We start from the raw sequence: 57,671 nt of genomic DNA, 5'->3' as shown, positions 1-57,671 counted from the left end.
ACATGAATGGTAGCCATAGTCAGCATGCTTCCGTGTGTCCCGCAATTAGCAGGCGTTAATCAAAATGCGTCTCGGTATACCCTTCATCTTTGCCGTTACAAGCATGTTGGCTGCTCTCGTTCACCCAAATAACATACTGATGTAAGCTCATCGGGATTCACTCGTTTGCCGCCTTCGTGCAACGCAAGATCTTTTGGGTATGACATCCGGCGCGTCACGTTCGCACGCGATCCGGATGCAGGGTTACCAACGCGCTTTCAGCAAATTTGGCTGAATACCGGCAATGGCGCGGGTATTACCGATATGCTGCGTTGCAATTCCCGCTTCAAATTCAGCCCGGAAATATTTAATGGCACTCTGCAAGGGCTCCACAGCACCTGGCGCATGGGCACAAAACGTCTTACCCGGGCCGAGAAACCGACACAGCTGTTCGAGTGTCTCAATGTCACCCGGTTGCCCTTCACCGTTTTCAATGGCACGCAGTAGTTTCACGCTCCAGGGCAGGCCATCGCGGCAGGGGGTACACCAGCCGCAGGATTCACGCGAGAAAAACTCTTCCAGATTGCGGGTCAACGACACCATATTGATTTCGTTATCCACCGCCATGGCCAGCGCGGTGCCCAAACGACTGCCGGCCTTGCCGATGTGTTCGAAATCCATCGGCAAATCCAAATGATCGGCGGTGAGAAAATCGGTGCCGGCACCACCCGGTTGCCATGCCTTTAGCGTCAGTCCGTCACGCATACCGCCGGCATAATCCTCAAGGATTTCCCGAGCCGAGATGCCGAACGGCAATTCCCATAAACCTGGGTGTTTGACCCGCCCGGAGAACCCCATCATCTTGGTGCCGGTATCGTTGCTTTTGCCTGCACTGATACCCTTGTACCACTCCACGCCATATTCAAGAATGGCCGGGACGTTGCACAGGGTTTCCACGTTATTAACGCAAGTGGGCTTGCCCCATGCGCCTGAGGTGGCGGGGAAAGGGGGTTTTGAGCGCGGATTGGCACGCCGTCCTTCGAGGGAGTTGATCAGGGCGGTTTCTTCACCACAAATGTAACGACCAGCACCGGTATGGACAATCAGTTCGAAATCAAACCCGGTACCGAGAATATTTTTACCCAGATAACCGGCCTGCTGCGCTTCGCTTATGGCGCGCCGCAGATGTACCGCCGCCTCAACATATTCGCCACGTAAAAAAATATAACCACGATAGGCTTTCAGCGCAAAGGCAGCGATCAGCATGCCCTCCACCAACATATGTGGTAGTTGTTCCATCAACAAACGGTCTTTATAGGTGCCAGGCTCCATTTCATCCGCGTTACACAGCAAATAACGGATGTCCATGCTGGGATCCTTCGGCATCAGGCTCCATTTCAGGCCGGTGGAAAATCCCGCCCCGCCCCGCCCTTTCAGACCGGAGTCCTTAACCTGGGCCACGATCTCATCCGGTGACATGCCCTTGAGGGCTTTATCCGCACCAGCATAGCCGTTTTTGGCACGATATTCGTCAAACCACACCGGCTGGTGGTCATCGCGCAGACGCCAGGTCAACGGATGCATTTCGGCGGTGCGCACAATATCTTTTATCATCGATACTGCTCCAGTAGCGAGCCGATACCTTCCGGCGTCAGATGAACGTGGGTGTCATCATCAATCATCATGGTCGGCCCTTTGTCGCAGTTGCCCAGACAACAAGTGGGCAGCAGGGTAAAGCGCCCATCATCGGTGGTCTGGCCGGGCTTAATATTCAGTGACTGCTCAAGCGCTGCCTGGATCCCCTGATAACCGGTAATATGGCAAACCACGCTGTCGCAATAGCGAATAATATGGCGCCCCACCGGCTGGCGGAAAATCTGGCTATAAAAGGTTGCCACGCCTTCCACATCACTGCCTGGGATCCCCAGGACGTCAGCGATGGCGTCTATAGCACCATCAGGCACCCAACCCCGTTGTTTTTGCACAATTTTCAGTGCTTCAATAGAGACGGCGCGCGCATCCTCGTAGTGATGTTTTTCATGTTCGATAGCATCGCGTTCCTGGCTGCTCAGGACAAAGACCTCAGTCTCATTGTGCCCGTCGGCGTGGCAATGGCATTGCTCACTGGCTTGCTCATGCGGTGGTTTATGTTCATGCATAATTAGCGGTCCACATCTGACATAACAAAATCGATACTGCCCAGATAGACGATAAGGTCGGACACCAGGCTGCCGCGGATCACCGAGGGGATTTGCTGCAGATGGGGGAAACTTGGTGTGCGAATCCGGGTCCGGTAGCTCATGGTGCTGCCATCGCTGGTCAGATAATAACTGTTGATTCCTTTGGTGGCCTCGACCATCTGAAAAGATTCATTGGCCGGCATGACCGGGCCCCAGGATACCTGCAGGAAATGGGTAATCAGGGTTTCGATATGCTGCAGCGTGCGCTCTTTAGGCGGCGGCGTGGTCAGCGGATGATCGGCTTTAAACGGCCCTGACGGCATATTATTCAGGCATTGTTCGAGGATACGTAGACTTTGGCGCATCTCTTCGACTTTTAGCATCACGCGGCTGTAACAATCGCTGATACCGTCACCCACCGGGACTTCAAAATCGAATTTGTCATAACCGGAATAAGGTCGCCATTTCCGCACGTCAAATGAGATACCGGTGGCGCGCAGCGCTGCGCCGGTGACGCCCCAGTCCAACGCCTCTTTGGCATTATACGCGGCAACGCCTTCGGCACGTCCGCGCAATACGCTGTTTTTCAGCGCCGCCTTGACATAGGAATCCAGGCGTTTTGGCAACCAGTTCAGGAAATCACGTAGCAGGCCTTCCCAGCCGCGCGGCAGGTCGTGGGCTACGCCGCCAATACGGAACCAGGCCGGGTGCATGCGAAAACCGGTAATCGCCTCCACCACGTCATAAATTTTCTGACGGTCGGTAAACGCCAGGAAGACCGGAGTCATACCGCCCACATCCTGAATATAGGTACTGATGTACAGCAGGTGGCTATTGATGCGGAACAGTTCGGAAAGCATTACCCGAATCACTTCCACCCGCTCGGGTACGACAATACCGGCCAGTTTTTCCACTGCCAGCACATAGGGCATTTCATTGACGCAGCCACCCAGATATTCCACCCGATCGGTATAAGGAATATAGCTGTGCCAGGATTGACGCTCGCCCATTTTTTCGGCACCGCGATGGTGATAACCGATATCGGGCACACAGTCGACGATCTCTTCACCATCAAGCTGCAAAATGATGCGAAACGCACCATGGGCCGAAGGATGGTTGGGCCCAAGGTTGAGGAACATAAAATCTTCATTGTCCCGGCTGCGTTTCATGCCCCAATCCTCAGGCTTGAAGGTTAGCCCTTCCATTTCCAAATCCTCTTTCTGCTTGGTCAGCATATAAGGATCGAATTCGGTGGCGCGTGCCGGATAGTCTTTGCGCAGTGGATGGCCCTGCCAGCTTTGCGGCATCATGATACGGGTCAGATGAGGATGGCCGTCGAACACGGTACCAAACATTTCCCAGGTTTCACGCTCATACCAGTTGGCGTTGGGGAAAATGTTGGTAATGGTCGGCAGGTGAAGATCGTTTTCCGCCAGCGCCACCTTGAGCATAATATCCCGGTTCCTATCAATGGAAATAAGATGATAGAACACGGTGAAATCTGCGGCGGGCAGCCCGTCACGATGGGTTCGCAAACGTTCGTCCACCCCGTGCAGGTCGTAAAGCATTACATACGGCTTCGGCAACTTTTTCAAAAATACCAGTACGTCGAGGATTTGCTCGCGTCTCACCCATACCACCGGAATTCCGGTACGGGTCGGCTGCACACTAAAGGCGTCTGGACCGAAACGGTTACGCAATTCACCGATCACAGGATCATCAAGGTGGTCCTGTGTTTGCCAAGCCGGCTGGGCGAGATTTTGCGTCGTCAACTCTGTCATATTATTATCACCAAATTAAAGCTGTGCCGGCGTGAAGCCACTCGAAATTTATGCGGTATTAACCGCGAATCCCCAGGTGCACTAAATCTCGTCGGGGGAACGCAGGTTAGTCACGGCGATACGTTCGCCTTGTTTACGCTCGCGTTCCGACTGCATATTGGCACGGTAGACACCCTGATCGCCCACCACCCAGGAAAGTGGCCGCCGCTCCTTGCCAATGGATTCCTTAAGCAGCAGCAACGCTTGGATATAGGCTTCCGGACGCGGTGGACAGCCGGGAATATACACATCAACCGGCAAAAATTTGTCCACGCCTTGCACGACGGAATAGATATCATACATGCCGCCGGAATTAGCGCACGCACCCATAGAAATGACCCACTTGGGCTCAAGCATTTGATCATAAAGCCGCTGAATAACCGGAGCCATTTTGGTAAAGGGCGTGCCCGCCACCACCATAAAATCAGCCTGGCGCGGTGAAGCACGAATCACTTCTGACCCAAAACGCGCCACATCGTGCACAGCGGTGAACGCGGTGGTCATTTCCACATAACAACAGGAGAGACCGAAATTATAGGGCCATAACGAATTGCCCCGCCCCCAGTTCACCGCATTGTGCAAGGCGTTCTCAAGCTTGCCCATGTAAACGCTGCGGCTAACCTGGCCATCCAGCGGATCGGCAACGATTTCCTGTTTTTGCAGGGGGTAACGGTCATTCTCACCGTCTGGCTCAACGCGGGTGAGGGTGTAATCCATTTTGATGCCTCGCTATTACTGCTGATGACGTTGGTTTTCAGTGATCTTTCCCGCGCGGTGCAGACGCTGGGAACGCTCAGGCGTCCAATCCAGAGCGCCAATCCGCACCAGATAAACCAGGCCCGCCAACAACACGAAAATAAATATGGCGGCTTCGAAGAAACCCACCCAGCCGACTTCACGAATGGAAACCGACCAGGCATATAAATAAAGTGCTTCGACATCAAAAATGACGAAAAACATGGCAACCAGATAAAATTTGGATGAAAGCCGTAATCTTGCCGTTCCCACCGGATCAATACCGGATTCGAACGGAACATTTTTCGATCGGGAATGGGCGCGTCCACCAAGCAGATATCCGCCGAGTAGCATAAAGCAGCATAAACCGACAGCACCCGCGATGAATACTGCGAACGCCCAGTAATGGGCGGTAATTTCAGTGGTTATTGACATTCTTTTTGCTCATCAAAAGTGGCATTTTGCAGCCTGCTCTTAGTCAACGGCAGTTCAACTCACCACATCGATTTATGGGAAGAAGTAAAAATCAACCGCACCGAGCTGATGCCACCGGCAATCACAGCCATTGTGTGGGGTTTTTACTCCTTTACATAACCTTTTGTCAACTTTGACAAAGGAAACTTCATAGTAATTTACAGATTTAATATCTAAGTAACATATTGTGCCCCCGCGGTTGGCTTAATCGAGTCAGTGACCGAACCAACGGCTTGAGCCAGCGCGTACCACGCTAACGCTGCTCGCGGTTAATATACCATTTTCGGCGAAAAGCAGGCTATTCCGCGTACTCGGCAAGGGTAAAATTTGATCCAGAGCACAATTTTGCGGTTTATAGAGATAAAAGTTGCACACTTTGTGCGCCATTACATAAATTTATTATCAGAAACAGTGTTTTGATTTAATTGATATGTGAAAAAACTGTCACTGCCTGGCGGACGTCGAAAAGACCACTATCCGGTGAGACTAAGTCTAAAAATACAAAATTTGGGTTATTACCCATTTGGTGTATTTTTTATATACAGTGGGGTATAAATGAGAATTTATACATTATAAGCCCCTTATTACAGGGGCTTATTAATATCACTTGGATAAATTATTCATCGCCAATGGTAAAACGCTCATTTCTCCCCTCACCTTTGCCTGATGGCGTAAATTCTGGACTGTAAAAGTTGTTCCCGGTTTGCACCGCGCTGAAAATGGCCATCGCCAGTTCATTTTCACATTGTGGATGTTTACAAAGAGCATATTGGGTTTCGGGCAGCGCGGGTAGCCCCTCGTTTTTGCCCAACACCCGCAGCTCAGGGCTCATCATTTCAACCGGCCGCACCGTGAGACCCAACCCAGACTTCACCGCAGCGCGAATTGCCGACAACGTGGACGCGCTGTAGGCAATTCGCCACGGTAGACCCGCAGCCTGGAGATGTTCTATGGCCAACGTGCGAAACACGCTGGGCTCGTCAGAGACCACCAGAGGGATGACCTCCCCAGGGACAAAACGGTAGTCTGCCGAGCAATACCATAGGGTTGGCGAGGTGCGCAACGTGACGTAAGGATGGTTTTGGTTGTTTGATGAGGTGAAGGTCGTAATCGCAAGATCCACTTCACCACTGGTCAACATTTCCTGCATAAGCAGGCTGCGTTTGACACACACATCAATCGCCAGTTTAGGGTAAATACGGGTTACCCGGCTTAATAGGAATGGCAGAATAGAATCGGCCGTGTCATCGGACGCACCGATGGTCAGTACGCCCTGAATATTACTGTACATCAATGAGGTACATGCTTCATCGTTATAAAGCAATATTTTTCTGGCATAACCGAGCAATTGAATGCCATGCTCAGTCAACAGCTTGTTACGACCATGACGGGCAAATAATTCCTTTCCTACAAGTTGTTCTAATCGTTGCATTTGCTGGCTGACAGCCGATTGAGTTCGGCATACTGCTGCTGCTGCGGCCGCAAAAGTATTAAGATCAGCGACGGCAACAAACGTTCTCAATAAATCAAGATCAAGATTGAGCACGGGACGGTTTGCATTGGTCATAATATTGTCTTCACTTTTGTAATCTAATTACACACTACTACCCTGGTATTTCAAAAAACTGCAATTTTTGTCTGTGATGAGCGTAACCGCTCAACCTCGTCAATCGAATCGCCGTGATTCGCCGTGAGGTTTGCGAGCACTTGCTTTAATCGTCGTAAAACAGAGTGCCCGTCTGTACATCTGGTTCCCACTTATATAAATGATAACCCTGCCAGCGAGAGCTAAACGCTGCATATAGCCCTTGGGAATACGCTAGATTTCATCAGGATATCATTTATAAATAACTGTGTATAAACACAGTACTTTATGAAGAACTAAAAACGTAAAAGTAATTAACAAAAGACTTTCTTCATTATTAAGACAAATGTTGGATATTTGCATTTAATGGCTTTTTTTATCTGAACACTCATATTTAACATTAACTTTTCTTAACTATTTCTTATACTGCCGGAATAAAATCTCGTTAAATTTTACTTACCCCTAAATGTATACCATAAATAGCCACAATAAACGAAACAACAATATTTTGTAAGCACCAAAATGTGAGCTTTATTCCTCTGGTGAAACCCCAGTAAAATTAAGGCGGAGCACGACCTTGACAGCATAAAATGGGTGATCTAGTACATAAATCCGACGCCTGGATTGCACTATGCCTAATAATCCCGCCTTTCAGTGATTTAATCCGGTTCAGCGCTAATTATGTCACTGTTGTCAATACGATGCTCACCGGGTGTTCATCTCATCGCGCAAGAGTAATCCTTATTGATGTTCAATAGTATAAAAAACGCACATTTATTTTTCATTTAAAGATTAATTCGGTGAATCAAACAGTGACAATCATCACTTGTAGACATCAAAGCAGCCATTTATCCCATAAAAAAGGCCAAAAAATACATTTTTCACTGTTCGCGCAGTTGAGTATAAGCATTAGTCCCTAAGCCTGTCGTGAACCTTCAAAAGCCAGGCACAGAGGAGTACATTATGCATAATGCGTGATTCCATGGTCGGAATACGTTTTCTGGTATAAGGCGTAATATCGTGATCGCACCCGTAGAAAAATCCAGTAAATTGGAAAATGTTTGTTATGACATTCGAGGCCCTGTGCTCAAAGAAGCCAAGCGCCTCGAAGAGGAAGGCAATAAGGTTCTCAAGCTGAATATCGGTAACCCCGCGCCATTTGGTTTTGACGCGCCAGATGAAATTCTGGTGGATGTCATACGAAATCTACCCACCTCGCAGGGCTATTGCGATTCAAAGGGGTTGTATACGGCGCGCAAGGCCATCATGCAGCACTACCAGGCGCGCGATATGCATGATATTACCGTTGAAGATGTCTATATTGGCAACGGTGTTTCAGAACTGATTCAGCAATCGATGCAGGCGCTATTAAATACCGGTGATGAAATGCTGATTCCGGCGCCGGATTATCCTCTGTGGACGGCATCGGTATCGCTGTCCGGCGGAAATGCCGTACATTATCTTTGTGATGAGGAAGCCGGTTGGTTTCCCGATCTTGATGATATCCGTAGCAAAATCACCCCCCGCACCCGCGGCCTGGTGATCATCAATCCCAACAACCCCACCGGCGCGGTCTATAGCAAGGAAATACTGCTTGAACTGGTGGACATTGCCCGCCAGCACAACCTGATCATTTTCTCCGATGAGATCTACGACAAGATTCTCTACGATGACGCACAACATCATTCTATCGCCGCACTGGCCCCGGATTTATTAACCGTGACGTTTAACGGACTGTCTAAAACCTATCGGGTTGCGGGCTTCCGCCAGGGCTGGATGGTGCTTAACGGCCCGAAAAAACACGCCAAAGGCTATATAGAAGGCCTCGAGATGCTGGCGTCTATGCGCCTGTGCGCCAACGTGCCGATGCAGCACGCTATCCAGACAGCGCTGGGCGGTTACCAGAGCATCAGCGAGTTTATCAAACCAGGTGGGCGCCTATATGAACAGCGCAACCGCGCCTGGGAACTGATCAATGAGATTCCCGGCGTGTCCTGCGTCAAACCCAGCGGTGCGCTTTATATGTTCCCACGCATTGATGCCCGGCGATTTAGCATTCTTGACGATCAGAAGCTGGTACTGGATTTACTGTTGCAGGAAAAAGTATTACTGGTGCAAGGCAGTGCATTTAACTGGCCGTGGCCTGATCATTTACGTATCGTCACGTTGCCAAGCATCGGCATCCTTGAAAGTGCCATCAGTAAGTTTGGCCGTTTTTTGCAGCATTATCATCAATAGTTCCTCCATCCGGGCTACTCGGCCCGGATCGCCCGTATTTGCATATTGCCCACACCCTGTCCACAATAGGTTTCTTCGCCATCCATCAGCCGTAAGAGTCCACCATGACCCAAAGCCATTTTTTCGCCCATCTTTCACGTTTAAAACTGATTAGTCGCTGGCCGCTGATGCGTAACGTGCGCACGGAGAATGTGTCCGAGCACAGTTTGCAGGTGGCCTTTGTCGCCCATGCGCTGGCGGTGATTAAAAACCGTAAATTCGGTGGCCAACTCAATGCGGAACGTATCGCCTTAATGGCGATGTACCATGACACCAGTGAAGTGCTTACCGGCGATATGCCAACGCCCATTAAATATTTCAACGCCCAGATTGCGCATGAATATAAAAACATTGAACGTATTGCCCAGCAGAAACTGATTGCCATGTTGCCACAAGAGTTACAGCAGGACTACCGGGGACTGATTGACGAAGAACATTATCTGCCAGAAGAAAAATCAGTGGTGAAACAGGCCGATACGCTGTGCGCCTATCTAAAATGTCTGGAAGAAATCTCTGCAGGCAATAATGAGTTCACCATGGCCTTGGCACGGCTGGAAAAAACCTTAGCGCTACGCCATAGCGACGAGATGGAGTATTTCATGACGGTGTTTGTACCAAGCTTTAGCCTGTCATTGGACGAAATCAGTCAGGATTCTCCCCTCTAGGCAAGGTTTCTGCGCATCTTGCTCTCAGAAGGGATAAAGCATCGGCACCAATACCACGCTAACCACCATCACCATTATGGTAAAGGGCACGCCGATGCGGAGAAAATCGCTGAATTTATAGCCACCAGGCACCAGCACTAACGTATTAACCGGTGATGATACCGGCGTCATGAAGGCTGACGACGCGGCAATGGCGATAATCATGGCGAACGGATAAGGCGATACCGCCATTTCTCTGGCGGCAGCCACCGCAATCGGCGCCATCAGAACCGCAGTGGCAGTATTGGAAATAAATAATCCGATTGTCGCGCAAAGGATAAACAGACTGAGCAACATCACATGCGCACCTGCCCCGCCCGAAATCTCCATCAGCAATCGCACCATCAAGTCAACACCGCCGGTTTTTTGCAATGCCAGCGCAAAAGGCATCATGCCGACAATCAGGATCAGGCTCGGCCAATGGATGGCGTGGTAGGCGCTTTCCATATCGATACAGCGGAATTTGCCCATCAACACACAGGTGATCAACGCGGCAACCGGATTAGGGATCGCCTCGCTAAGCATCATCGCCACCATGAGTGCGAGACAAAACAGTGCATGGGGCGCCTGACTGATTGCAGGCGCTACGTCATCCACTTCGGCGGGCAGATTGAGCAAAATAAAATCGTTCTTCTTAATTTGCAACTGACGGATCAACTTCCAGTCACCGATAACCAGCAGGATATCCCCCAGCGACAGTTCCTCATCGATTAACTTGCCGCTCATCGCCTGGGCGTTGCGGCGAATACCAACCACATTGACACCATAACGGCTGCGAAAACCGACCTGACTTAGAGACTTGCCAATCAACTCCGAGTCCGGGATCAGGCTCACCTCGGCCATACCCACATCCCTTGCCTGTTCGGAAAAATACTCGCCACGCAAAACCATCGGCTCCAGCTGCTGCTCACCACAGAACTGGCGTAAGCCGTTTTCCGAGGTGGTCATATCGATGAGCAATACGTCACGCTGGTGCAACTCAGTATTGCCGCCGGCGCTGATCATGACTCGCCGGAATTTACGCCAACGCTCAATGCCCACCACATTGGCACCGTAGCGATCGCGCAGACGTAAATCATCTAACCGTTGGCCAATCAGCGGAGATCCTGCACGTACCGCCAACCGTCGTGCCCTTCCGGTAAGTTTGTAATCGCGGATCAAATCGCGAAAGGTCCGTCGGGTCCACTGATCCCGTTCCCGGTCGCCCTCACCGCCGCCCAGCCAATAACGCGCCAGCAGCATATACCCAACCCCCATGATCAGCACCACGACACCCACCGGCGTCACGGCAAAAAAACCAAAACCCTCGACGCCATCACGCACCAACTCGCTGTTAACCACCATATTTGGCGGTGTTGCCACCAGCGTCATCATGCCGCTTATCAGCGCAGCAAAGCTTAACGGCATCATCATGCGACTTGGCGAGGTTTTCATGCGCGAGGAGACTCGCAGTACCACCGGAATAAAAATCGCCACTACGCCTGATGAACTCATCACCGCGCCCAACAATGCCACCGTCAGCATCAACAAGATCAACATGCGGGTTTCATTTTGACCCGCCACCCGCATCAACCACTCGCCAACCTGATAAGCGACACCCGTGCGTACCAATCCTTCGCCAATCACAAATAACGCGGCGATCAGGATGACGTTCGGATCGCTAAAACCCGCCGTCGCCTCGGGCAGCGTCAGGGTGCCGCTAAGCACAAACGCGATAATCACCAATAGCGCCACCACATCCATGCGTACTCTATTGGTGGTAAATAAAAAAATGGCGACCAGCAGTAGCGTCAGCACCCAGATGAGTTGATAACTCATGATAGTCCTAAACCGGTTGTAGGCTGGGCCGCAATAGACCGCCAGCGGCGCTGACGTGGTGTTGCGAAGCATAGCCCGGGATGTCTTGGCGAAATCATGCCACAAAAAAGCCCCGCCTATACGGGGCTACATCATTTTTATCTGCGCCAGCATGTTGCTTAGCGACACTCAGGCCGGGTGCAAGCTCACCCGCACGCCGTGCACATCTTGCTCAACGCAAAGATGCTCGAGTGACGTGATTAACAAACTAATGGCCTCTTTTTGCGGCGTTTCATCTGGTGGGTTAACCGCTATCACCGGACAACCGGCCGCCAAGCCCGCCTGAATGCCGGCAATCGCATCCTCCACCACGATGCATTCAGCAGGCAGCAACCCAAGCTTTTGCGCCCCCAGCAGATAAGCATCCGGCTGAGGTTTGCCCCGCGCCACCTGCTCAGCGGTGACCAACACCGCCGGCGGCGGTAAATTCCCCGCCAACAGCCGGGCTGAGGCCACCGGGATCGAGCCCGAGGTGACAATGGCCCAAGGAATACCCAATGCATTTAACCTCGTGAGCAGCGCGACGGCACCGGGTAGCGCAGTAACCCCCTCAACACACTGTGCCTCAAAGGTTTCCAACGCGATAAATTCCGCCTGGATCACCTCCTCACTGGCGCCTGGCATAAAGTGTCGCAAAGAGGTAATAGCCTGTTTACCATGAATAAAACCATACACTTCCTGCAGCGGAATATTCATGCGCCTAGCCCAGTTTCCCCATGCTAATTCCACTACCGGCAATGAATCAATTAACGTTCCATCAAGGTCAAACAAAAAACCTTTACACAGCACAGGCATCTCTCCGGGTTACGCCATTAGGCATTGATAATTTGGGTAATTTCTACTGCGCTGAGATGATACTGGCGCGGGCAGGATTGCCAGACGGCCAACATGCGCAGGTATTTTTCCCACATCTTGGTCTGGGCATTAAAACCATGGGTGCCGGAGTCAAAGTGGGGATAACGCCCCTCGATGGAGACCATAAAACGCACATAGCCGAGGTAGCGGGCCTCGGTGGCAGCATCAAAGCCGAGAAACGCCAGGCGCCGTTCATCAATATCCTGCCGGTCTTTAAGATTCGACCAAGAGACCTGCAACGCATGGTGTAATTCCATGATATCGATAATTGTGCGACACACATCTTCGCTAAGCTGGCCGAATTCTCTATCCAGCTCGCGCATTTGCAGGCCATAACCGCGTTCCACGATGGTCTGTAGACGGCGGTAACGCTCGGCACTGTCCGGATCCAGCATGGACATCATTTTATACTGGTTCGACAGAATTAACCGTTGGGCGTTTGTCATCTCCATCATCAACTCCTAATTGTATGTCTGTTTGCACCGACAGCAGCCTGTCCTTAGCATCAGCATCGCATAATGCCCAAGCTGGCGGAACCGCAAGCCGACGCTTCTTTGATATAAAACAGCAGGTGGCGAAATTTCGCCCAACGGGCGGCCAGACCAACCGGGGAAGCAACAACCGTGAGGCTTATGGGCGCAGACGACTTCAGCGACGCCCTGATACCAGAGCAGAATATCTGCCCTGGCTCACAAACGCACTGGCCGCTCACGGCACATGGCCTAAAGATCGTCCAAAAAAGCCTTATCCAGCAATTTGAATGCGCGTTTGAGTACGTCGGCCAGCATCTGATAAGTGGGTATGCCTTCCAACGGTGCCATGGCTTGTCCCGCCTCGCTCAATTGATGGCGCACTTCATGGAACCAGTGCAACAACGTTGGCGGCAGAGGAGAAATCGAGCGTTTGCCTAGCCACCACAACCCCTGCATCGGCAGGCTGCAGGCAAAAATCGCCGTTGCCACAGCCGGACCGAGTTGGCCACCCATGGCAATTTGCCAGGAGAGCGTGAATACCGCCACCGCCGGCATATAACGCACCGCAAAGCGGGTGGCAACAATCATGCGGTTCTCAGGAAAAAATGGCGTCAGACGTTTATCGGCCGGCCAGGTTTTCATGTAGTCTTGTCCGCGTTGGAAAATTTTATACCAATTTACCGAACCGGAAGGGAGTGTCGCCATAGCAGACCTCAACTTTACGAATAAAATTTAAAATTTTTGTGCAAATTAACAAGCTATTTTGATAACTTTTAAATATATTTTGTCTTTAATGCCGGCAATCGTTATCCTTATTGCCGCCTATAGGCCGGTATAAAACCGCCTAAGCAACGAGACTGTGTTTACCCCCATCGGCATCTGCCAACGGGAAGGAAACCAGCATTTCGAATATCATGTTTAACTTCAATAGTTTTCGATTTCATGTCAAAAAAACCCACTTTGGCATGATGTTAATCATAAATCTCAACGGCATAATGCGCTACGCTTTAAGACTGATTGATGATTTATTAACCATGCATTACACACATGCATAACAGATAGGTACTTTCATGTCGAGTAAGCTTGTACTGGTTCTCAACTGCGGCAGTTCATCCCTAAAGTTTGCCATCATCGACGCCGCCAACGGTGAAGAACATCTCTCCGGCCTCGCCGAATGCTTTGGTCTGCCCGAAGCCCGCATCAAATGGAAAATCGACGGCGGTAAACATGAAGCAGAGTTAGGCAACGGTGCCGCACATAGCGAAGCGTTGAGCTTTATTGTTAATACAATTCTTGCTCAAAAACCAGAATTATCCGCGCAACTCACTGCCATCGGGCATCGCATTGTCAACGTCGGCGAAAAATACACCAGTTCGGCCCTGCTCTCCAATGATGTGCTGCAGGCGATCAAAGATTCCATCCCGTTTGCACCACTGCATAATCCGGCACATATCATCGGCATCAACGAAGCGCTCAAAGCGTTTCCCAAGCTGGCCGATAAGAACGTTGCCGTGTTCGATACGGCGTTCCACCAGACCATGCCGGAAGAGTCATTCCTTTATGCCCTGCCGTACTCGCTGTATGAAGAGCACCGCATCCGCCGCTATGGCGCTCACGGCACCAGCCACTTCTATGTAACCCGCGAAGCCGCTAAGCTGCTGGGTAAACCTATGGAACAGGTTAACCTGATCACCTGCCATCTCGGCAACGGCGGTTCAGTGACCGCAGTGCGCAATGGCCAGAGCGTTGATACCTCCATGGGGCTCACCCCGCTGGAAGGATTGGTCATGGGCACCCGCAGTGGCGATATTGATCCTGCCATCGTATTCTACCTCCATAATGCCATGGGCATGTCGGTTGAACAAATCGATAAAATGCTCACCAAGGAATCCGGACTGCTAGGCCTGACCGGCGAGACCAGCGATATGCGTTGGGTGATCGACAATTACGACACCAAACCGCAAGCCAAGCGTGCCATGGATGTGTTCTGCCATCGCTTGGCGAAGTATATCGGCGGCTACACCTCCCTGATGGAAGGCCGGCTGGATGCGGTGATTTTCACCGGTGGTATCGGCGAAAATGCGGCGAAAGTTCGTGAGCTGACATTGGCAAAACTGTCGCTGCTCGGCTTTGAAATCGATCATAAACGCAATGAAGCTGCCCGCTTCGGCAACAGCGGTGTTATCACCACTGACACCAGCCGTCCAGCCATTGTGATTACCACCAATGAAGAGTTGGTGATAGCCCAAGATGCAGCGCGCCTAACGGCGTAACACCATCTACCCGTTTCGCCGGCTCCGCCGGCGAAATACTTTTAGACTAACGAGCAACCGTTTAAAGAGGTTTAGCCGTGTCCCGTACAATTATGTTGATCCCCACTGGCACTAGCGTCGGTCTGACAAGCATCAGCCTCGGTGTTATTCGCGCTATGGAACAAAAAGGCGTGCGTTTGAGCGTATTCAAACCTATCGCACAGCCTCGCACCGGTGATGATGGCTTTGATGCCACCACCAATATTATCCGCGCCAACTCCGCTATCCCGTCCGCAGAACCACTGCGCATGAGTTACGTTGAATCACTGTTGGGTTCCAACCAGCAAGACGTGTTAATGGAAGAGATTATCTCCCGCTATCACGACAATACTAAAGATGCCGAAGTGGTTCTGGTGGAGGGTTTGGTCCCGACGCGCAAACATCAGTTCGCCAATGCATTAAATTACGAAATAGCCAAAACCCTGAACGCGGAAATCGTCTTTGTATTGTCCCTGGGGAATGACTCGCCGGATCAGTTAAAAGAACGCATTGAGCTTGCTCGCTCCAGCTTTGGCGGCAGCAAAAACAAAAATATCATCGGTGTTATCGTTAATAAATTGAACGCACCGGTGGATGAACAGGGCCGTACACGTCCCGACCTGTCGGAAATCTTTGATGACTCTGCAAAGAACAGCGTGGCCAAGCTTGATGTGAAGCAGCTGTTTGAAAACAGTCCGCTGCCAATCCTGGGCTGTGTGCCATGGAGTGTTGATCTTATCGCCGTGCGCGCCATCGATATGGTAAATCATCTGGGCGCGACCATTATCAATGAAGGCGATATCCGCACCCGCCGTGTCAGATCCGTGACCTTCTGCGCACGCAGCCTACCGAATATGCTGGAGCATTTCCGTCCAGGCTCGCTGCTGGTGACCTCTGCCGATCGTCCCGATGTATTGGTTGCCGCCTGTTTGGCCGCCATGAATGGTGTTGAACTGGGCGCTATTCTGTTGACCGGTGGTTATCAGGTGGATCCACAGATCAAAAGCCTATGCGAACGCGCCTTCCAAACCGGCCTGCCGATGTTTACCGTGCAGACCAATACCTGGCAGACTTCGCTCAGCCTGCAAAGTTTTAGTCTGGAGGTCCCACCGGACGATCGTAGCCGGGTGGAAAAACTGCAAAACTTCGTGGCGGGTCATATCGACAATCAGTGGATTGAATCCCTCACTGCCAGCTCAGAACGTTCCCGTCGTTTGTCACCCCCTGCGTTTCGTTATCAGCTTACCGAACTGGCGCGCCAGGCCGGTAAGCGTATTGTGATGCCTGAAGGGGACGAACCGCGCACGGTCAAAGCAGCGGCAATTTGCGCCGAACGCGGTATCGCCCATTGTGTGTTGCTGGGTAATCCAGAAGAGATTCAGCGCGTGGCGGCCGTTCAGGGTGTTGAGCTGGGTAAAGGCATCGAAATCATCGATCCTGAACTGGCCCGTGAACGTTATGTACCACGTCTGGTTGAGCTGCGTAAGAGTAAGGGCATGACCGAAGTGGTCGCGCGTGAACAACTAGAAGATAATGTGGTGCTCGGTACCCTGATGTTGGAACAAGGGGAAGTCGACGGCCTGGTATCCGGTGCAGTACATACTACTGCCAATACCATCCGTCCGCCGTTGCAGTTGATCAAAACCGCCCCGGGCAGCTCGCTGGTATCATCGGTATTCTTTATGCTGCTGCCTGAACAGGTTCTGGTGTATGGCGACTGTGCCATCAACCCCGATCCTACCGCAGAACAACTGGCGGAAATCGCTATCCAGTCCGCTGATTCGGCCGCCGCTTTTGGTATCGACCCGCGTGTCGCCATGATTTCGTATTCAACCGGCACCTCCGGCGCCGGCAGCGATGTGGAAAAAGTGCGCGAAGCGACGCGTTTGGCAAAAGAAAAACGTCCTGATCTGGTTATCGACGGTCCGCTACAATACGATGCAGCCATCATGGCCGACGTCGCGCTGTCCAAAGCACCGAACTCACCGGTTGCGGGCAAAGCCACCGTCTTTATCTTCCCGGACTTGAATACCGGTAATACCACTTATAAAGCGGTTCAACGTTCTGCAGATTTGATTTCCATCGGGCCAATGCTGCAAGGCATGCGCAAACCGGTGAACGATCTGTCGCGCGGCGCGCTGGTTGACGATATCGTTTATACCATTGCGTTGACTGCCATTCAGTCCAAACAGGCTGAAACCGCCAAGTAATGTCATCACTACGCCGGCGTTAAGCCGGCGTTTTTTATGGCGTTCAGGGATTACTCGGCGACGGGCTCGTCTGCTGGTGGGGTAGGAGGCAGCGACTTGCCATAGGCTTTATGGTTGTTGCGGCTCATCCACAGCGACAGCGCCTTTAGCGAATCCGGCGTGTATTCATCGCAACGGGCGGTGATTTCTTCGGGACTGAGCCATTTTACCGCTTCCACTTCCGCCTCTTGCAAGGCGAACGGACCGTGGCTGACGCAGCTAAACAACGCCCCCCACACCCGACAGTGTTCATTTTCAAAATAAAACAGCCCATGTTCGGCGAAAGGCACACCGGCAATCCCCAATTCCTCTTCCGCCTCCCGGCGCGCTGATTCCAGCATGTTTTCACCGGCTTGCACCACACCACCGGCGGTGGCATCCAGATACCCCGGATAGAAATCCTTGGCGGCGGTACGGCGCTGCACCAGAATTTTACCCATACCGTCATGAACCACAATGTAACTCGCACGGTGCCTGAGGCGTTCAGCGCGCATTTGCTGGCGGCTAGACTGGGCAATGACTTCATTGTTTTCGTTGACGATGTCAACCCATTCCACGCCTACCGCCTGACTCTGTTCCACCATCTTTCGAATCCCTTGTTATGAGACGCGGAGAGCCGCGCACCTATTTTGTAAATTGTAATGAAATACGTAACCCGCACGAGTCGATCCGTCATAACTTAGTGGGAAATTGCCACTTGCGCAATAGTCTCGCTCGCTTCCATTGAAACAACCCGTAATATTTTATCTTCCAGCACACCATAGCTGGCAGGAAATCCCCCTTTGGGCAAAGCAACCGAGCCGGGATTAAAACAAACCATGTCGTCCACCCGTTCGGCATGGGGAACATGGGTATGCCCGTAAACCAATACGTCATCGTGACACAGCGGTGGCCGGCTAGCCGGACTAAACAGATGGCCGTGGGTGACGAAAATACGGGTTTTTTCCAGCAATATCTGCTGCCATGGCGCGGTAATAGGGAATTCCAGCAGCATCTGGTCCACTTCACTGTCACAGTTGCCGCGCACCGCGATAATCCGATCGGCGTAATGATTGAGTTGGCTGGCGACCTCAGCAGGCTGGTATTCATCCGGTAAGGGGTTGCGCGGGCCGTGGTAGAGTAAATCACCCAACAGTACCAGCCAGGTAGCACCACTGGCGTCAAATGCTGCCAGGAGCCGTTGAGTCGCAGTTAATGAACCATGGATATCGGCGGCAAACATAAGTTTCATCATTTATCCTCACGGTGGTTGGCGAATACGACGTTGCCATAAGTTTAACAAAAATAACGACTGCGGTAAGCACGTCAAGGCAGGATGCACTGCGTCGCCACCGATGAAGCGTATCCGCTAAACGCCCTGGGCTGGAGTGTCCGGCGTGATCTACCGCCCCCATCACAGCAAATTTATTACAGTTTTACAGCGCAGTCCGCATACCGCTGATTGTTGTAGACTTTTTGCTAAAATTTTGTCAGTTTATTGTCAATATATTGCCAGAGCGCACCCAATTTCATCACGTTATGACCTATGCTTGATTCTGGAGCGTTTTTTGGCGCACGCACATTGCGGGAAGCGAGGCAATTATGAAAATTTTAATTACCGGTGGCACGGGGTTAATCGGGCGGCACCTCACCGCACGTTTGTTGGCATTATCACATCAGATCTCGGTGCTGACCCGCGATCCGACGCGTGCGCACCAAATCTTGGGGACCCACATCACCACCCTAACCACCCTGGCCTCCTGTACCAGCCTTGATGCGTTTGACGCGGTCATTAACCTCGCCGGCGAACCCATTGCGGACAAGCGCTGGAGCGCTGAGCAAAAGGAACGTCTTTGCCGCAGCCGTTGGGAAATAACCGATCGCTTAAGCCAACTGCTGCGTCAAAGCGACAATCCACCGTCGGTGTTTATTTCCGGATCGGCAACCGGCTTTTATGGCAACCAAGATCAGACACTGGTCACCGAAGACGAAACGCCAGTGGAAGAGTTTACCCATACGTTATGTCAACGCTGGGAAACGCTAGCCTTAAGTGCACAAAGTCCGCGCACGCGAGTGTGCCTGTCGCGTACCGGCGTCGTACTGGCGGCGGATGGTGGCATGCTGAGCAAACTGCTGCCGCTGTTTAAAGTAGGGTTGGGTGGCCCCATAAGCCACGGACGGCAATTTCTGCCGTGGATTCATATCGATGATATGGTGGACGCCCTGATATTCCTGCTTACTACCGATGGGCTGCAGGGGCCGTTTAACCTGGTTGCCCCCTACCCGGTACACAATGAGCAATTTGCGGCCATTCTCGGCGAAGCGCTACACCGACCTGCATTAATGCGCGCACCGGCCTGCGCGGTAAAGCTGATGATGGGCGAAGGCGCCACGCTGGTGCTGGGCGGCCAGCGCGCGGTACCTAAACGCCTTGAACAGGCTGGCTTTACTTTCAGATATATGGAACTTAAACCGGCTCTGGCAGAGATACTAAAAGATCAATAGGGCCGGATGCCCTATTTGAGCGCGCCGGATAAAAACTGCTGTAACCGGGGGCTGCGTGGATTGCCAAACACCTCTTCCGGGCTACCCTCTTCTTCGATTACCCCTTGGTGCAGGAAAATCACATGATTTGAAACGTGCCGGGCAAATTCCATTTCATGGGTAACCACCACCATGGTTTTCCCCTCTTCGGCCAGCTTTTGCATGATGCGTAGCACTTCGCCTACCAACTCAGGGTCTAGCGCCGACGTCGGTTCATCAAACAATAATACGTCCGGTTCCATCGCCAACGCCCGAGCAATAGAAACCCGCTGCTGTTGACCGCCGGAAAGGTTGATCGGGAATTTAGCCCGTGCACGTTCGTCGATGCCCACCTTATCCAAATACAGCACTGCACGTTCATATGCCTGTGATTTACTCAACCCCAACACCTGTATGGGGGCTTCCATCACGTTTCCCAACACCGTCATATGACTCCATAAATTGAAGTGCTGGAACACCATAGTCAGCCGCGTTCTCAATAACTGCAGCTGTTTTTTATCAAACACTTTTAGCTGTCCGTCGCTATCGCGCACCATATGAATATCAATATTGTTGACGCTAATAGATCCTTCACTGGGTTTTTCCAGAAAATTAATGCAGCGTAAAAAGGTGCTTTTGCCGGAGCCTGAAGATCCGATAATACTGATAACGTCACCCGCACGAGCCTCCAGGGAGACGCCTTTGAGCACTTCCTGATCGCCATAGCGCTTGTGCAGTTCCTTAATCAACAGTTTGGTTTCTTGCATAGTATTATCCTGCACGTTATGGGCTTATTGCGGTTTAACATGCCGCAGCCAGCGTTTTTCAGCCTTGCGGAACGATCCGATCAGCACAAATGAGATCAGTAGATAGATAACCGCCGCGATGCCAAAAGCATAAAAAGGCTGGTAGGTGGCGGCGTTAATATCACGGGCTATCTTCAGCACATCAGGCACTGTGGCGGTAAACGCTAAGGTGGTGGAATGCAGCATCAATATCACTTCGTTGCTATAAGCCGGGATAGCGGTTCGCAGCGCCGATGGCAGAATGATGCAGCGATAAAGCTTAAACCAGGAAAATCCGTAGGCACGGGCCGCCTCAATTTCACCATGAGGCACGGCGCGGATGGCGCCGGCAAAAATTTCGGTGGTGTAAGCACAAGTGTTAAGGGTTAGCGCCAAAATGGTGCAATTAAACCCGCTGCGGAAAAAGGCGTTGAGCAAATCGGTGCCGCGTACAATTTCCAGGCTGTACATACCCGAATAGAATACCAACAACTGTACATACAGCGGCGTGCCGCGAAAAACATAGGTAAACAGCCAGACGGGAAAACGCACCCATGGCCTGGGCGATACACGCGCCACTGCCATAAATACCGCCAGGATCCCGCCCATGAACACCGATGAAACCAGTAACCATAAGGTGACCGCCAGTCCGGTAAAACGATAACCATCGCTCCACAACAAGGCCTGTCCATATTGTTGCAGGATCTCAATCATAGCTCGGCCTTCTTAACGCCCAAAGAATAACGCCGGGTCAGCCATAACAGCACCCCGTTGGAGAGAGTGGTGAAGATCAAATAGATCACCCCCGCTACCATGATGAAATAAAACGGCTGATAGGTTCCTTTGCCGGCCAATTGCGTGGCTTTTACCACGTCATTGAGTCCCAATAAAGATACCAGAGCGGTAGCTTTTAATATGACCTGCCAGTTGTTGCCAATACCAGGCAGCGCAAAACGCATCATGGCAGGGAACATAATTCGGCGAAAGATTTGCCCGCTGGTAAAACCGAACGCGGTAGCCGCTTCGATTTGTCCGCGCGGCACCGCCATAAAGGCACCACGAAATGTCTCGGTGAAATAAGCACCGTAAATAAAACCCAGCGTAATGATACCCGCCGACATGGGGTCAATATCAATCTGGTCCATGCCGATAGATTCAGTCAGGCTATTAAGTGCAATTTGCAATCCGTAGAAGATTAACAACATCAGCACCAGATCGGGCACACCGCGAATCAGTGTGGTATAGCCATTAAAAATACCCGCCAGCATGCGGTTACGGGAGAGTTTGGCACCGGCACCAATCAGTCCGATTATCACCGAGAGCACCACTGACGTTAACGCCAACTCAAGGGTAACCAGGGCACCGCTAAAAATGAGTTGCGAATAACCATAAAGCATCGATCATATCCTGTCCCGTCGGAGGATTAACAACATAGCTATACCCAATACATTTCATGTTGCGCGAAGGCGGCAAGCGAGAAAATTCCGATGAACTCACTCAAGTCAGTGATTCGGGTGAACGAGTACCGCCAACGGATCTGCAACATGAAAGATGAAGGGGATATGCCCGCGCGGTGCGCGGACAAATATCACATAACAGGATTAACCGCCGTAAACATCAAAATCAAAATATTTCTTGGCAAGTTTGCTGTAAGTCCCATCTTTACGCATTTCAGCAAAGGCTTTATCCAACGCAGCTTTCAGCTCAGGGTCATCTTTACGCAAGCCCATACCGGTGCCAACACCAAAAAATTGATTATCTTTCACCGCAGGTCCGGCAAAAACATACCCTTTGCCCGCGGGTTGTTTGAGGAACCCTTCACTACCGGCCACTTCATCCTGGAACGCGGCGTCAATACGACCGGTGCCAAGGTCAGCGTAGATCAGATCCTGGTTGGCATACGCCACCACGTCGATACCTTTAGGCTGCCACATAGCGTTGGCATAGGCTTCCTGAGTGGAGCCCTGTAGCACGCCCACACGCTTGCCTTTCAGGCTATCCACGGTAGGTTTAATCGCCGTGCCGACTTTAGCAATCAAACGCGCATTGGCGGCATAAAGTTTGTCGGTAAAAGCAATTTCCTGCTCACGCTTTTCAGTGATCGACAACGAAGAGATGATAGCGTCGATTTTTTTAGCTTTGAGTGAGGGGATCAGTGCATCAAAGTCGCTTTCAACGAAGGTACATTTAGCTTGGATACGCTTGCACAGGTCTTTAGCTAAATCGATATCAAAACCCACTAACTGACCACTGGCATTTTTTGACTCAAAAGGAGCATAAGTCGGATCGGTACCAATTTTAATATCTTTAGGCATCGCAGCGAAAGCGCTGCTGGCGGCGATAGCCAATACCAAAGGAAGAACTTTTACCAGCTTTTTCATACTTTACCCTCTGTATAATTTTTAGTTAGGCATAAACCGTGATGTCATTGCTGGAATCAAGTACTGCACTTTTCGTGCCATTTTAACATTAGCCGCGAAGTGCTTTACCCCAGTGCCATAATAACACTTTCAATGCACCTCAATAGTCTGCGTGAAAAGCCAATCGGTTGATTTACCAGCCACAGGCAGGTTGGCGCCCAGGCTCATTGCACCAACATCATACATCCGGCGATCACTATTGGTGCAATAAGAGTCAGGTCCGCCCACAATCGGTGCGACAGGTCATACCAAAGGATGGCAAAATAACATTGACGTGAGGTGAGCATAGACTCGGTAGGTGGTGCCCCGGGGGCTATTGTCCCTGCCAGCGTTCAAACAGCTCCTGAGGTAATTCGATGTCGAATTGATCCAATACCCGATTAACCGTCTGGTCGATAATGTCCTGCAAGGAGGTGGGGCGATGATACATTGCAGGCACCGGCGGCATGATGACGGCGCCCATTTCGGCGGCTGCGGTCATCAGTCGTAGATGGCCAAGATGAAGCGGCGTTTCGCGTACGCAAAGCACCAGTGTGCGGCGTTCTTTCAAAACAACGTCGGCTGCGCGTGACAATAAACCGTCGCTGTAGCTGTTAACAATGGCTGAGAGGGTCTTCATGGAACAGGGTAAGATAACCATGCCTGCGGTCTTGAATGAGCCAGAACTGATGCTGGCGGCGATATCCCGGCAATCATGCACCCGATCGGCCATGGCCTGAACTTCACGCACGCTATAATCAGTTTCCAATGCCAGGGTCTGACGCGCAGCGTTGCTCAGCACCAGGTGGGTTTCCACGTGGTCCACGGTCTGGAGTACTTGCAAAAGTCTTACGCCGTACACCGCTCCACTGGCGCCGGTTATACCTACTATCAGTTGTTTCATGTGCTTTCTCCCTGATCTGGGCACGACGTTCTTTTTGACCATCACTGCCAGTCACGGACGCGACGCGCATTGCCGACCATCAAGACAATCGGACACCAGGTCCCTACTGCTGACAGCCCATAATAAAACACCCGGCACGAATAACCGCCCGGGTGAATGCGTCGACTACCGGTTAACCGGACGCCGGTTTGCTTAGCCTTCGTTATACATTTCCAGGTTTTCCACCTCGGTTTGCATGCGTACCGCTTTGACATCATCATTACGCAGCGATTCGAGATAATCAAGGTAACGCTGATCAACGTCCTTGGTAACGTAGATTCCGTTAAATACCGAGGATTCGAACTGCGTCACGTCCGGGTTATCTTCCCGTACCGCCGCTTCCAGATCACTGAGATCCTGGAAAATCAACGCATCGGCGCCGATCAGTTTGCGAATTTCAGCCACTTCACGGCCGTGGGCAATCAGTTCGGTTGCGCTAGGCATATCAATGCCGTAGACATTGGGAAAGCGTATTTCCGGTGCCGCAGAGGCCAAGTAAACATTGCGCGCTCCGGCTTCACGGGCCATTTCGACAATTTGTTCCGATGTAGTGCCACGTACGATGGAGTCATCCACCAATAGGACATTTTTATCACGGAACTCGGCACGGTTGGCGTTAAGCTTGCGGCGTACCGATTGGCGACGCACCTGCTGACCGGGCATGATAAACGTACGGCCCACATAGCGATTTTTTACAAATCCCTGACGGTAAGGCAAGTTAAGAATACGCGCGATTTCCAACGCAATGTCGCAGGAGGTTTCCGGGATGGGGATCACCACATCAATATCCAGGTCCTCCCATTCGCGCGCAATCTTCTCACCCAATTTTTGTCCCATGCGCACCCGGGCACTGTAAACGGAAATCTTGTCGATAAACGAGTCAGGGCGAGCAAAATAGACATATTCAAACAGGCAGGGATGGCTTTGCGGATTTTCCGCGCATTGGCGGGTGAATAATTGACCATTTTCAGTAATATACACTGCTTCACCCGGCGCCACATCGCGCAGGAATTCAAAGCCAAGGGTGTCAAGCGCCACGCTTTCGGACGCCACCATATATTCATTGCGGCCATCGGCCAAAGTGCGTTTGCCAATGACCAGCGGACGAATGCCGTTAGGATCGCGAAATGCGATCAGGCCATGGCCGATGATCATGCCGACCACGGCATAAGCACCACGAATCTGCTGGTGGGTGGCCGCCACTGCCGCAAAAATATTATCGGCCTCTAGTGGATAGTCAGGAAAACGGTCCAGCTCGCTGGCCAGGATATTGAGCAGGATTTCCGAGTCGGACGTTGTATTAATGTGACGGCGCCCTTTTTCAAACAATTTTTTGCGCAGCTCGTGAGCGTTGGTCAGATTACCGTTGTGAGCCAGCGTGATGCCGAACGGGGAATTGACATAAAAAGGTTGGGCCTCGGAGGCGCTGGAGCTGCCGGCAGTGGGATAGCGTACATGGCCAATGCCCATATTGCCCTGCAGACGCTGCATATGTCTGGCTTCAAATACATCCTTCACCAAACCATTGGCTTTGCGTAATCGAAAGCAATCCAATGCATCAATGGTGACGATGCCCGCCGCATCCTGCCCACGGTGCTGAAGCACCGTTAACGCGTCATAAATCGACTGGTTGACCGGCATAAAACCGGCGATACCGACAATACCGCACATGTGTCATTTCCTCATCAGCGTTACCGCGGCGATTAATGCCCCGGTAAGAAACTCGACGTGTTTCTGAGATAGTCAAAAAACCATCTGATAATACCGCTGAACTGCGGTATCAGCTGGGACTGGTGCCAGTCCTCGCTCTGGGAGAATCCGGTGAAGGTATCCAAAAAGAATAGCATGGCCGAGACGATCAGTATGCCCCTGAGCGCGCCGAAACACACACCTAACACCCGATCCGTGCCGGATAAACCGGTCCGTTCCACCAGAGAGCCAATCACGTAATTAACAATTGCCCCAACGATCAGGGTAGCCACAAACAACAGGGCAATCGCGATACCGTTACGAACCAACTGATCTTCAAAGCGGGTAAAATAGACGGCGAGGTACACATAATAGTGGCTGGCAACGAAAAACGCACATCCCCAGGTCACTAATGATAAGGCTTCGCGTATAAATCCCCGGATCAGACTTATCAGAGCAGAAAAGACTATGATGCCAATAATGGCGTAATCAACCCAGATCATGCATGCATCCCTAGTTAACTCGCCCCGTCAGCAGGTTCGCGGCGAATTCTATCAGAAAACGAAAACGTTTGCGCAGCGGAATTTTGGCGCAAAGTGAAATTAGCAACGGCCATTAAAAAAGCCCAATTAACGCAAGAAGATAACACGCAGAGCTGCCATTCTCGCGTTTGACCACCTCGGGTACTCAGTAAATCAATGAGCCTGATAGGCGCGCAGTTGTCCACTGAGCTCACTCAGTCGATTCATTTCCGGCAGTGCCGCTTCAAGCTTTTGCTTAGAGGCTTCTGGCCCGACAAAAATACGGGTAATCTGCCCTGCCACCGGCACCGAAGGCACGGTATAAGCGCGATAACCTGCCAGACGCAGTTTAGCGACGATCTCCCTCACTTTGGCGGCATTTTTCAGCGCACCTAATTGCACCACCCAGGCCTGGCCCTGCGGCGGCGTCTCGACGGTTTCTTTGGCAGGCGTCACTGGTTTTTGCGTTGTCGCCGGTTTGGGTTCCTGTTTGGTGTCAGCTTTCACTACCGGTGGTTTAACCGCAGGTTTATCTTGCTCCACCGGTTTGGACGGTGCCGTTTTTATCGATTCCCGACGGGCCGGGGCTTTTGGTGGCGTCGCTGGGGTACTGTTATTGCCCCCGGCAGCGGCGGAATCATCACCCGATTGGGCCTTATTCGACTGTACCACTGCCGCCCCCGCACCTTCCGGCGGCTGGCTGGGTAGCGACTGGTTGGCCTGAGGGTAAGCATCGCCCTCATCGGTATCGCCGGGTTTAGGCACTAATGGAATCGCGGCAAAATTATCCTCATAGTGCTTTTTTTTACCATCCAGCAGGCCGGGCAGTACGATGACGCCAAGTGCCACGATGATGATGGTTCCCACCAACCGGTTCTGAAACTTACTGGCCACGTTCTTTCTCCGGGTTGACCATCGCCATCACCGGGGCCACGGTATGAAACGAACCGAATACCAGTACACAATCTTCTGGTCCCGCGTCCCGCAGCGCCTGGAGCCAAGCCGACGGCACATCGTCAAATAGCAGCGCATCATTGAGATGCGCCGCCAGTTGCGCCGCAGTAGCAGCGCGCGGCCCCACCAGGGATGCGCAGTACCATTGATCCACTTGACCGCGCAGCGTGTCCAGCGTGCTGGCGATATCCTTGTCCGCCAGCATACCCACGACCGCCAGCAGACGACCGGTGATGGTCAGTTTTTCCAGCTGTCGCGACAAATAACCGGCAGCGTGGGGATTATGGGCAACATCAAGAATACGCAACGGCCGTTGACCGATGGTTTGAAAGCGGCCCGGCAGCGCGGCATCAAGCAGCCCGTGGCGGATCGCCCGTTCCGACACTGGCAGCGGCCATTTGCTAAGCACAGCCAGTGCAGTAGCGGCGTTCGCCAGCGGAATGGACGGCAGCGGCAAATTTTCCAGGGTTATTTCGGCATTTCGCCAGCACCAGACATCGCCGTTAACGGAAAACGACCAGTCACGATCACGACAATAAAGCGGCGTAGCCAATTTATCAGCGACGCGGTCGATAGAAGCCGGACGATCGGGTTCACCCACTATCGCCGGTTTACCGGCACGCAGGATGCCTGCCTTTTCGCGCCCGATACTTTCACGATCGGGCCCCAGCAGCTCAGTATGATCAAGGGCAATACTGGTGATAACGGCCACATCCGCATCAACAACATTGGTCGCATCAAGCCGCCCCCCCAAACCCACCTCGAGGATCACCACATCCAAGGCCGCCTGTTTGAACAACCAAAAGGCCGCCAGGGTACCAAATTCAAAATAGCTTAAGGAGATATTGCCACGCCCAGTTTCAATCGCCGCCATCGCCTCGCTGTGCCGGCGTTCGGACAATTCCCGACCCTGGATACGGACCCGTTCGGTATAATGCAGTAAATGGGGGGAGCTGTAGACGCCGACCTTCAAGCCTTCGGCCAGCATCACCGTCTCCAGCAGTCGGCAAGTGGTGCCTTTGCCGTTGGTGCCGGCGACAGTAATCACCTGCGCGGCTGGACGGGATAATTCTAGCTGGCGAGCAACCTGGCCAATCCGCTCCAGGCCCAGGTCGATGGTTTTGGCATGCAGGCGCTCAAGATAATAAAGCCACTCGGCCAGTGACGATGTGGCTTGAGGCACAGTAAGATTTTCCATACGTCCCGTTGTTGACTATTTAGTAGCAATCACGTTAACCATGATCTATTAGGCATAACCATGCTGATACAGTGTCCAGGCGGCCAAGACCGGGCTCCAGGCTTACACTGCCGGGGTGTCACTGCCAACACGCCCCGGCGGGAATACGGCCTAGATTTCGTCCTGGTGCTCAGGCGGCGTGATATCGGCTTTCGGTTCGTGGGCATGCTGCGCTTCAGGCTGCGGCCGGTGGCTCATTTTAGCCAACAGGCTGGCGAGCTTTAGCCGCATTTCGGGCCGACGCACGATCATATCAATGGCGCCTTTCTCAAGCAAAAATTCGCTGCGCTGAAAACCCGCAGGCAGTTTTTCCCGCACCGTTTGCTCAATCACCCGCGGGCCGGCAAAACCGATCAACGCCTTGGGTTCAGCAATGTTAAGATCGCCCAGCATGGCCAGACTGGCTGAAACCCCCCCCATGGTCGGATCGGTCAAGACCGAAATATAGGGTAACCGGCGCTCCCGCAGTCGTGCCAGGGCAGCGCTGGTCTTCGCCATCTGCATCAACGAAAGCAAGGCTTCCTGCATCCGCGCGCCGCCGCTGGCGGAGAAGCAGACCAGCGGACATTCGTCTTCCAGAGCCTGCTCAACCGCACGCACAAACCGCGCGCCGACCACCGAGGACATGGAACCGCCGATAAAAGCAAATTCAAAGGACGCCACCACCACCGGCATATCAAATAACGTGCCTTTCATCACCACCAGCGCGTCTTTTTCGTCGGTGGCCTTTTGCGCCGCCGCCAGGCGATCCTTGTATTTTTTGGAATCCTTGAATTTCAGGATATCCCTTGGCTCGAGTTCGCTACCCAGCTCCACTTCGCTGCCTTTATCCAAAAAGGCATGTAGGCGGGCCCGTGCAGTCATGCGCATATGATGATCGCACTTGGGGCAAACATCCAGGTTGCGTTCAAGCTCAGCCCGATACAGTACCTGCCCGCAGCTATCACATTTCGTCCACACGCCTTCTGGGATATTGGCCCTACGCGCTGGGGTGATAGTGCTCTTATTGAGAATTCGTTCAATCCAGCTCATCGATAACCTTTCTGTTTGAACCTGGCAAGCGCCAGTCCGCTATTCACGCTTTGACCATCATGCCGGCGTAACCTGCCGTGCCGTCTTTTCGATATGAAAAACAATAGCCATTAAAAATGTTGCCTATTAAACCATAACCGCCAACCAGTTGGGATAGAAAACTCTGCTCACTGCTCATCATTTACCCATACCCAACAGCCAACGGTGGTTTGCCTAGGGGCGGGAGGCCGCGCGTTTATGCCGCCATATTTCGATCACACCCGGCAATATTGACAACACGATAATGCCGACAATCAGTAATTTAAGATTTTCCTGTACCACCGGCAAATCACCAAACCAATAACCTGCATAGGTAAACAGTGCCACCCACAACACGCCGCCGGTGATATTAAACAGAGCAAAATGCCGGTAGGACATATGCCCCATACCCGCGACAAATGGCGCAAAGGTTCGCACTATCGGCACAAAACGCGCCAAGATAATGGTTTTGCCGCCATGGCGTGCGTAGAACTGATGGGTTTTATCCAAATAGCTACGCCGGAACAGTTTTGAATCGGGGTTACTGAACAATTTTTCACCGAACAACCGTCCGATAGTATAATTGACTGCATCACCCAGTACCGCCGCCAACGCCATGAGCAGTGCCATAGTATGCACATCGAGTTGGTTAGACGGTAACGCCGCCAGCGCGCCGGCGACAAATAACAACGAATCCCCCGGCAAAAACGGCGTTACCACCAACCCGGTTTCACAAAACAGAATCAGGAACAAAATGGCGTAGACCCAGACACCATATTGCGCCACCAATTCTGCTAGGTGAACATCGATATGCAAAATAAAGTCAATGATAAGTCTAACAAAGTCCATGATGTCTCTCTCACAGGCGCCACAAAGAGTTTTAAACCGTTAATCCTGAAGAAATAACGGCCCCAGGGAAGACAAAGGCAAATCAAAACGGCTGGGATAATCCACCGCCACCATGTACAGCCCTTCCGCCTTGGCTGTCGCCGCCGCCAGGGCGCGATCCTGTGCCGCCAGCACCTCGGCAACCCAGGCCTCGGGACGGTTGCCGCATCCCACTTCCATCAGACTGCCGACGATATTGCGTACCATATGATGCAAAAAAGCATTCGCTTTAATATCCACCACCACATAGTCGCCGCGCCGGGTCACGGTTAAGTGGATAATATTGCGCCACGGTGAATGCGATTGGCAGTGCAGTGCGCGAAACGACGTAAAATCATGCTCACCCAGCAGGTATGCGCCAGCGCGCATCATCTTATGCTCATCCAACTGATGGTAAAAATGCGTCACGCCATGAGACAGTATCGCCGGCCGGTAAGGGTGATTATAGATAATATACCGATAGCGTCGTGCTATTGCGCTAAAACGCGCGTGAAAATCATCGGCTACGCTGCGTACCCAGCGCACCGCAACATCAGACGGCAGATTAGCGTTCACCCCTAGCGTCCATGCGGCGTCCGCACGCTGCGCCCGGGTGTCAAAGTGCACCACCTGTCCGGTGGCGTGTACGCCGGCATCGGTACGCCCGGCGCACAATACCGAAATCGGTTCATCGGCTACTTTGGACAGGGCCTGCTCCAGACAGGCCTGAACACTACTGACCTCAGATTGCCGTTGCCAGCCGTAGTAACGGCTGCCGTCGTATTCAATACCCAAGGCAATTCTTTTGGTTGCCGGCTTATCGCCGGTGACGTCCCGCAACATTAATAAAAATACTCCGCCACCAACAGCTCAGCAGTCAATAGCGCCATCAGCGCTCCGCCAAAACGAACGTTGTCCGCAACCGACCAGAACTGTAGCAGATCCGGCATACCATAATCATTACGCAAACAGCCGATGCTCAGATGCGCCTGACCTGAAGCATCCTCCACCTGCGTGGGGAAATCGCCCTCAGCGCTCAGGGTGATGGATTCAAGGGCCGCTAATGCCTCGCGCGCTTCCTCAGCACCCATCGGGCGCTGGGTTTCCAGATGAACGATCTGGGCATGGCCGTAAAATACCGGGGCCTGAACGCTGCTTACCGAAATCGGCAACCCCTCGTCCTGCAATACCTTGCGGACTTGATCCACCAGACGGCGCTCGATCTGCACACTGCCCAGATCGTCGGCGATCAAGGGCAGCAAATTAAAGGCTAACTGACGGCTAAAAAAGCCCGGTTCAGTGGGCAGGCCGTTTAATAAGCGCGCACTCTGACCGGCCAGATCATCCACCGCCACCTTGCCCTGCCCCGACGCCGACAGCAAATTACTGACGTGCAGGCGTGTGATGCCGGCCAGATCGGTCAGCGGCCGGACCGCCAGCAACAGTTGGCTGGTCAGGCTATCAGCCACCGCCACCAGATTACGGTTACGATAATCGGCCAGCACCGTGTCATTAACGCCCGGCACCACCAGCGGCACGTCAGGTTCCAGGGCAAACTGACCACTGGAATCAATCACCACGCAACCTGCCTGCGACGCGGCCTCGGCATACAGCGTGCTGGCCTCGGCGCCGGCGATGAAAAACGCCAACTGTACCGACGTCCAGTCAAACTGCGCGGCGTCGGTCACCAGAATGCTTTTACCGTTATAACGCAGCGTTTCGCCGGCGCTGCGTTCGCTGGACAGTAAATACAGCTCCCCAACCGGGAACTGACGCTCCTGCAGTAACTCCAGCAGCGCTGTACCGACTGCTCCTGTTGCCCCTAAAAGGGCGATATTCCAGCCGTCAGACATCAATTTTCTCTCCAAGACAGTGCATAATTGCGCCCGGAAGGCATTAACCCCCCGGATTAAAATCTGTAAGGCACCCGGCCATTCGAGCAAAGGGGGAATATTCTGCCACTGAATGAAACAAAATCCCAACGCTATTGTGATTAACCGGTTGTGACAACCTGATGAAAGCGGGCGTCATCCACCTCGGTTAAAAGTGGCAGCCCTGATCGTACACTGTCTGGTGTTAATGCGGTAACCCAACGTCTTACCCGCTAGACTGGCGATACTGCGACACCACCGACGTCCCGCCAGCGAGGCCGTTAGGGCGTTTGTCATTCCCCTTGCCGGTTTCATTATCTATGGGCCAGGGGAATGTATCGTCTCAGCATGGAGAATGTTAGCGTGATGCTGAGACACAGCTTATGAAAGCAGTTGTTTTAGCCGCTGCATGCCCTGCTCTATTGAGGAAAAAACCGAGGTGATTGAGGATGAAAACAGTCTATGTGCCGGCCACGGCATGGCACGCGATGCTGCCGAGGACATCGAAAGTTGATGAGATGGCGCGCTAACGGCTGCGGATGGCCTTGTCGTAGGGCGTGGGGCCCCGAGCCTATTGTTAGCAGTAATGGTTGTTAACTTGTTGGTTATTAAATCGATAATTTGTTGGTTTTTATGGTGTTTAGCATGGTTGAGTGCCGTATGTCCTTGTTTATCAACGATGTTGAGATCGGCATCCTTTTCAATAAGCAACGTCGCCATTTCCGTAAAATTTGTCATAACCGCCCAATGCAACGCGGTGAAACCTTTGTTGTCCTGCTGATTAATATCGGCGTTATTGTTAATCAGCGAATTGGCTATTTCGCGTAGATCGTTGATAACAATATGCATAGAATATTCATCAGCGGTTTCTCGGGCTTCGCCCTTAGCCGCCCAATGCAGTGCGGTTAATCCCTGGTTGTCCTTCTGATTAACATGTGCTCCTGCATAAGAAATTCCTTGGCTATTAATAGAAGCCTTCCCTTTAATAAGCAATTTAACGACGTTTACATTAGCCTGCCTGCTGGCCCAATGCATAGGCGTCAAACCATTTACGTCTTTCACATTAATATGCGCACCAAACTGGATCAAGGTTTTCACGGTGGGGGAAAACCCATTTTTGGCAGCAAAATGCAGCAAGGTATTGTTATTATACATTGGTGTGTTAATGATCATACCATATGTTGCGATCATTTTGGTGAGATGGTCATTATCTGTGGCACTGGAGGCGACCATTTTAATAATTTCCAAATTACCATAACAGTCTCCAACATTTTCCCACGGTAGTGTTTCAAGATACTTTACAGATGAAATGATTTCTTGTTCGAATGGTTTAAAGCTACTATGGTAATCAATAACTCCCATGTCACGGCTCAAGTTGCAATCTTTATTGCCTCTATAAGGCAAATCAGCAACCTTATGAGATGGTTCGCCTTTTATCTCCCTTGCATTCCTGACTTTAATTTCGTCCACGATATTTTTCGGGAGTTTTTTTTCAATTGCAGCTAATGCAGCTTGACGAGAATAAGCAATATTAGACGCTGAATTAAATCGCTGACCAATAGTGGAATTAGGTTCTAAAGTGAATTGTACCACGCTCTGACTGGCCAGCGGTATTATTGAAGCAGAAATAAGAGGCATAAGTGACCTGTAAATTATTAATTAAATGAATACGAGTGTTTGTTTCGGCAATTAAATCGTACTTAATAAAAAAAAAGGAAGGCATCTTCCTTTTTTAGATACTTAAATTTATAGCGTTTCGATTAAAAATACCGTACTAATCACCAGACGTTTAATAAGAATTTAATATCTACAGATATTATTTTTATTAGATTTATCTTGGCGTATAGATAAGCGTTTTACATTTACAGATAATGCGCTGCCTGCGTGCGAGTGCCAATAACACGTCGAGGCGTATCATGCTTGCACCGGTGTTAACGGCGTTTGTCGCAATGTTTTTTCGCCATGGGCAACGGCATCACTACCACGTCATCAACAGTGGGATTACACTGTACCGAGTCATACGGGCACAGCGATTGCGAATACTGCTGCGTTGACACGTACCTGCGGCGCAGAAAATGCCATCCTGACGCATCCCGCTACCGCAACATTCAGCAACTTGTTATGATTCGCCGCACTATTTGCTATACCCAATAGATTTCGCGTCGCAGGCAGGCGGCTAACGAGTGAATCCAGAACGGCTCAGGTAAGCCTTCGGTATTCGCCCGCAGTCAACCCACCCGCAACCCGAAGCATGACGGGTCGATACCCGTGCCCCCGATGGGAAAGGATAAGTGATATGCAACCTGTAAGCGGTCCCGGTACACCTTTACCAGGTGACCCCCCCCACGACGCCGTAACCGGCGGATCTGTCGGTGTTGGGAAAGATGGCGAAAAACCGCTCACCACGGCACAGCGCACATCGCTGGAACGATTGATTATCAAGATCATGACGCTGAGCAATAGCAAAACCCCGGAAATCTGGGCTGCCTTGCGTCATCAATTGCATATCACCAATGACAGTGAGCTGACTGCGCGCCAGTTCGAACCGGCAGAGCAATTTTTGCAAACCCGCCTCGAACAGGCCCAGCAAACCCACGGTGGTCGTCAACTGATGCAACAGCTGACGGATCTACTGCCCAAGGGTAATAACCGCCAGGCGGTGAGCGAATATATCCGCCGCGAATTCGGTCACACCGTATTAAGTCAACTGGAGCCGGCGCAATTACTGGAGGTGGTGGCGCTGCTGCAAAATGGCCAACTGAATATCCCTCAGCCGCCGCAGACCGCGATAACCGACCGAACGCTGCTGCCGGCCGAGCATCATGCGCTAAACCAGCAAATCATTCGTCTGGCCGCGCTCACCGGTGAATCACCGGCGGATATCAGGCAAAGCGTCATGACCATGATGGGACTAAAATCCGGCGATCCCATCCCGGCCCGCCATTACCAACTGCTGATGCAATTTTTGCAGGGCCATATGACGCTATCGCAGCAAACTGCACCGACGTTATCCTCAGTCCAGGCCGTGTTTAAGCAGCCGACCAACGACGACGAGCAACGGGCGATAGCGGATTACTGTCTGCACCATTTCAACGCGCAACCGCAAAGCATATTGACGCCCGCCCAAGTTAGTGCGGTGATGCAGTTCTTGTTTCTTCATCGCTTGACCCGCACACAAAGCCAGCATCAGACCACCGACAGTCGATTGCTGCAACCCGCCTTAAGTCCGCTTATTGCCACCGTACCGGTGGAAAGAACCCCGGGGTTAACCCGCTCGCGTTGGATTGTTGGCGCGGCGCTGCTCGCGGTACTGGTGCTGATTTGGGTGTTGATATGAGGCCGCAACAGAGGCACATTGCGGCGGGAAGGCATTAGGTGAGAAAGTCCCCCGGCTGGACGCCGGGGGACTTTAGCGGGCGAGACCCGAGTGCGTATCGTAGACTAGCGGTATTTGCGCATCACCAGCGACGCGTTGGTACCGCCGAAACCAAAGCTGTTGGTCATAACCGTAGTGAGCGGACGTTCCGTCATCGTGGTAATGATGTTCATGCCTTCGGCATTCGGATCGAGCTCGTCGATATTGATACTCGGGGCAATAAATCCGTGTTCCAACATCAACAGGGTATAAATGGTTTCATGCACGCCGGCCGCGCCCAAGGAGTGCCCGGTCATGGCCTTAGTGGAAGAAAACGCCGGATGCTGGCTACCGAAGGTTTCCCGAATGGCCCAGAGCTCTTTAAGATCGCCCACCGGCGTTGAGGTACCGTGCACATTGAGATAATCAATTGGCGTATCCACATCTTTGAGCGCCATCTTCATGCAACGGATCGCTCCTTCACCAGAAGGCGCCACCATGTCTGCCCCGTCTGAATTAGCACCGTAGCCGATAATTTCGCCATAAATATGCGCGCCGCGCGCCAGCGCGTGTTCAAGTTCTTCTACCACCACGATACCACCACCACCGGCGATAACAAAACCATCGCGGTTGACATCATAGGTCCGCGATGCCTTGGTCGGTGTCTCGTTATAACGGGTAGACAACGCACCCATGGCATCAAATTCGCACGCCATTTCCCAGCACAGTTCCTCACCGCCGCCGGCGAACACCACATCCTGTTTGCCCAACTGAATCATTTCCACCGCGTTGCCAATACAGTGCGCGGAGGTTGAGCAGGCAGAACTGATGGAATAATTGATACCGCGGATTTTAAACGGCGTTGCCAGGCAAGCGGAAACGCCTGACCCCATGGCTTTGGTGACCATATAAGGTCCCACACCACGCAAACCACGCGCACGCATGCCGTCGGAGCCAGCAACCTGGTTACGCGGGGATCCGCCACCGGACCCGACAATCAACCCGGTACGATCGTTGGAAACCTGATTGGGTTCTAGGCCTGAATCTTTAATCGCCTGTTCCATAGAGAGGTAAGCATAAATGGAAGCATCACTCATAAAGCGCGCAATTTTACGATCAATCAGCCCGGTAGTATCGAGTTTAATGTCGCCCCAAACATGGCTACGCATACCAGAATCTTTCAATTCCTGAGAGAAAGTAATTCCGGAGCGACCTTGTTGCAGAGATGCCAGGACTTCTTTCTGGTCATTACCAATACTCGATAAGATCCCCAGGCCGGTAATCACTGCACGTTTCATTTAATACCTCTTGTATTTTTATATGAGATTCTGTGACGCACTCTAGCGTACAGTTGTAAGCTGAACAAGTCCGATCAGACGATGTTTGCGAAATTTGCGCCATAAAGCACACCTCGTTAGAATCCACTCACTCCCTAATAAATGAGCCTGTAGCCTTGAATCACGCCCCAATCAACCATGCTGTTGTGAACTGGAATGAAAACGGTACACCTGTATCCCGACAGTTTGATGACGTTTATTTTTCCGATCAAGACGGGCTAGAAGAAACCCGCCATGTTTTTCTGGCCGGAAACGCCTTGCCCGAGCGGTTCATTCACCATTCGCGGCCAGTATTTATCGTGGCGGAAACCGGCTTCGGCACTGGGCTAAATTTTCTCACCTTATGGCAGGCGTTTGCTGTTTTTCGGCGCCAGAACCCGGCTCATCAACTGAAGCGACTGCATTTTATCAGTGTCGAACAGTTCCCGTTGCGGGTGGATGACGCAGCATTGGCCCATGCTCACTGGCCTGAACTGGCGGCATTGGCGTGCGAGTTACGCCAACAATGGCCCTTAGCCACGCCGGGATGCCACCGATTGATCCTCGGCGCAGAGACGATCACACTCGATCTCTGGTACGGCGAGGTCAACGCCCTATTACCGACAATGGATGCCAACCTGGCCGGTCACGTGGACGCATGGTTCCTTGACGGTTTTTCCCCAGCCAAGAATCCTGCCATGTGGAGCGAAGGGCTGTTTCAGTCCATGGCCCGATTTGCCTGCCCACAGGGCACTTTCGCCACTTTCACTGCGGCCGGGTTTGTGCGACGCGGGTTACTGCAGGCCGGATTCAATGTTGGCAAAAGAGTGGGGTTCGGCCGTAAGCGGGAAATGTTGGCTGGCATCCTGAACCCCCAAGCCCAGCCGCTCGAAAATACCGCAGCATTGCCCGACAGTAACCCCACGTTGCCCTGTTATCGACGCCGCGCCGCCACCCACCCTGAAAACGTGGCGATTATCGGCGGCGGCATCGCCAGCGCGCTTAGCGCATTGGCCCTGCAACGACGAGGAGCACGGGTGAGTTTATATTGTGCCGATATGGCTCCGGCGCAAGGCGCGTCAGGCAATCGACAAGGCGCCTTGTATCCTCTGTTAAATAACGAAGACGATGAATTATCTGCGTTTTTCGCCAATGCTTTTCCCTTCGCGCTGGCAACTTACCAGCGGTGTGCACGCCAAGGCATGGTGTTTGAGCATCTGTGGTGTGGCGTAACACAACTGGCTTATGATCAACGCGCTCAAAACAAACTAAACCACATCCTGGCGGCGGACTGGCCCAAGGAACTGGTCCATTGCGTTGCTGAAAGTGAGATGGCCGCGCTGACCGGCGTAGAAACCGGTTGTGCCGGCGCCACTTATCCGCTGGGCGGCTGGCTTAATGGGCAACAGCTTACCGCCGAAATACTGCGGCTGGCGCAAGACCGGGGGCTGACAGTTCACTATGGCCATGAAGTACAGCATCTCACCGGTGGCGAGCACGGCTGGATACTGGACTTCGCCCAGGGTGGCACCGCCCACCATGACGCGGTGATATTGGCTAACGGTCACCGCCTGCTACAATGGCCCATTACCGCGCCGCTGCCACTGACCAACGTACGCGGCCAGGTAAGCCATATTCCCGCAGTGGCGGACCTGGCCCCCTTGAAGCAGGTGCTGTGCTATGACGGTTACCTTACACCCGCCAGCCCCGGGTATCAGACGCACTGTCTGGGAGCCAGCGCCCATCGCGATGACGATAACGTCGACTACCGCCCGCAAGAGCAGCAGCAGAACCGCGATCGTCTACTGGCCAGCGTACCCGACCAGCCCTGGGCGTTGTCCGTGGATGTGGGGGCGGCACAAGCACGCTGCGGTGTGCGCAGCAGCGCGCGTGACCATTTACCCATGGTAGGCAATGTGCCCGATTATGAGGCCACCCTGCAGGCCTACGGCGATTGGGCCAAGCAACGAAAATCCGGCGCCCCTACGGTGGATGCACCGGTTCATGCCAACCTGTTTATGTTGGGAGGCCTAGGGTCACGAGGTTTATGCACCGCGCCTCTGGCGGCAGAGCTATTGGCGGGGCAAATCTTCGACGAACCGCTACCGCTCAGCGTGGATCAGTCCGTGGCGCTCAGCCCTAACCGGTTTTGGATCAGAAAACTCGTCAAAGGCCGCCCCCTTTAACACCAGTGCATCGGGGTAAGGACGTCCTCGGTTGATTGGCTTGCGGCAACGCGTTTTTGCCATACTGATTTGCTGCTGTACTGCTGACCCCACGCTCACAGGTTATTGGTATAATATCTATTTCTAATAACCCCGTGGTAGTGTGAATAATCGCATATTTATTACACATTTCAGGGCATCCAACGCACTCCTTTATCGATAGTCAAAAAAGTTATATGACTGCTTATCTTTTGGTATACCTTATATATCTAATTGTTATTTAAGTTTTTTTGTCATATTCATCATTATAACCTAACTTTTTTTCACTGTACGATCTGTCCTAATTGTGACATCTATCGCATATAACAAAAATCGTAAAGCTGTTAACTGAATTTGGAATTTCTCTTACCGGACACTCTCCCTACACTGAAGGTGTTTTCAACAGGTATTTCCTACATTATCCCTGGAGAGTAATAATGACAGAAATAAAAAAGTTAACCACTTGGCAAAAAATGGGTTTTGGCATGGGAGATGCCGCTTGTGGCATTGTTTATTCTTCCGTTACGATGTTCTTGACCTATTTTTATACCGATATTTATGGTATTTCAGCCGCTGCGGTCGGCGTTATGTTTTTGGTCACCCGTTTGCTTGATGCCATCTCAGACCCGTTGACCGGCCTATTAGCGGATCGGGTTCGAACCCGCTGGGGTCATTTCCGTCCGTGGCTGGTTTGGTTTGCCGTCCCTTACGCGGTAATTGCGGTATTGACCTTTACCACACCGGATCTCACCGGCACCGGCAAGCTGGTTTACGCCTATATTACCTACACCTTACTGATGTTGTTTTACACCTTTATTAATATCCCCTATTGCTCGTTGGGCGGCGTTATCACTTCCGATGAAAAAGATCGTTTATCAGCGCAATCCTACCGATTTACCATTTCATCCGCCGCTGGGCTGGTAGTGTCTATCGGCACGCTGTGGATGGTGGATTATTTTGGCCGCGGCAATAAACAGTTGGGCTACCAATACACCATGGCGGTGATGGGTACGTTGGCGGTTATTATGCTTTTTGTGTGTTTTTTCTCCACCCGTGAGCAAATTTACCCACAGGAAAAAGGCAACGAAAGCGTTCTAAGCGATCTTAAAAATTTATTGTCCAACGACCAATGGCGTATCGTGGCCATTATTACATTTTTTTCCAGCATGGCCGGTGTTATGCGCGGCGCCGCCACACTTTATTATGCCACATATTTAATGCTCGACCCACAACATAGCGATTTGACCGGAACCGCCATGAAAACAGCATTTATCACCACCAGCGTTATCGGCACCATACTTGGCGCAATGGCGGCGGGTTTTTTCGCCAAACGGTTTAACGCGATAAGCATGTTTAAAAACATCAATTTATTATTGGTGGTGTTCGGATTTATTATGTTTTTTATGCCGCCAAAATGGCTTAGCATAGTATTTCCGCTGTATTTCCTGATTGGATTTTTTCATCAAATGTATCAGCCATTCAAATGGAATATGATGGCCAATGCCGCTGATTATGGCGAATGGAAAACCGGTCGACGTATTACCGGCCTCTCCTTCTCCGGCAATCTATTTGCGTTGAAATTGGGCATGGCCGTCGCGGGCGCGCTGGTCGGTTTTTCCCTCGGCTGGTTTGGCTACCAGGCCGGCTCACCGACACAAACCGCGCTGGCCTCCACCGGGATTATCGGCTTGCTGACCGTCGGGCCATCATTGTCCTATTTAGTACTGTACTGGCTCACGCGTTTTTATAAATTGGATGACGTCACAATGAAGACCATCCAGTCGGATCTGGCGCAGCGCCAACAACGTAACGACGCGCTGCAAATTGAGCCTATCATTAGCGACGATGCTCCGTTGGTTAACCACCACTAACCCTAGAATGTTGCTGAAAACCGCATATTACACAAGCCAAACTTATTTCAGAGGAATGAAAATCGATGTCTAACGTCGGCTCACCACCCTGGTGCCCGGATATGGGCGATGGAACCTATCAAAACCCGATTCTGCACGCTGATTATTCCGATCCCGATGTCGTACGGGTAGGGAACGACTTTTACCTGGTGGCGTCCAGTTTCAACCACATGCCCGCGCTGCCCTTATTGCATTCAACAGATTTGGTTAACTGGCAAATTGTGAATCATATATTCCAGAGACTCGAGCTCGCGCCTTATGAAACATTTGCGCCGGGTAAAGGTGTCTGGGCTCCAAGCATACGTTTTCATGCCGGTCGTTTCTGGGTATTTTTCAGTACCCCGGATGAGGGGATTTTTATGTGCCACGCCAGCGATCCTCTTGGCGAGTGGTCGACACCTCACTGTCTAAAATCCGTGCAGGGATGGATTGACCCTTGCCCGTTCTGGGACGATGACGGCCGCGCATGGCTGGTGCACGCTTTTGCTTATAGTCGCAGTGGCATAAAACATAAGCTGCAGCTTTGCGAAATGTCTCCAGATGGGTTATCACTGCTCGATGAAGGTAAAATCATTGTTGATGGTGGCGTAAGCCTGCCAACCCTTGAAGGACCAAAGGTCTATAAACGTAACAGCTGGTATTATATCTTCGCTCCAGCCGGCGGTGTGGCCACCGGTTGGCAAACGGTACTTCGTTCTCGCAGCCTGCAAGGACCTTATGAAAGTAAAACCGTGTTGCACCAAGGGGACAGTGCCGTCAATGGCCCACACCAGGGCGGCTGGGTTGAGCTAGAGAACGGTGAGGGGTGGTTTTTGCATTTTCAGGATGCGGGGGTATATGGTCGCGTGGTTCATTTGCAGCCCCTGCATTGGCAACATGACTGGCCGGTTATAGGTTGTGCTACTGACAACGTTGGACCCGGCGAACCGGTGTTACGTTGGTTAAAGCCGGCTGTCGCGCAATCTAGCTCTTCGAAACAACCTCAGGGATCGGATGATTTTTCATCTGATCGTCTTGGCCTACAATGGCAGTGGCAAGCCAATCCACAGCGTCAGTGGTTCCGCCTGGATAACACGGGTCTTAGTTTATCATGCCAACCCATGCCGTGGCGTGATGGCCAGCCTTCCTTTTATGATACCACCAATTTTTTACTGCAGAAATTTCCGGCGCGAGAATTTATTGTTACCACCCTAATGCAGCCCAGACTGCAAAACAATGGAGATCAAACCGGCGTAGTTATTTATGGCGAGCGTTATGCCTGCTTGGGATTAAGTCTTTCTGAAGGCAACTCTTTTTTGACCTGGAGTACCGGCTGGGTCGGGGATCGAGGAGAAGTCAATGCCCAGACACAGCATATTTGTCCATGGCCGGTCGATGCGCCAGCCTATTTTCGCATTGTCGTAGGACAAGATGCTCTTTGTACTTTTTATTACGCTTGGGATGATTGCCACTATCATGCAATACCGGAGGTGTTTGCCGCCGGCCCCGGAAAATGGGTCGGGGCCAAGGTTGGATTATATTCCGTCACCTCGGCTATCACGCCGTATGATCAAGAAACGCATCATGGAGAAGCAACCTATTCATATTTTTCATTGACAAACATTTAGTTGATTTTATTTTAAATAATTCGCCTCTAAAACGGAATTACACTCTCCGTTATGGGAGGCATTTACCTTTATTTTACCGATTAAAATAATCATCGACCTGAAGAGAAACAAAAAATGAAGATAGTAATAGCTACAGCTTTAGTCGCTCTTATGGCGGCGCCTTTATATGCAGCTGAAATATACAACAAAAATGCCAATAAACTCGACTTTTATGGTAGTGTGCAAGCCAGACATTATTTTAGCGACAGTACCGGTAGTGACGGGGATAATAGTTATGTTCGTTTAGGTTTTAAAGGCCAAACCCAAATTAACGATCAATTAATCGGGTATGGTCAATGGGAATATAACATACAAACCAATCATACCGAGGGAGGAAGCGACGCACTAACCGGGACAAAAACCCGTTTAGGCTTTGCTGGACTAAAATATGGTAATCTGGGATCTTTAGATTATGGCAGAAATTGGGGGATAATGTATGATGTCGCATCGATTACCGATATAGCGGCGATTTTTGACGATCTCACCTACAGTTATTCTGACAGCTTTATGGGCGGTCGCTCAACGGGTTTATTAACCTATCGAAATAATAATTTTTTCGGACTGGTTCAAGGACTGAAATTTGGTATGCAATATCAAGGGGCCAATGATCAGGACTCAAACAATTCCCGAATGGCGACCAAATCCAACGGCGATGGTTATGGTTTTTCCACGTCGTATGATTTTAGCTGGGGTGGTTCGATCTTGGGGGCTTACTCTAATTCCAAGCGCACGCAGGCGCAGCAACAGCTTGATTATGGCAGGGGCGATCGCGCTGAAAACTGGGCAACCGGGTTAAAATATAACGCCAAGGGTATTTATTTAGCCGCCTTATACTCGGAAACGAGAAATACCGCACCGATCGGTTCTATAGGCATGGCAAACAAAGCGCAGAATATTGAACTGGTAGCGCAGTATCTCTTTGATTTTGGTCTGCAACCGGAAATAGGATATTTTAATTCAAAAGGTAAAAATATTGAAAAATATGGTAATGTGGATTTAATTAACTATATAGACGTTGGCCTAACTTATCTCTTTAATAAAAATATGTCGATTTATGCCGATTATAAAATAAACCGGCTAGCAGATGACAATCCGTTAGGTATCGCAGCAGATGATATATTGGGCATGGGCATGAGTTATCGTTTTTAAAAATCCTTTTGGTGTTGGCTGACCGGTGGTGGCATTAGCCGCAACCGGTTATACCCGCCATCGTTCACGTTGCGGGAGCGTTGGCGGCGTTCATTCGCCCAAATCACTTACCGATGTAAGCTCATCGGAATTCATGTACTTACCGCCAAGAACCTGGGTTTAAAATTTCATATTCAGCTTCATCCACAGCGTCCTGCCTGGCTCATTTATCGGCATATCGGCGGAATAACCAAAGTTACTGTTACCGGCCAGGTTAAGATGTTCGCTGTAGGTTTTATTGAGAATATTATCGATTCCACCGCTGACTTTGATCGCTTTATTGATCTTATAACCCACGTTGGCCGAAATCACCCCAAAACCGGCGCTGGTGGCGAAATCCCTGCCAACGACATTGCCCTCATCCATCGCCACCCGCTGCTGGCGACTGACGACCCGCCACAGGGCGCTACTGCTCCACTGTTGCCGTTCATACGTCAGACCGAACCGAGCATCCAGCGGTGGTGTTTGTGGCAACGGTCGGCTATCACTTAGGTTGCTGCCCCAGGAATACGCCATGCTGGCGTCCACCTTCCAATGTTGGGTAAAATGGTATCCCAGCCCCATCTCACCGCCCAGGATCATGGCATCAACGTTGGTCACCTGACGACGGTAGGCATTTTTCGGGTCATACTTAACCAGGATGTAATCATTAATCCGCCCGGCATAACCTGAAAGCCACGCATCAAATGGCTGGCCGTGGTACTGGACACCCACATCGATTTGAGTGGTTTTTTCACTTTGCAACGTGGCAAAAGCCGCTTCACCACGCCGAGGGCCGTCGTTGGGAGCAAACATTTCCCAGTAATCCGGAAAACGCTCGGTGTACCCCAGCCCGGTATAAAACATAACCGGCAAAAAGGCCAGTTGACGCTCATAACGGATAAACCCCGCCGGCAGCGTTGCACTACGCCGGTCCGTTGCTGATAAAGCGTATTTTTCAGCCAGGCTTTGATCGAGACGCGCACCGCCGATAATGCGTTCATGCTGATCCCGGGACCAGGTGAGTTCATTAAATACCCCGTATTGTTGGAACCAGGCGTCTTTTTGCCAGCCCTCTTTTTGGTGGCCACGATGGGTATTGGTTTGCGCGTCCAGCCCGGACTGCAGGCGAAAATCCGGCCATAACCAGGTACCCATAACGCGGGCGCCGGTAGTCCGGCGATCCAAATTGCTAGAGCGGGCGGCACTGGCGGCACGCTGGCGCGCTTTGCAGCACCCGACACGCTTGCCGGCCGCAACGTTGGTCGGCACCTTTCGCAGGGTGGTATTGTCCATGATATGATTGGTATAACTGTAGTAGACCTGCGCTTCAATTTTATCCAACACCTCGCTTATCTCGCTTTTTTCAAACTTGGCGCCCAGGCTTTCACGTTTAAACTGGGACCCGTCCATGCCACGACCTACATAACTGGCTTCACCATTGCCCCGGCCCATGGACAGTTCCATCCAGGTGGTGTTATCAGGCGTCCAGCCGACGGCCAGATCGCCGTTCCACTTATCCCAACGGGATGGCACCCGCCGCCCCGTTCCGTCCTGGTAATCACTGGCCCGCGATTTATTCCCCAACAGTTGCAGGTAACCCTGTTCATTGCCCAAACTTGCACCGAGGGTCTCATCTCGCCGCGCATTGGAACCACCCAATAGACTCCCTTCCGCCTGGATCCCGGCCGCGTCGAAATGCGGATGAATCCGTTCAAAACGCAGGGTACCAGCGGAGGCACCCGGCCCCCAGAGTACGGTCTGTGGTCCTTTAACTAAGGTCAGCAGATCATAACTTTCGGGGGAAATATAGGAGGTGGGTGCATCCATACGGCTGGGGCAGGACCCCTGCATTTCCGCCCCACCGGCCAGAATTTTCAAGCGTGAGCCGAACATACCGCGAAACACAGGATCACCATTGGTGCCGCCGTTACGGATCTGCGAAAAGCCCGGAATGGTCTTTAGATAATCGGACCCATCGCTGGCAGGTACCGGCTGGCGCGGTGTTTTGGTGGCGGTGGTGATGGTCAAGGGTGAGGAGACGGGCGATGTTACCGTTATGACGTCGGCGTCATGGGGCATGGGTCGATCGTTTTGCAGCCACTGATGCTGGGTTTGGGCAACAGCGCAATTGGCCGCGACGAGCGTGAATACCGGCATAAAACCGCGCAGACGATGCGAATATCGCTTGTGTAGAGGTCGAGAGGTATAACCTGACATCATCTATCCTTATGATTAAGCAAATATTCCTGACAAACCCGCTCGCAGGCGCAGCCAGATAACGGCGCACGGTGGTCATGCCTCTATATCAGAGGTGGACGAGCCTGGTTTGGTTGACAGAATGTGTGGACGCGGATCATGGGATGATGTGGGCAGGAGCACGAACGCGGCATACCGCGAAAAAGCCGGACTCATCACCCGCACCTACACCTACACCTACACCTACACCTACACCTACACCCACACCGGACGGACGATCATGGACCGCCATCAGCATTGGATTGTACGCGATTAAATAGTGTAACCAGGGATAATTTGAGTTTCGTTTAACAATGGTATGGCATCATAGTATTGCCATTTTATCTGTTTGATATTATGTATTTTATTTTTTATTGCACACGAAAGGTTGCCGAGAAACGCCTAAACATCCTGGTCCACTGGACTCGAGCAGATACGCCATAAACCCGCTGCGCCCATGGCCGAAAACCACCGCGCAGAACAGGTAAATGGGTTATGGGAAATAAGGCGTTATTCAGCCCCAGCCTGCGCATACAGCGTTTGCCACATGCCGAACACCAGGATCTGATCCGGTGGTGACAACTCCCCATTGCCAATCGCCTCGGCCAAGCAGGACTGTACACGCTCATGCAGCTCCTCGGGGGTGTGTTCATCATTCTCCTGCGCTTGCGCCACCGCTAGCGTCAAATGGCCGCGTAAATACCCTCCGGCAAACAACTCATCGTCGCTGGCGTGTTCCACCATATTATCAATTAACGCCAAGATGCGCGTTTCAAAATCTACTATCATCACGGGTCCTTATTCTTCATTCGGGGCTGGCAACGCTCTACATATCGGCCGGGTAGGGAAATTGTTGCTGTGCCAAAGGCGGGGTATGGTAAAACGCATGCAACGCCTGGATAAATTGGGCCGCGCGTTGTGGTATGCCTTGTGATAGATAATTCATCACCTGGTCATGAGCCTTGCGTTGGAAAGCAATACGGTCCGGTTCGCTGCTGCCGTTAAGATTATCGCAACTCACGTTAAAGGGGAAATCAGCGGCAACGCAAAACATCCATTCCAGTGCCTGGGGCTTGATTTCAACCAACTCGAAGCGACGCTGGGTGTCGTCGTCACGGCCATCCGGACAATACCAATAACCGAAATCCACCTGCAAACGACGGCGTGCACCCGCAATGCACCAGTGAGAGATTTCGTGCATTGCGCTGGCATAATAGCCATGGGCAAATACGATGCGATGATAAGCATGATCACCGTCGGCCGGCAGATAAATAGGTTCATCGTCGCCTTTAACCAAACGGGTATTCAAGCTGTCGGAAAAACAGCGATTGAACAGCGCGATCAACTGCTGATATTCATGTGATTGGTTGGACATTGTCACTTATCTTTCAATAATAGTCGGCTAACCAGTGCGTTATCTCAGCACCGTGGCCATCATAAAGCAGTTTGATACTCATCAGCAGCGATACCACCACGATCATCGGACGGATCAGCTTCTGTCCCTTGGTTAATACCATGTGGGCGCCCAAACGCGCGCCTAAAAGTTGACCGGCCAGCATCACCAATCCCACACTCCACACCACGTGGCCAGAAAACACAAACAGCAGCAACGCGCCCAGATTGGACGTGAAGTTCAACACTTTGGCGTGGGCAGTGGACTTGGCCAGATTAAAACCGCATAGCGTCACATACGCCAGCGCGTAGAACGAACCCGCGCCTGGGCCAAAAAAACCGTCATAAAACCCCACACCGCATCCGGCCACCAACGCAAACGGCCAGGCGGAAAGCCGACGTTGCCGATCGTCTTCGCCGATACGCGGCATCAACAGAAAATAGAGTCCGATACCGATCACCAGCAACGGCAACATCTGTCGCAGTAAATCTGCCCGCAGATGCTGAATCAGGATGGCGCCGGTCATCGAACCGATAAACGTCAGGGCGATGGTCAGTTTCTGATCGCCAATATTCACCGCCCGTTGGCGAATAAAATAGAGGCTGGCGGAAAACGATCCGCCCACCGACTGTAGTTTATTGGTTCCCAAGGTCAGAGCCGGCGGTAAACCGGCCGCCAACAGTGCGGGCACGGTGATCAATCCACCGCCGCCGGCGATAGAATCGATAAACCCCGCCAATAGGCTCACACCAAACAATAATACAAATACCAGGGGGGATACGGCTAACCAATCCATGTATCATCCAGCGTTTATAGGTTACAGCCCAAGACAGTCCTGCCCAACCAGTTTCAGTCAGCGCAGCTATCGCACTAGGTTATTCTGCCACCAGATGGCGATCCAGTAATACCTGGCAAGACGGCGGCAATGGCGGCGGCCGTTTTACCGGAGCCGGCGCAGCACCAGGTTTTGGCGCCATAAACCAGCTATCAAGCTCCGCGCCGCAACCATCCCCCGCCGGTGGCGGGGTCTGCTCCTGGCATTCCGGACTGCCGACGGGGCAACGCAGACGCACATGCATATGGGCACGGTGACCAAACCAGGGTCGAACTTTGGTTAACCATGCGCGGTCCTGACCCGCAACACGACACAGCTGTTTTTTTATTGCAGGATTAACAAAAATACGCGTGACATCGGCATCCTCGGCCGCAAGCTTAATGAGCATCGCGATGTGCGGCTGCCAGCGGCTGGCATTGATATCACGACCATTGGCCGCCACCAAATCCAGCGGCTGGGGTTTAAGCAACTGCGCCGCACTCCAGCGCCGTTGCGGCAGTTGCAACCAGATATCCACATCCAGTCCTGACTGATGACTGGCGTGACCGCTGCTAAAGCGGCCTCCGGCCGGCATCGCCATATCACCCACCAATAACTCATTAGCCAACTGCAAATGCCGCACCTGATTGCTCAAGCGCGAAATAAACAGCAGCAGATCGGGTTGTCCGAAATAGCGCCGCTGATCCGGACGCAATACCTGATAATTGGCCGCATCCAGTGGTAATGGCTGCGCGCCAATCATACAGCCGTTGGCGAACCCGCCTATGGCCTGCGGGTTGCCGGGCACCGGATGGTCAATTTTCTGCCAAGGCGTGGGTGCCGCCAATGCCTGGACGGCCGCCAGGGCCAATAAACCCGCTATCCATTGCCGCATCATATTACCATTGAGGAACAGTGGTGGTCACGTCAGCACATTGAGCTCGCTGGCGCATCAAATGATCCATCAGTACAATCGCCATCATAGCCTCGGCGATAGGTACCGCACGAATGCCGACGCAGGGATCGTGGCGGCCGCGGGTCACCATATCAACCGGTTCTCCCGCGCGGTTCACCGTGCGACCAGGCACCATAATGCTGGAAGTGGGTTTTAACGCCAGATGGGCAATGATCGCCTGTCCGCTGCTGATGCCACCAAGGATCCCGCCGGCATGATTGCTAACAAACCCCTCAGGGGTAATTTCATCGCGGTTTTCGCTGCCGCGTTTGGCGACCACGGCAAAACCATCGCCAATTTCCACGCCTTTTACCGCATTGATGCTCATCAAGGCGTGGGCCAGATCGGCATCCAGACGATCAAACACCGGCTCGCCCAGGCCAGCCGGGACATGCTCAGCCACCAGCGTGACTTTGGCGCCAATGGAGTCACCTTCTTTTTTCAGCTTACGCATCAGGCTATCGAGCGCCTCCAATCGATCCGGATCCGGGCAGAAAAAAGGATTTTGTTCTACTTGATCCCAATCTTTAAGTTCACAGCAAATATCGCCGATTTGCGCCAGATAACCCCGCACGGTCACACCATGCCGCTGCGCCAGATACTTTTTGGCAATCGCCCCGGCCGCGACCCGCATGGCCGTCTCCCGCGCCGACGACCGGCCCCCACCACGATAATCGCGCACACCGTACTTACGTTCGTAGGTATAGTCTGCATGCCCGGGACGGAAGACATCCTTGATGGCGCTATAATCCTGCGAGCGTTGATCGGTATTGTCGATGATCAGGCCAATACTGGTACCGGTAGTGACCCCTTCAAATACGCCGGACAGGATTCGCACTTCATCAAGCTCGCGTCGCTGAGTGGTATAACGTGAGGTCCCCGGTCGGCGCCGGTCCAGATCATGCTGTAAATCCGCCTCCGTCAGCGGAATGCCCGGCGGTACGCCATCAACCACGCAACCCAGCGCCGCACCATGAGATTCACCGAACGTGGTGACACGAAATAATTGACCAATACTATTCCCTGCCATCGGGACTCCTATGCTTAACCTGATTGTACGTAAAATAACGCCGTTTGCCGACCAGGGCACACCCCTAGTCCAGGAATATTGTAAAGGTTTCCGCGCAGGCCACAAGCTGTTCCCGCGTCAAGGAGAAGACCCCATCACCACCACGTTCGAACGATAACCAATTGAAAGGGATCTCAGGGTATTGCTCGATAAGATGCACCATGCTGTTGCCCACTTCGCAGATCAGCACCCCTTCATCGCTTAAATATTGTGGCGCGCAGGCCAGAATGCGGCGGACCAGGGTCAAACCATCGTGGCCGGCAGCCAATCCCAGAACCGGCTCGGCTTGAAATTCCTGCGGAAGATCGCCCATGTCCTCTTCATCCACATAGGGCGGATTGGTCACAATCAGATCGTAACGCAACGGCGGCAGTTGCCGGAACAAGTCCGAACGCAGAGGGGTTACCCGACTATCAAGGCCATAAGCCTGGATATTATGTTCGGCTACCGACAGCACGTCGCCGGAAATATCCACCGCGTCCACCTCAGCTTCCGGAAATGCAAAGGCACTGGCGATGGCAATACAGCCGCTACCGGTACACATGTCCAGAATACGGGACGGCGGCTGCGGCAACACATCATGATAGCGATCATCGATGAGTTCGCCAATGGGTGACCGGGGGATCAGCACCCGCTCATCCACATAAAATTCCAAACCGCAGAACCAGGCCTTATTGGTCAAGTAGGCAACCGGAATCCGTTCATTTACCCGGCGCACTACGCGCTCAACGATCCGACTACGCTCACTGGTCGTCAGACGCGATACAAACATCTCCGTTGGCAAATCCAATGGCAAGAACAGACTGGGCAGCACCAGTTGTAGCGCCTCATCCCAGGGATTATCCGTGCCATGACCATAGTAGATTTGCGCAGCGTTAAAACGACTGACCGCCCAACGCAACACATCTTGAATACTGTGCAGCTCGGCAACCGCCTCATCGACAAAAATTTTATCCAATTTACTCTCCGCGGGAAAATAGGTTCCGCTTGTTGGCAGCTAGTTTGCCATGAAGACGGGCTCAAAGCAGCAGGCAAAATTCGCCAGAGTGCAATTAATCCCTGTCATACCACCAGACGCCAGGGCGTTTGGTCGCCAAGGGATCGCCCCGAGAGACAGTGAATAAATGCCGCCAACGAGCGAAAGTTTCGCCACCGGAGGATTGGACGAGGTAAACTCACTGAAAACAACGGACGCAGAGTGGGGAATGAAGAAAAAATATCAATTGGCCGATGAGGAACGCCATTTGTTCCGGGAGTCGGTCGCCGGCACTAAGCGCCTGCGCCAGGATACGGTCAAACCACCGAAACCTCGTCTAAAAGTGTCGGTATTGCCTACACGGCGGCTCATCAGGGAACAGGTGGATGCCAGTTTTTATTTTTCCGACGAATTCCAGCCGTTACTCGATAATGAAGGTCCGGCACGTTATGTACGTCCCGATGCCAGTGCCTATGAGGTCAAAAAACTGCGGCGCGGGGACTACACACCAGAACTGTTTCTTGACTTACATGGTCTGACCCAAGCACAGGCCAAGCAGGAGTTGGGCGCATTGATTGCCGCCTGCCGTCGAGAACATGTGCACTGTGCCTGTGTCATGCACGGCCACGGTAAACATATTCTCAAGCAGCAAACCCCGTTATGGCTAGCACAACACCCCGATGTATTGGGATTTCACCAAGCGCCAAAACCCTTTGGTGGCGACGCGGCGCTGCTGGTGCTAATCGAGCTCAATGAGTAAGCGTTACCCGGCTTTAACTTTGCTGAGTAATTGGGCCGGCCCAACCTGCCAGTTTAATATGCCTTTGCCGCTTTGCGCATCAAGATCCACGCAGGCCACCGCTGAGGTGGCGAACATCGGCGCCTGCTCTTGGGGACAAAGATCGGCCACCAGATAACCGACCAAAGGCAAGTGGGACACAATCATCACCGAGCCCAACCCTTCATTGGCCAGCGTCTGTAAATAACAACAGACCAAATCAACATCGCCGCCGGGCGTCAGCTCAGGCATACGCTCTTCTTCTTCCGGCAGCACCAGTTCCTCACGCAGTACGTCCAGCGTTTGCTGGGCGCGCAGATAGGGACTAACCAAAACACGATCGGTATCAAGAATCCTGCTACTTAACCAAGATGCCATTAAGCGTGATTCATCACTACCACGAACCGACAAAGGCCGTTGTGCGTCACTGGCCGCATCAAGCTGAGCATCGCCGTGTCGCATAATTAAAACTTGCATAATGCACCGTTATTGTTTGACAAAACGCGAAAAAAAACGGGATGACTGGGCTTTCGCGCTCGAAATCTCGTCATTAAAACGCTGCTTTTTACATCAATACCCGCCATAGAGTCAACCGTTCTCACTTCATTTGCCCTTGCCAGAGCGCTAATTTACCGACGAGCGCCGCGACAAAATGTGACGGCTATTAGCATATGACAATACTTTACGCTAAAGGTGCGAATAAATAACATTATTATGATTGACACGATGATGCGTATGGCGATGAGCGGATGCGGAGGAATAATCCAAGACGCAGAAGGTAGACATACCTGCTCAGACCGAGACAGGCCGTAGACAGGTTGCCAACACACTAACAGGCTCAGTGAAGAGCCTGCAAAAACCGGGGTTAACGCAATCCCAATTGAAAGATCAGCGTTTCGGCCTGGCAACAGAAGGTAAAATCAGCAGTGAGTTCAACACCGTTGTCGACGGGTTTGATCCGACCGTCAATCTGGCAAGGATCGGACTCCACCGAGCGGGCCTTTTCAGTCAACGCCGCTAGCATGGATTGTGCCTGATCGCGTTGGTCAAATACCTTGCTATAGGACGCAGTACAATCTTCATTGTCGATAATAGTGCCAACATCAACACAGCAACAGGCGGCGGTTTCTTGGGCGCTGCATTTGTTTAGTGAGTGGGTCATGGTTATCTCTCCACAGGTTTTACCTGCATAATATATAAAGTCGATCAAAAGTACCTACATCAAATTGTACTCTTGTACACCCACCGGGTATATACCCGCCATGCTGTACGTTGCAGGCATGTTGGTTTTCCTGCCACACGAATTTTTAGGGTATCGGCGTTATTGATTGGCACATTATTGCGAATCGATATCCTTCAGATCACCTTGGATCGCCTGCGCGTTGGGGTTTGACTGCGGTATCAACTTGCCACCGCTGGCCAGAAAATCATGCCGCTGGAAGTAGGCGGCGCGCACCATGGCGTACGGATCGGATGAATTGCGTAGCAACGCATCGGAATCGAGCAACTCCGCGCGGGTTTCGATACCTTGGAACACCCATTTACCAGCAGACATCCACCAGGTGAGATAACTGAGCGCCGGATAGAAGTTATCCACCGCCCCACCGATATCTTCGCGGGGGGTAAAACTACCGTAACCCGGCAGGACCACGTAAGTACCGTATCCGACACCATAGGTACCAAGGGTGCTACCAAAACGCCGTGGCTCTTCTTTGGCCAGTTTAGGATTGGCCATCGAGGCGACGTCGATCAGCCCCCCCATGCCAAGTAGCGTATTGAGGAAAAAACGATTGAAATGAATCATCGCCTTATAGGGATTGCCAACCAGGAAGTAGTTAACCATGGAGGCCGGTTCGCCAAGGTTACTTAAGAAATTACCCAGCCCATTACGCGCCGGGGTGGGTACGTAATCGCGCCAAGCCACCGCTACCGGTCGAACAACGTACGGATCCAGGACATTGTAGTTAAAATCAAACATTGTCCGATTGAACCCTTCCAAGCGATCCGGCCGATCATGATAAGACCGATCGGTTGTACTGCTGGCACACCCCAGAACCAAAACGCTGGCCAGTGCCACACCTGACAGGCGATAATTCATGTGTAAACTCCGTTTATTATTTTGTACCCGCCGCTAGGGCATTTGTTGATCTATGTGCACGGCAATCTGGCCAATGCTATTCATATTCAACATGGGACTTTCGCCAAACCAATCACCACGTTTGGCTTCGGCAGAACCGTCTTTGGCAATCCGGACCCGAATTTTTACCTGTTGCTGAGGAGAAAAAACACGCGCCGGCGTCATCGCATTACTGTCATCCAGGGTCAACGATAACGGAAAGCGGCTCAATGGCAAAGATTTTACCGCCATCGGTAGCGTACTTTTCCCGTCGGTAACGGAAATAAACACCGTCCCGTTGGCCGGAAGTTGCGCCGCTGCATCTGGCGACAGAGTGACGCTAACGTGCAGTTTAACCGTCGCCAGACCCGATTGCGCCTCAGCTTGTGCTATAGTGCGCCCAATGGCATCAACACGCAGATCATTCGCCGGCAACAGCGTTACCATGTGCCGCCAACAGGCCAATGCCTGAACGACATTATTCTGTTGATATTCGCCAATCGCCAAAAGATTCAGTGCCGCCAGATTATCCGGCTGCTGTTTCACCCGGCGTTGCATTATCCGAACACCTTCTTGGTTATCACCGGCATCGGTTGAACGAATTAACACCTCGGCGTAGTCAAGGTCAATCACCGCATCGTCCGGCGCTAACTGATAAGCCCGACCGAAGGCTTGGGTTGCCATGGCGGCATTACCGAGCGCCACACCAATGTGTCCCAAAAAAAGCCAGTTCTGAATATTATCCGGCTGCCGTTGCAACGAGGCGCGCAACCCAACGGCGAGGCGCGCCAAATCGTTAGGCGATAGTTGCCTGGCACCCGAATCCATAATGCGCGTCCTAAGTGCCGGCATCGCATCCACCGTCTGCTGCCAGCGCCAGACCTGGGGGATCCCGCCAGTCCAGGCGTACAAGGCCAGCGTGATCGTCACCAAGGCCACCACACCTGGCGCCAGCACCCAGAGCGTCATCAGCGTTGGTTCCACCGGCTGGACCGTGGGAACATCCACCAGCAAATTTTGCTGTAGTTCTTCGCGTAGTTCCTCAATAGGCAAGCCATGCTCGCCCACGAGTCCTTGGGTTTCATCTACAGCCAACTCCTCCAGCCTGCGCCGATAAAACTCGATATTCAGCGCATCTCGGGTAGTGGCCGCGGCATAACCACCGTGACATCGGGCGGGTAAAACCAACAGCATGGTCGCCAGCGCCAGCAGCACGGTGAACAAGATGCCAAAGGATATCATGGTTGTTTACCGTGGTGATTAGCCAGTAACGCCGCCACACGGCGCCGTTCATCCTGGGACAATCGAGAAGACATTGCTCCACGGGAACGCCGCACCGTACGCAAGATGATCAGTGCACCCCCGATGACCACCAGCAGCAGCGGCCCCAGCCATAAAAAGATCGTTAACGGATTAAGCGGCGGAACATAGGTGACGAAATAACCATAACGCGCCACCATATAATCAATAATTTGCTGCTTGCCCTGGCCCTGCTCCATAAGCTGGTAGACTTTGGCGCGCATATCGGCAGCGATAATGGAATTGGAATCAGCAATACTGGTATTCTGACATTTTGGACAACGCAATTGTTCGGTCAGTTCGCGATATTGCCGTTCCTGCTCGATGCTGGCAAAGTGCCGGATATCAATGGCTGCGCCGACCTGAACACTAAACAGCAAACCGAACAGGGCGAGATAAATCACTATCCGCATCATCAGCCTCCCCGGGAATATTTCAGATACAACGGCTGCACTTCCCGTTGCCAAACGTCGGCGTTCAGGTCGCCGGCGTGGCGATAGCGAATAATGCCGCGACCGTCGATCAAAAAGGTTTCCGGCGCGCCATAGACCCCCAAATCCAAGCCAAACATGCCGTCGCCATCATACAGGCTCAAGGCGTAGGGATCACCCAGCGTATTGAGCCAGTTAATCGCTTTCAGACGGTCGTCTTTATAATTGATCCCCACCACCCGGATACCTCCGCGTGCGAGCGTATTGAGAAATTGATGTTCAGCCCGACAGGTGGGGCACCAGGTAGCCCAGACGTTTAATAACTGCGGGTGACCATCACGTAACACCGCGCGATCAAACGTTTTGCCAGGTTGGTCTAAAGATGTCAGCGTAAATGCTGGCACCGGTTTGCCGATCAGCGCCGACTCAAGACGCATGGGATCGTCGCCCTGCGCATTGCGTACCAGTTGGACAACCAACACTGCGGCCAATAACAGGAACAGCACCAGCGGAATAAACAGCAGCTTATGTTTCATGTGTCCTCCCGCACAGCGGCCTGTCGAGTGCGTTTATTAGCCCGGTAGCGCGGATCGGCCAGGCAACACAGTCCACCAGCCGCCATAAATAACCCGCCCAGCCAAATCCACCGCACAAAGGGTTTATCATAGAGCCGAACAGCCCAAGAGCCGTCATCCATCTCCTCACCCAACGCCGCATAAAGATCCCGGGTCAGTCCACCACTGATGGCCGCCTTGGTCATCACGGTGCGACTGACGCGGTAAAAGCGCTTTTCCGTGCGTAACGTCGCTTCCGGCTTGCCTTTATGGCGAACTAAAAAGGTTGCCACCGCACCGACGTAGTTAGGACCTTGCAAATCCTGTATCTCGCGAAAGGTAAAGTGATAACCGTTAACCTCAACGTTATCCCCTACTTTCATGCGCACATCCCGCTCCTGGCTGTAATTTTGACTAAAGGTGATACCAATAACCGTCACCGCCACACCCAAATGGCCAAGCACCATGCCCCACTGGCTACAACTGAGCTGCGCCAGACCACGCCAGAATCGGTGATGGTGGGTGGCGCGCTCATGCAACGCCATCAGCGTGAGAATAATCACCCATAACGACATCATCAGTCCCACCACCGTCATGGCCTGGATCTCCGAGGCCATCAGCATGGGCAGCACCAGAGATAATACCAGGGAAATCACCAGCGCCAACACGAGCCGTTTGACCCATTTTGACGCGTCGTCCCGCCGCCAGCGGATGAGCGGCGCGATCCCCATCAGCAGGGCAAATGGCACCATCAGCCAGGTAAACATGCTATTGAAGAAGGGAGCACCAATGGAAATACTGCCCATGCCCAACTGCCTATAAACTAATGGCAACAGCGTCCCCAAAAGCACCACCAGCATGGCGGCCATCAGCAACAGGTTATTACCCAGCAAAAACGTTTCCCGGGAAAATACCTCGTGTTGCGCACGACTACGCACCTGACCACCACGAAGGGCATACAACAACAGCGAGCCACCGATGATCAGCACGAGAAACGCCAAAATAAACATACCGCGCGCCGGATCCGAGGCAAAGGCGTGTACCGAAACCAGTACCCCTGAACGGACCAGGAAGGTGCCCAACAAGCATAATGAAAACGTGGCGATAGCCAGCAATACTGTCCACGACCTAAAAGTACCGCGCTTTTCTGTGA

Annotated in this window: 53 protein-coding genes (2 of these 53 running past the window's edge); 11 read left to right on the top strand and 42 right to left on the bottom strand. The window is 52.2% G+C overall.

Translation table 11 applies throughout. The annotated features are described in order from the left end of the window. The 7 genes from nuoG to lrhA all read right to left on the bottom strand — a co-directional run. Window positions 1–17, bottom strand: partial view of an NADH-quinone oxidoreductase subunit NuoG gene (gene nuoG / locus SJI19_RS01075; protein WP_323476396.1) — the start only. The gene continues 2,713 nt to the left of window position 1, outside the view; only the first 17 of its 2,730 coding nucleotides appear in the window; it begins with the start codon at window positions 15–17; its stop codon lies off the left edge, out of view. A 226-nt stretch (window positions 18–243) separates the two neighbouring features. After that, complete coding sequence (gene nuoF, locus SJI19_RS01070) at window positions 244–1,593, bottom strand: NADH-quinone oxidoreductase subunit NuoF (RefSeq protein ID WP_323476395.1); 1,350 nt, start codon at window positions 1,591–1,593, stop codon at window positions 244–246. Continuing rightward, on the bottom strand, window positions 1,590–2,138 hold the full coding sequence (gene nuoE / locus SJI19_RS01065; RefSeq protein WP_323476394.1) for an NADH-quinone oxidoreductase subunit NuoE: 549 nt from the start codon (window positions 2,136–2,138) through the stop codon (window positions 1,590–1,592). Before nuoE ends, nuoF begins: the two co-directional genes overlap by 4 nt. 2 nt (window positions 2,139–2,140) lie before the next feature. Continuing rightward, complete coding sequence (nuoC, locus tag SJI19_RS01060) at window positions 2,141–3,940, bottom strand: NADH-quinone oxidoreductase subunit C/D (RefSeq protein WP_323476393.1); 1,800 nt, start codon at window positions 3,938–3,940, stop codon at window positions 2,141–2,143. Between the two features lie 81 nt (window positions 3,941–4,021). After that, window positions 4,022–4,696, bottom strand: coding sequence for an NADH-quinone oxidoreductase subunit B (locus SJI19_RS01055; protein WP_323476392.1), 675 nt, complete (start codon window positions 4,694–4,696; stop codon window positions 4,022–4,024). A 15-nt stretch (window positions 4,697–4,711) separates the two neighbouring features. Continuing rightward, complete coding sequence (locus tag SJI19_RS01050) at window positions 4,712–5,149, bottom strand: NADH-quinone oxidoreductase subunit A (protein WP_323476391.1); 438 nt, start codon at window positions 5,147–5,149, stop codon at window positions 4,712–4,714. 655 nt (window positions 5,150–5,804) lie between these two features. Continuing rightward, a complete protein-coding gene (gene lrhA / locus SJI19_RS01045; RefSeq protein WP_323476390.1) occupies window positions 5,805–6,755 on the bottom strand; it encodes a transcriptional regulator LrhA in 951 nt (316 codons plus the stop codon). A gap of 1,041 nt (window positions 6,756–7,796) precedes the next feature. Here lrhA and SJI19_RS01040 point away from each other — a divergent pair. Continuing rightward, a complete protein-coding gene (locus tag SJI19_RS01040) occupies window positions 7,797–9,011 on the top strand; it encodes a pyridoxal phosphate-dependent aminotransferase (protein ID WP_323476564.1) in 1,215 nt (404 codons plus the stop codon). A 104-nt stretch (window positions 9,012–9,115) separates the two neighbouring features. Beyond that, window positions 9,116–9,715 (top strand): 5'-deoxynucleotidase, encoded by a 600-nt coding sequence (gene yfbR / locus SJI19_RS01035; protein WP_323476389.1) that lies wholly within the window; start codon window positions 9,116–9,118, stop codon window positions 9,713–9,715. Window positions 9,716–9,739: 24 nt separating this feature from the next. On the opposite strand, the gene SJI19_RS01030 is transcribed toward yfbR, so the two are convergent. The 4 genes from SJI19_RS01030 to yfbV all read right to left on the bottom strand — a co-directional run bounded on the left by SJI19_RS01030 (window position 9,740) and on the right by yfbV (window position 13,644). Beyond that, window positions 9,740–11,572: an SLC13 family permease gene (locus tag SJI19_RS01030; protein ID WP_323476388.1), complete on the bottom strand. Its 1,833-nt coding sequence runs from the start codon at window positions 11,570–11,572 to the stop codon at window positions 9,740–9,742. A 168-nt stretch (window positions 11,573–11,740) separates the two neighbouring features. Continuing rightward, entirely contained in the window at window positions 11,741–12,400 is a 660-nt protein-coding gene (locus tag SJI19_RS01025) for a sugar phosphatase (RefSeq protein ID WP_323476563.1), read from the bottom strand. A 23-nt stretch (window positions 12,401–12,423) separates the two neighbouring features. Beyond that, on the bottom strand, window positions 12,424–12,918 hold the full coding sequence (locus tag SJI19_RS01020) for a YfbU family protein (RefSeq protein WP_323476562.1): 495 nt from the start codon (window positions 12,916–12,918) through the stop codon (window positions 12,424–12,426). A gap of 270 nt (window positions 12,919–13,188) precedes the next feature. Continuing rightward, the gene (yfbV, locus tag SJI19_RS01015; protein WP_323476387.1) at window positions 13,189–13,644 is read right to left on the bottom strand and encodes a terminus macrodomain insulation protein YfbV; all 456 of its coding nucleotides are present in this window, start codon (window positions 13,642–13,644) and stop codon (window positions 13,189–13,191) included. 365 nt (window positions 13,645–14,009) lie between these two features. Here yfbV and ackA point away from each other — a divergent pair, with 365 nt between their 5' ends. Next, complete coding sequence (ackA, locus tag SJI19_RS01010) at window positions 14,010–15,212, top strand: acetate kinase (protein ID WP_323476386.1); 1,203 nt, start codon at window positions 14,010–14,012, stop codon at window positions 15,210–15,212. Between the two features lie 77 nt (window positions 15,213–15,289). Then, window positions 15,290–17,440, top strand: a complete 2,151-nt coding sequence (gene pta / locus SJI19_RS01005; RefSeq protein ID WP_323476385.1) for a phosphate acetyltransferase — start codon at window positions 15,290–15,292, stop codon at window positions 17,438–17,440. A 50-nt stretch (window positions 17,441–17,490) separates the two neighbouring features. Here the strand turns inward: pta and yfcD are convergent, their stop codons facing one another. Both yfcD and yfcE read right to left on the bottom strand, forming a co-directional pair. Beyond that, entirely contained in the window at window positions 17,491–18,063 is a 573-nt protein-coding gene (yfcD, locus tag SJI19_RS01000) for an NUDIX hydrolase YfcD (RefSeq protein WP_323476384.1), read from the bottom strand. 95 nt (window positions 18,064–18,158) lie between these two features. Further along, window positions 18,159–18,710: a phosphodiesterase gene (yfcE, locus tag SJI19_RS00995; protein WP_323476561.1), complete on the bottom strand. Its 552-nt coding sequence runs from the start codon at window positions 18,708–18,710 to the stop codon at window positions 18,159–18,161. A gap of 350 nt (window positions 18,711–19,060) precedes the next feature. On the opposite strand from yfcE, the gene SJI19_RS00990 reads away from it, so the two are divergent. After that, a complete protein-coding gene (locus SJI19_RS00990; protein ID WP_323476383.1) occupies window positions 19,061–19,963 on the top strand; it encodes a TIGR01777 family oxidoreductase in 903 nt (300 codons plus the stop codon). A gap of 11 nt (window positions 19,964–19,974) precedes the next feature. Here the strand turns inward: SJI19_RS00990 and hisP are convergent, their stop codons facing one another. The 14 genes from hisP to SJI19_RS00920 all read right to left on the bottom strand — a co-directional run bounded on the left by hisP (window position 19,975) and on the right by SJI19_RS00920 (window position 33,935). Beyond that, the gene (gene hisP / locus SJI19_RS00985) at window positions 19,975–20,748 is read right to left on the bottom strand and encodes a histidine ABC transporter ATP-binding protein HisP (RefSeq protein ID WP_323476382.1); all 774 of its coding nucleotides are present in this window, start codon (window positions 20,746–20,748) and stop codon (window positions 19,975–19,977) included. Between the two features lie 24 nt (window positions 20,749–20,772). After that, window positions 20,773–21,480 carry an ABC transporter permease gene (locus SJI19_RS00980; RefSeq protein WP_323476381.1) on the bottom strand — a complete coding sequence of 236 codons (708 nt, stop codon included), beginning with the start codon at window positions 21,478–21,480 and terminating at the stop codon, window positions 20,773–20,775. Next, window positions 21,477–22,163 (bottom strand): histidine ABC transporter permease HisQ, encoded by a 687-nt coding sequence (locus SJI19_RS00975; RefSeq protein ID WP_323476380.1) that lies wholly within the window; start codon window positions 22,161–22,163, stop codon window positions 21,477–21,479. Before SJI19_RS00975 ends, SJI19_RS00980 begins: the two co-directional genes overlap by 4 nt. A gap of 204 nt (window positions 22,164–22,367) precedes the next feature. Then, window positions 22,368–23,147: a lysine/arginine/ornithine ABC transporter substrate-binding protein gene (locus SJI19_RS00970; protein ID WP_323476379.1), complete on the bottom strand. Its 780-nt coding sequence runs from the start codon at window positions 23,145–23,147 to the stop codon at window positions 22,368–22,370. 352 nt (window positions 23,148–23,499) lie between these two features. After that, the gene (locus tag SJI19_RS00965) at window positions 23,500–24,069 is read right to left on the bottom strand and encodes a UbiX family flavin prenyltransferase (RefSeq protein ID WP_323476378.1); all 570 of its coding nucleotides are present in this window, start codon (window positions 24,067–24,069) and stop codon (window positions 23,500–23,502) included. A 192-nt stretch (window positions 24,070–24,261) separates the two neighbouring features. Further along, window positions 24,262–25,779 (bottom strand): amidophosphoribosyltransferase, encoded by a 1,518-nt coding sequence (gene purF, locus SJI19_RS00960; RefSeq protein WP_323476377.1) that lies wholly within the window; start codon window positions 25,777–25,779, stop codon window positions 24,262–24,264. A 32-nt stretch (window positions 25,780–25,811) separates the two neighbouring features. Next, entirely contained in the window at window positions 25,812–26,300 is a 489-nt protein-coding gene (gene cvpA / locus SJI19_RS00955; protein ID WP_323476376.1) for a colicin V production protein, read from the bottom strand. Window positions 26,301–26,492: 192 nt separating this feature from the next. Further along, a complete protein-coding gene (dedD, locus tag SJI19_RS00950; RefSeq protein ID WP_323476375.1) occupies window positions 26,493–27,212 on the bottom strand; it encodes a cell division protein DedD in 720 nt (239 codons plus the stop codon). Continuing rightward, window positions 27,202–28,470: a bifunctional tetrahydrofolate synthase/dihydrofolate synthase gene (folC, locus tag SJI19_RS00945; protein WP_323476374.1), complete on the bottom strand. Its 1,269-nt coding sequence runs from the start codon at window positions 28,468–28,470 to the stop codon at window positions 27,202–27,204. Before folC ends, dedD begins: the two co-directional genes overlap by 11 nt. 150 nt (window positions 28,471–28,620) lie before the next feature. After that, window positions 28,621–29,541 carry an acetyl-CoA carboxylase, carboxyltransferase subunit beta gene (accD, locus tag SJI19_RS00940; RefSeq protein ID WP_323476373.1) on the bottom strand — a complete coding sequence of 307 codons (921 nt, stop codon included), beginning with the start codon at window positions 29,539–29,541 and terminating at the stop codon, window positions 28,621–28,623. Between the two features lie 213 nt (window positions 29,542–29,754). Continuing rightward, window positions 29,755–30,408 carry a DedA family protein gene (locus SJI19_RS00935; RefSeq protein WP_323476372.1) on the bottom strand — a complete coding sequence of 218 codons (654 nt, stop codon included), beginning with the start codon at window positions 30,406–30,408 and terminating at the stop codon, window positions 29,755–29,757. Window positions 30,409–30,447: 39 nt separating this feature from the next. Next, a complete protein-coding gene (gene truA, locus SJI19_RS00930) occupies window positions 30,448–31,269 on the bottom strand; it encodes a tRNA pseudouridine(38-40) synthase TruA (protein ID WP_323476371.1) in 822 nt (273 codons plus the stop codon). Further along, complete coding sequence (locus SJI19_RS00925; RefSeq protein ID WP_323476370.1) at window positions 31,269–32,279, bottom strand: aspartate-semialdehyde dehydrogenase; 1,011 nt, start codon at window positions 32,277–32,279, stop codon at window positions 31,269–31,271. Before SJI19_RS00925 ends, truA begins: the two co-directional genes overlap by 1 nt. 399 nt (window positions 32,280–32,678) lie before the next feature. After that, window positions 32,679–33,935, bottom strand: coding sequence for an ankyrin repeat domain-containing protein (locus SJI19_RS00920; protein ID WP_323476369.1), 1,257 nt, complete (start codon window positions 33,933–33,935; stop codon window positions 32,679–32,681). Between the two features lie 658 nt (window positions 33,936–34,593). Here SJI19_RS00920 and flk point away from each other — a divergent pair. Next, window positions 34,594–35,634, top strand: coding sequence for a flagella biosynthesis regulator Flk (gene flk, locus SJI19_RS00915; RefSeq protein WP_323476368.1), 1,041 nt, complete (start codon window positions 34,594–34,596; stop codon window positions 35,632–35,634). A 104-nt stretch (window positions 35,635–35,738) separates the two neighbouring features. On the opposite strand, the gene fabB is transcribed toward flk, so the two are convergent. Beyond that, the gene (gene fabB / locus SJI19_RS00910; RefSeq protein ID WP_323476367.1) at window positions 35,739–36,950 is read right to left on the bottom strand and encodes a beta-ketoacyl-ACP synthase I; all 1,212 of its coding nucleotides are present in this window, start codon (window positions 36,948–36,950) and stop codon (window positions 35,739–35,741) included. 155 nt (window positions 36,951–37,105) lie between these two features. Between fabB and mnmC the strand changes: the two genes are divergently transcribed. The 4 genes from mnmC to SJI19_RS00890 all read left to right on the top strand — a co-directional run bounded on the left by mnmC (window position 37,106) and on the right by SJI19_RS00890 (window position 43,877). Then, entirely contained in the window at window positions 37,106–39,154 is a 2,049-nt protein-coding gene (gene mnmC / locus SJI19_RS00905) for a bifunctional tRNA (5-methylaminomethyl-2-thiouridine)(34)-methyltransferase MnmD/FAD-dependent 5-carboxymethylaminomethyl-2-thiouridine(34) oxidoreductase MnmC (protein ID WP_323476366.1), read from the top strand. A gap of 455 nt (window positions 39,155–39,609) precedes the next feature. Then, window positions 39,610–41,043, top strand: coding sequence for a glycoside-pentoside-hexuronide (GPH):cation symporter (locus tag SJI19_RS00900; RefSeq protein WP_323476365.1), 1,434 nt, complete (start codon window positions 39,610–39,612; stop codon window positions 41,041–41,043). Window positions 41,044–41,108: 65 nt separating this feature from the next. After that, a complete protein-coding gene (locus SJI19_RS00895; RefSeq protein ID WP_323476364.1) occupies window positions 41,109–42,689 on the top strand; it encodes a glycoside hydrolase 43 family protein in 1,581 nt (526 codons plus the stop codon). A 114-nt stretch (window positions 42,690–42,803) separates the two neighbouring features. Continuing rightward, window positions 42,804–43,877 (top strand): porin, encoded by a 1,074-nt coding sequence (locus SJI19_RS00890; protein ID WP_323476363.1) that lies wholly within the window; start codon window positions 42,804–42,806, stop codon window positions 43,875–43,877. 159 nt (window positions 43,878–44,036) lie between these two features. Here SJI19_RS00890 and SJI19_RS00885 read toward each other — a convergent pair whose 3' ends face one another. The 7 genes from SJI19_RS00885 to prmB form a co-directional block, all read right to left on the bottom strand. Next, entirely contained in the window at window positions 44,037–46,055 is a 2,019-nt protein-coding gene (locus SJI19_RS00885; RefSeq protein ID WP_416347482.1) for a TonB-dependent copper receptor, read from the bottom strand. A gap of 588 nt (window positions 46,056–46,643) precedes the next feature. Continuing rightward, window positions 46,644–46,922, bottom strand: a complete 279-nt coding sequence (locus SJI19_RS00880) for a YfcL family protein (RefSeq protein WP_323476362.1) — start codon at window positions 46,920–46,922, stop codon at window positions 46,644–46,646. A 37-nt stretch (window positions 46,923–46,959) separates the two neighbouring features. Next, window positions 46,960–47,508: an elongation factor P hydroxylase gene (locus tag SJI19_RS00875; protein ID WP_323476361.1), complete on the bottom strand. Its 549-nt coding sequence runs from the start codon at window positions 47,506–47,508 to the stop codon at window positions 46,960–46,962. Window positions 47,509–47,521: 13 nt separating this feature from the next. Beyond that, a complete protein-coding gene (locus SJI19_RS00870) occupies window positions 47,522–48,322 on the bottom strand; it encodes a sulfite exporter TauE/SafE family protein (RefSeq protein WP_323476360.1) in 801 nt (266 codons plus the stop codon). Window positions 48,323–48,401: 79 nt separating this feature from the next. Next, complete coding sequence (gene mepA / locus SJI19_RS00865; RefSeq protein WP_323476559.1) at window positions 48,402–49,235, bottom strand: penicillin-insensitive murein endopeptidase; 834 nt, start codon at window positions 49,233–49,235, stop codon at window positions 48,402–48,404. A 4-nt stretch (window positions 49,236–49,239) separates the two neighbouring features. After that, the gene (aroC, locus tag SJI19_RS00860; protein WP_323476359.1) at window positions 49,240–50,325 is read right to left on the bottom strand and encodes a chorismate synthase; all 1,086 of its coding nucleotides are present in this window, start codon (window positions 50,323–50,325) and stop codon (window positions 49,240–49,242) included. A 64-nt stretch (window positions 50,326–50,389) separates the two neighbouring features. Further along, window positions 50,390–51,322, bottom strand: coding sequence for a 50S ribosomal protein L3 N(5)-glutamine methyltransferase (gene prmB, locus SJI19_RS00855; protein WP_323476358.1), 933 nt, complete (start codon window positions 51,320–51,322; stop codon window positions 50,390–50,392). Window positions 51,323–51,569: 247 nt separating this feature from the next. Between prmB and smrB the strand changes: the two genes are divergently transcribed. Further along, window positions 51,570–52,100: an endonuclease SmrB gene (gene smrB, locus SJI19_RS00850; protein WP_323476558.1), complete on the top strand. Its 531-nt coding sequence runs from the start codon at window positions 51,570–51,572 to the stop codon at window positions 52,098–52,100. 3 nt (window positions 52,101–52,103) lie between these two features. Here smrB and sixA read toward each other — a convergent pair whose 3' ends face one another. From sixA to SJI19_RS00815, 7 genes are all read right to left on the bottom strand, one after another. Next, window positions 52,104–52,595, bottom strand: a complete 492-nt coding sequence (gene sixA / locus SJI19_RS00845) for a phosphohistidine phosphatase SixA (RefSeq protein WP_323476357.1) — start codon at window positions 52,593–52,595, stop codon at window positions 52,104–52,106. Window positions 52,596–52,983: 388 nt separating this feature from the next. Continuing rightward, window positions 52,984–53,280 (bottom strand): YfcZ/YiiS family protein, encoded by a 297-nt coding sequence (locus SJI19_RS00840; protein WP_323476356.1) that lies wholly within the window; start codon window positions 53,278–53,280, stop codon window positions 52,984–52,986. Between the two features lie 174 nt (window positions 53,281–53,454). Beyond that, on the bottom strand, window positions 53,455–54,216 hold the full coding sequence (mlaA, locus tag SJI19_RS00835; RefSeq protein WP_323476355.1) for a phospholipid-binding lipoprotein MlaA: 762 nt from the start codon (window positions 54,214–54,216) through the stop codon (window positions 53,455–53,457). Between the two features lie 33 nt (window positions 54,217–54,249). Then, entirely contained in the window at window positions 54,250–55,476 is a 1,227-nt protein-coding gene (gene ccmI, locus SJI19_RS00830; protein WP_323476354.1) for a c-type cytochrome biogenesis protein CcmI, read from the bottom strand. Next, entirely contained in the window at window positions 55,473–55,946 is a 474-nt protein-coding gene (locus SJI19_RS00825) for a cytochrome c-type biogenesis protein (protein ID WP_323476557.1), read from the bottom strand. The genes ccmI and SJI19_RS00825 overlap by 4 nt, the downstream gene beginning before the upstream one ends. A 2-nt stretch (window positions 55,947–55,948) precedes the next feature. Then, window positions 55,949–56,500 carry a DsbE family thiol:disulfide interchange protein gene (locus SJI19_RS00820; protein WP_323476353.1) on the bottom strand — a complete coding sequence of 184 codons (552 nt, stop codon included), beginning with the start codon at window positions 56,498–56,500 and terminating at the stop codon, window positions 55,949–55,951. Beyond that, window positions 56,497–57,671: the 3' portion of a heme lyase CcmF/NrfE family subunit gene (locus SJI19_RS00815; protein WP_323476352.1), read on the bottom strand. The gene runs 793 nt beyond the window's last position; the window shows 1,175 of its 1,968 coding nt (coding positions 794–1,968); its start codon lies beyond the right edge, outside the window; the stop codon is at window positions 56,497–56,499. Before SJI19_RS00815 ends, SJI19_RS00820 begins: the two co-directional genes overlap by 4 nt.

This window comes from Acerihabitans sp. TG2 (genome assembly GCF_035013185.1).
Taxonomy (GTDB): domain Bacteria; phylum Pseudomonadota; class Gammaproteobacteria; order Enterobacterales; family Enterobacteriaceae; genus Acerihabitans.
This window is presented reverse-complemented; position numbering and strand designations above follow the sequence as displayed.

Coding starts and splice junctions, on each gene's coding strand:
- lrhA (WP_323476390.1), bottom strand. CDS start 6,755: ATGACCAATGCAAACCGTCCCGTGCTCAATCTTGATCTTGATTTATTG.
- SJI19_RS01050 (WP_323476391.1), bottom strand. CDS start 5,149: ATGTCAATAACCACTGAAATTACCGCCCATTACTGGGCGTTCGCAGTA.
- nuoC (WP_323476393.1), bottom strand. CDS start 3,940: ATGACAGAGTTGACGACGCAAAATCTCGCCCAGCCGGCTTGGCAAACA.
- SJI19_RS00920 (WP_323476369.1), bottom strand. CDS start 33,935: ATGCCTCTTATTTCTGCTTCAATAATACCGCTGGCCAGTCAGAGCGTG.
- SJI19_RS00825 (WP_323476557.1), bottom strand. CDS start 55,946: ATGCGGATAGTGATTTATCTCGCCCTGTTCGGTTTGCTGTTTAGTGTT.
- fabB (WP_323476367.1), bottom strand. CDS start 36,950: ATGAAACGTGCAGTGATTACCGGCCTGGGGATCTTATCGAGTATTGGT.
- smrB (WP_323476558.1), top strand. CDS start 51,570: ATGAAGAAAAAATATCAATTGGCCGATGAGGAACGCCATTTGTTCCGG.
- mepA (WP_323476559.1), bottom strand. CDS start 49,235: ATGCGGCAATGGATAGCGGGTTTATTGGCCCTGGCGGCCGTCCAGGCA.
- SJI19_RS00820 (WP_323476353.1), bottom strand. CDS start 56,500: ATGAAACATAAGCTGCTGTTTATTCCGCTGGTGCTGTTCCTGTTATTG.
- SJI19_RS00980 (WP_323476381.1), bottom strand. CDS start 21,480: ATGATTGAGATCCTGCAACAATATGGACAGGCCTTGTTGTGGAGCGAT.
- SJI19_RS00970 (WP_323476379.1), bottom strand. CDS start 23,147: ATGAAAAAGCTGGTAAAAGTTCTTCCTTTGGTATTGGCTATCGCCGCC.
- SJI19_RS00925 (WP_323476370.1), bottom strand. CDS start 32,279: ATGTCTGACGGCTGGAATATCGCCCTTTTAGGGGCAACAGGAGCAGTC.
- yfbV (WP_323476387.1), bottom strand. CDS start 13,644: ATGGCGACACTCCCTTCCGGTTCGGTAAATTGGTATAAAATTTTCCAA.
- nuoE (WP_323476394.1), bottom strand. CDS start 2,138: ATGCATGAACATAAACCACCGCATGAGCAAGCCAGTGAGCAATGCCAT.
- SJI19_RS00935 (WP_323476372.1), bottom strand. CDS start 30,408: ATGGACTTTGTTAGACTTATCATTGACTTTATTTTGCATATCGATGTT.
- ackA (WP_323476386.1), top strand. CDS start 14,010: ATGTCGAGTAAGCTTGTACTGGTTCTCAACTGCGGCAGTTCATCCCTA.
- yfcD (WP_323476384.1), bottom strand. CDS start 18,063: ATGGTGGAACAGAGTCAGGCGGTAGGCGTGGAATGGGTTGACATCGTC.
- ccmI (WP_323476354.1), bottom strand. CDS start 55,476: ATGATATCCTTTGGCATCTTGTTCACCGTGCTGCTGGCGCTGGCGACC.
- yfcE (WP_323476561.1), bottom strand. CDS start 18,710: ATGAAACTTATGTTTGCCGCCGATATCCATGGTTCATTAACTGCGACT.
- flk (WP_323476368.1), top strand. CDS start 34,594: ATGCAACCTGTAAGCGGTCCCGGTACACCTTTACCAGGTGACCCCCCC.
- SJI19_RS00990 (WP_323476383.1), top strand. CDS start 19,061: ATGAAAATTTTAATTACCGGTGGCACGGGGTTAATCGGGCGGCACCTC.
- SJI19_RS00895 (WP_323476364.1), top strand. CDS start 41,109: ATGTCTAACGTCGGCTCACCACCCTGGTGCCCGGATATGGGCGATGGA.
- SJI19_RS00870 (WP_323476360.1), bottom strand. CDS start 48,322: ATGGATTGGTTAGCCGTATCCCCCCTGGTATTTGTATTATTGTTTGGT.
- SJI19_RS00975 (WP_323476380.1), bottom strand. CDS start 22,163: ATGCTTTATGGTTATTCGCAACTCATTTTTAGCGGTGCCCTGGTTACC.
- SJI19_RS00890 (WP_323476363.1), top strand. CDS start 42,804: ATGAAGATAGTAATAGCTACAGCTTTAGTCGCTCTTATGGCGGCGCCT.
- yfbR (WP_323476389.1), top strand. CDS start 9,116: ATGACCCAAAGCCATTTTTTCGCCCATCTTTCACGTTTAAAACTGATT.
- folC (WP_323476374.1), bottom strand. CDS start 28,470: ATGGAAAATCTTACTGTGCCTCAAGCCACATCGTCACTGGCCGAGTGG.
- SJI19_RS00885 (WP_416347482.1), bottom strand. CDS start 46,055: ATGCCGGTATTCACGCTCGTCGCGGCCAATTGCGCTGTTGCCCAAACC.
- hisP (WP_323476382.1), bottom strand. CDS start 20,748: ATGCAAGAAACCAAACTGTTGATTAAGGAACTGCACAAGCGCTATGGC.
- SJI19_RS00840 (WP_323476356.1), bottom strand. CDS start 53,280: ATGACCCACTCACTAAACAAATGCAGCGCCCAAGAAACCGCCGCCTGT.
- SJI19_RS00875 (WP_323476361.1), bottom strand. CDS start 47,508: ATGTCCAACCAATCACATGAATATCAGCAGTTGATCGCGCTGTTCAAT.
- aroC (WP_323476359.1), bottom strand. CDS start 50,325: ATGGCAGGGAATAGTATTGGTCAATTATTTCGTGTCACCACGTTCGGT.
- nuoF (WP_323476395.1), bottom strand. CDS start 1,593: ATGATAAAAGATATTGTGCGCACCGCCGAAATGCATCCGTTGACCTGG.
- SJI19_RS00880 (WP_323476362.1), bottom strand. CDS start 46,922: ATGATAGTAGATTTTGAAACGCGCATCTTGGCGTTAATTGATAATATG.
- SJI19_RS01055 (WP_323476392.1), bottom strand. CDS start 4,696: ATGGATTACACCCTCACCCGCGTTGAGCCAGACGGTGAGAATGACCGT.
- SJI19_RS01030 (WP_323476388.1), bottom strand. CDS start 11,572: ATGAGTTATCAACTCATCTGGGTGCTGACGCTACTGCTGGTCGCCATT.
- SJI19_RS00965 (WP_323476378.1), bottom strand. CDS start 24,069: ATGAAACAACTGATAGTAGGTATAACCGGCGCCAGTGGAGCGGTGTAC.
- purF (WP_323476377.1), bottom strand. CDS start 25,779: ATGTGCGGTATTGTCGGTATCGCCGGTTTTATGCCGGTCAACCAGTCG.
- truA (WP_323476371.1), bottom strand. CDS start 31,269: ATGTTGCGGGACGTCACCGGCGATAAGCCGGCAACCAAAAGAATTGCC.
- accD (WP_323476373.1), bottom strand. CDS start 29,541: ATGAGCTGGATTGAACGAATTCTCAATAAGAGCACTATCACCCCAGCG.
- cvpA (WP_323476376.1), bottom strand. CDS start 26,300: ATGATCTGGGTTGATTACGCCATTATTGGCATCATAGTCTTTTCTGCT.
- sixA (WP_323476357.1), bottom strand. CDS start 52,595: ATGCAAGTTTTAATTATGCGACACGGCGATGCTCAGCTTGATGCGGCC.
- mlaA (WP_323476355.1), bottom strand. CDS start 54,216: ATGAATTATCGCCTGTCAGGTGTGGCACTGGCCAGCGTTTTGGTTCTG.
- SJI19_RS00900 (WP_323476365.1), top strand. CDS start 39,610: ATGACAGAAATAAAAAAGTTAACCACTTGGCAAAAAATGGGTTTTGGC.
- SJI19_RS01020 (WP_323476562.1), bottom strand. CDS start 12,918: ATGGAGATGACAAACGCCCAACGGTTAATTCTGTCGAACCAGTATAAA.